The 50,035-nt window shown below is 39.6% G+C and carries 49 protein-coding genes; 21 read left to right on the top strand and 28 right to left on the bottom strand.

All coding sequences use genetic code 11. The annotated features are described in order from the left end of the window. Both B3317_RS18160 and kbl read right to left on the bottom strand, forming a co-directional pair. A partial coding sequence (locus tag B3317_RS18160; RefSeq protein WP_291114574.1) for an NAD-dependent epimerase/dehydratase family protein occupies positions 1-934 on the bottom strand: 934 nt, incomplete at its 3' end. Positions 935-937: 3 nt separating this feature from the next. Continuing rightward, on the bottom strand, positions 938-2,134 hold the full coding sequence (gene kbl, locus B3317_RS18155) for a glycine C-acetyltransferase (protein WP_291114573.1): 1,197 nt from the start codon (positions 2,132-2,134) through the stop codon (positions 938-940). Between the two features lie 468 nt (positions 2,135-2,602). Here kbl and B3317_RS18150 point away from each other — a divergent pair, with 468 nt between their 5' ends. Further along, positions 2,603-3,637: a glycerophosphodiester phosphodiesterase family protein gene (locus B3317_RS18150; protein WP_291114570.1), complete on the top strand. Its 1,035-nt coding sequence runs from the start codon at positions 2,603-2,605 to the stop codon at positions 3,635-3,637. Positions 3,638-3,779: 142 nt separating this feature from the next. Next, positions 3,780-4,106 carry a hypothetical protein gene (locus B3317_RS18145; RefSeq protein ID WP_291114568.1) on the top strand — a complete coding sequence of 109 codons (327 nt, stop codon included), beginning with the start codon at positions 3,780-3,782 and terminating at the stop codon, positions 4,104-4,106. Positions 4,107-4,260: 154 nt separating this feature from the next. Here the strand turns inward: B3317_RS18145 and B3317_RS18140 are convergent, their stop codons facing one another. Further along, entirely contained in the window at positions 4,261-5,217 is a 957-nt protein-coding gene (locus B3317_RS18140) for a hypothetical protein (protein ID WP_291114565.1), read from the bottom strand. A gap of 267 nt (positions 5,218-5,484) precedes the next feature. Here B3317_RS18140 and B3317_RS18135 point away from each other — a divergent pair, with 267 nt between their 5' ends. After that, positions 5,485-8,025 carry an alpha/beta hydrolase family protein gene (locus B3317_RS18135; protein WP_291114563.1) on the top strand — a complete coding sequence of 847 codons (2,541 nt, stop codon included), beginning with the start codon at positions 5,485-5,487 and terminating at the stop codon, positions 8,023-8,025. Positions 8,026-8,089: 64 nt separating this feature from the next. Here the strand turns inward: B3317_RS18135 and B3317_RS18130 are convergent, their stop codons facing one another. Together B3317_RS18130 and B3317_RS18125 are read right to left on the bottom strand one after the other, a co-directional pair. After that, the gene (locus tag B3317_RS18130; protein ID WP_291114561.1) at positions 8,090-8,569 is read right to left on the bottom strand and encodes a hypothetical protein; all 480 of its coding nucleotides are present in this window, start codon (positions 8,567-8,569) and stop codon (positions 8,090-8,092) included. 12 nt (positions 8,570-8,581) lie between these two features. Beyond that, positions 8,582-9,496, bottom strand: coding sequence for a dimethylarginine dimethylaminohydrolase family protein (locus B3317_RS18125; protein ID WP_291114558.1), 915 nt, complete (start codon positions 9,494-9,496; stop codon positions 8,582-8,584). A 694-nt stretch (positions 9,497-10,190) separates the two neighbouring features. On the opposite strand from B3317_RS18125, the gene B3317_RS18120 reads away from it, so the two are divergent. After that, positions 10,191-10,616: an organic hydroperoxide resistance protein gene (locus tag B3317_RS18120; protein ID WP_291114555.1), complete on the top strand. Its 426-nt coding sequence runs from the start codon at positions 10,191-10,193 to the stop codon at positions 10,614-10,616. Positions 10,617-10,762: 146 nt separating this feature from the next. Here B3317_RS18120 and B3317_RS18115 read toward each other — a convergent pair whose 3' ends face one another. The 4 genes from B3317_RS18115 to aldA all read right to left on the bottom strand — a co-directional run bounded on the left by B3317_RS18115 (position 10,763) and on the right by aldA (position 14,986). Next, entirely contained in the window at positions 10,763-11,341 is a 579-nt protein-coding gene (locus B3317_RS18115) for a LutC/YkgG family protein (RefSeq protein ID WP_291114552.1), read from the bottom strand. Positions 11,342-11,343: 2 nt separating this feature from the next. Then, complete coding sequence (locus B3317_RS18110) at positions 11,344-12,723, bottom strand: lactate utilization protein B (RefSeq protein WP_291114549.1); 1,380 nt, start codon at positions 12,721-12,723, stop codon at positions 11,344-11,346. Further along, positions 12,720-13,460, bottom strand: a complete 741-nt coding sequence (locus tag B3317_RS18105) for a (Fe-S)-binding protein (RefSeq protein WP_291114546.1) — start codon at positions 13,458-13,460, stop codon at positions 12,720-12,722. The genes B3317_RS18110 and B3317_RS18105 overlap by 4 nt, the downstream gene beginning before the upstream one ends. 89 nt (positions 13,461-13,549) lie before the next feature. After that, positions 13,550-14,986 carry an aldehyde dehydrogenase gene (gene aldA / locus B3317_RS18100; RefSeq protein ID WP_291114543.1) on the bottom strand — a complete coding sequence of 479 codons (1,437 nt, stop codon included), beginning with the start codon at positions 14,984-14,986 and terminating at the stop codon, positions 13,550-13,552. 169 nt (positions 14,987-15,155) lie between these two features. Here aldA and B3317_RS18095 point away from each other — a divergent pair, with 169 nt between their 5' ends. Continuing rightward, positions 15,156-16,106, top strand: coding sequence for an NAD-dependent epimerase/dehydratase family protein (locus B3317_RS18095; RefSeq protein ID WP_291114540.1), 951 nt, complete (start codon positions 15,156-15,158; stop codon positions 16,104-16,106). 58 nt (positions 16,107-16,164) lie between these two features. Here the strand turns inward: B3317_RS18095 and B3317_RS18090 are convergent, their stop codons facing one another. The 5 genes from B3317_RS18090 to B3317_RS18070 all read right to left on the bottom strand — a co-directional run bounded on the left by B3317_RS18090 (position 16,165) and on the right by B3317_RS18070 (position 19,416). After that, positions 16,165-16,521 (bottom strand): hypothetical protein, encoded by a 357-nt coding sequence (locus B3317_RS18090; RefSeq protein WP_291114537.1) that lies wholly within the window; start codon positions 16,519-16,521, stop codon positions 16,165-16,167. Between the two features lie 362 nt (positions 16,522-16,883). Then, a complete protein-coding gene (locus B3317_RS18085) occupies positions 16,884-17,699 on the bottom strand; it encodes an META domain-containing protein (protein ID WP_291114534.1) in 816 nt (271 codons plus the stop codon). Between the two features lie 25 nt (positions 17,700-17,724). Then, on the bottom strand, positions 17,725-18,510 hold the full coding sequence (locus B3317_RS18080) for a nitrilase family protein (RefSeq protein ID WP_291114530.1): 786 nt from the start codon (positions 18,508-18,510) through the stop codon (positions 17,725-17,727). Between the two features lie 82 nt (positions 18,511-18,592). Further along, positions 18,593-19,135 carry a 1-acyl-sn-glycerol-3-phosphate acyltransferase gene (locus B3317_RS18075; RefSeq protein ID WP_291114527.1) on the bottom strand — a complete coding sequence of 181 codons (543 nt, stop codon included), beginning with the start codon at positions 19,133-19,135 and terminating at the stop codon, positions 18,593-18,595. Then, positions 19,135-19,416, bottom strand: a complete 282-nt coding sequence (locus B3317_RS18070; RefSeq protein ID WP_291114524.1) for a hypothetical protein — start codon at positions 19,414-19,416, stop codon at positions 19,135-19,137. The genes B3317_RS18075 and B3317_RS18070 overlap by 1 nt, the downstream gene beginning before the upstream one ends. Before the next feature lie 251 nt (positions 19,417-19,667). Between B3317_RS18070 and B3317_RS18065 the strand changes: the two genes are divergently transcribed. From B3317_RS18065 to B3317_RS18035, 7 genes are all read left to right on the top strand, one after another. Beyond that, the gene (locus tag B3317_RS18065; protein WP_291114521.1) at positions 19,668-21,320 is read left to right on the top strand and encodes a glycogen/starch synthase; all 1,653 of its coding nucleotides are present in this window, start codon (positions 19,668-19,670) and stop codon (positions 21,318-21,320) included. 176 nt (positions 21,321-21,496) lie between these two features. After that, complete coding sequence (gene glgP, locus B3317_RS18060; RefSeq protein WP_291114518.1) at positions 21,497-24,082, top strand: alpha-glucan family phosphorylase; 2,586 nt, start codon at positions 21,497-21,499, stop codon at positions 24,080-24,082. Positions 24,083-24,782: 700 nt separating this feature from the next. Next, entirely contained in the window at positions 24,783-25,253 is a 471-nt protein-coding gene (locus B3317_RS18055) for a DUF4252 domain-containing protein (RefSeq protein WP_291114515.1), read from the top strand. 119 nt (positions 25,254-25,372) lie between these two features. Then, positions 25,373-25,879, top strand: coding sequence for a DUF4252 domain-containing protein (locus B3317_RS18050; protein WP_291114511.1), 507 nt, complete (start codon positions 25,373-25,375; stop codon positions 25,877-25,879). Further along, on the top strand, positions 25,880-26,374 hold the full coding sequence (locus B3317_RS18045; RefSeq protein ID WP_291114508.1) for an RNA polymerase sigma factor: 495 nt from the start codon (positions 25,880-25,882) through the stop codon (positions 26,372-26,374). After that, positions 26,374-26,940, top strand: coding sequence for a hypothetical protein (locus B3317_RS18040; RefSeq protein WP_291114505.1), 567 nt, complete (start codon positions 26,374-26,376; stop codon positions 26,938-26,940). Before B3317_RS18045 ends, B3317_RS18040 begins: the two co-directional genes overlap by 1 nt. Continuing rightward, positions 26,937-27,413, top strand: coding sequence for a DUF4252 domain-containing protein (locus B3317_RS18035; RefSeq protein WP_291114501.1), 477 nt, complete (start codon positions 26,937-26,939; stop codon positions 27,411-27,413). Before B3317_RS18040 ends, B3317_RS18035 begins: the two co-directional genes overlap by 4 nt. Before the next feature lie 63 nt (positions 27,414-27,476). Here the strand turns inward: B3317_RS18035 and recA are convergent, their stop codons facing one another. The 5 genes from recA to B3317_RS18010 all read right to left on the bottom strand — a co-directional run bounded on the left by recA (position 27,477) and on the right by B3317_RS18010 (position 31,304). Further along, complete coding sequence (recA, locus tag B3317_RS18030; RefSeq protein WP_291114498.1) at positions 27,477-28,499, bottom strand: recombinase RecA; 1,023 nt, start codon at positions 28,497-28,499, stop codon at positions 27,477-27,479. Between the two features lie 26 nt (positions 28,500-28,525). Next, positions 28,526-28,987 carry a thioredoxin-dependent thiol peroxidase gene (gene bcp, locus B3317_RS18025; RefSeq protein ID WP_291114495.1) on the bottom strand — a complete coding sequence of 154 codons (462 nt, stop codon included), beginning with the start codon at positions 28,985-28,987 and terminating at the stop codon, positions 28,526-28,528. Between the two features lie 15 nt (positions 28,988-29,002). Then, on the bottom strand, positions 29,003-29,167 hold the full coding sequence (locus B3317_RS18020) for a hypothetical protein (RefSeq protein WP_291114492.1): 165 nt from the start codon (positions 29,165-29,167) through the stop codon (positions 29,003-29,005). A 141-nt stretch (positions 29,168-29,308) separates the two neighbouring features. Beyond that, a complete protein-coding gene (locus tag B3317_RS18015) occupies positions 29,309-29,884 on the bottom strand; it encodes a TIGR00730 family Rossman fold protein (protein WP_291114490.1) in 576 nt (191 codons plus the stop codon). Positions 29,885-30,446: 562 nt separating this feature from the next. Further along, complete coding sequence (locus B3317_RS18010; RefSeq protein WP_291114487.1) at positions 30,447-31,304, bottom strand: helix-turn-helix domain-containing protein; 858 nt, start codon at positions 31,302-31,304, stop codon at positions 30,447-30,449. A gap of 441 nt (positions 31,305-31,745) precedes the next feature. Here B3317_RS18010 and B3317_RS18005 point away from each other — a divergent pair, with 441 nt between their 5' ends. Together B3317_RS18005 and B3317_RS18000 are read left to right on the top strand one after the other, a co-directional pair. Then, a complete protein-coding gene (locus B3317_RS18005; RefSeq protein ID WP_291114484.1) occupies positions 31,746-33,011 on the top strand; it encodes a carboxypeptidase-like regulatory domain-containing protein in 1,266 nt (421 codons plus the stop codon). A gap of 102 nt (positions 33,012-33,113) precedes the next feature. Next, entirely contained in the window at positions 33,114-33,692 is a 579-nt protein-coding gene (locus B3317_RS18000) for an ACP phosphodiesterase (protein ID WP_291114481.1), read from the top strand. Between the two features lie 10 nt (positions 33,693-33,702). Here B3317_RS18000 and B3317_RS17995 read toward each other — a convergent pair whose 3' ends face one another. Beyond that, entirely contained in the window at positions 33,703-34,440 is a 738-nt protein-coding gene (locus tag B3317_RS17995; protein WP_291114478.1) for a LexA family transcriptional regulator, read from the bottom strand. Between the two features lie 617 nt (positions 34,441-35,057). On the opposite strand from B3317_RS17995, the gene B3317_RS17990 reads away from it, so the two are divergent. After that, positions 35,058-35,345: a hypothetical protein gene (locus tag B3317_RS17990; protein ID WP_291114475.1), complete on the top strand. Its 288-nt coding sequence runs from the start codon at positions 35,058-35,060 to the stop codon at positions 35,343-35,345. Between the two features lie 146 nt (positions 35,346-35,491). Here the strand turns inward: B3317_RS17990 and B3317_RS17985 are convergent, their stop codons facing one another. The 4 genes from B3317_RS17985 to B3317_RS17970 all read right to left on the bottom strand — a co-directional run bounded on the left by B3317_RS17985 (position 35,492) and on the right by B3317_RS17970 (position 39,351). Beyond that, positions 35,492-36,643, bottom strand: coding sequence for an esterase (locus B3317_RS17985; RefSeq protein ID WP_291114472.1), 1,152 nt, complete (start codon positions 36,641-36,643; stop codon positions 35,492-35,494). Positions 36,644-36,682: 39 nt separating this feature from the next. After that, positions 36,683-37,693, bottom strand: a complete 1,011-nt coding sequence (locus B3317_RS17980) for an AI-2E family transporter (RefSeq protein WP_291114469.1) — start codon at positions 37,691-37,693, stop codon at positions 36,683-36,685. Positions 37,694-38,005: 312 nt separating this feature from the next. After that, on the bottom strand, positions 38,006-38,416 hold the full coding sequence (locus B3317_RS17975; RefSeq protein WP_291114466.1) for a DoxX family protein: 411 nt from the start codon (positions 38,414-38,416) through the stop codon (positions 38,006-38,008). 74 nt (positions 38,417-38,490) lie between these two features. Then, on the bottom strand, positions 38,491-39,351 hold the full coding sequence (locus B3317_RS17970; protein WP_291114464.1) for an energy transducer TonB: 861 nt from the start codon (positions 39,349-39,351) through the stop codon (positions 38,491-38,493). Between the two features lie 886 nt (positions 39,352-40,237). On the opposite strand from B3317_RS17970, the gene glmS reads away from it, so the two are divergent. The 4 genes from glmS (at position 40,238) to B3317_RS17950 (ending at position 43,833) form a co-directional block, all read left to right on the top strand. After that, positions 40,238-42,082, top strand: coding sequence for a glutamine--fructose-6-phosphate transaminase (isomerizing) (gene glmS / locus B3317_RS17965; protein WP_291114461.1), 1,845 nt, complete (start codon positions 40,238-40,240; stop codon positions 42,080-42,082). A gap of 110 nt (positions 42,083-42,192) precedes the next feature. After that, positions 42,193-42,720 (top strand): Hint domain-containing protein, encoded by a 528-nt coding sequence (locus tag B3317_RS17960; protein ID WP_291114458.1) that lies wholly within the window; start codon positions 42,193-42,195, stop codon positions 42,718-42,720. A 39-nt stretch (positions 42,721-42,759) separates the two neighbouring features. Beyond that, positions 42,760-43,164 carry a PaaI family thioesterase gene (locus tag B3317_RS17955; RefSeq protein ID WP_291114455.1) on the top strand — a complete coding sequence of 135 codons (405 nt, stop codon included), beginning with the start codon at positions 42,760-42,762 and terminating at the stop codon, positions 43,162-43,164. A gap of 87 nt (positions 43,165-43,251) precedes the next feature. Next, the gene (locus B3317_RS17950) at positions 43,252-43,833 is read left to right on the top strand and encodes a hypothetical protein (RefSeq protein ID WP_291114452.1); all 582 of its coding nucleotides are present in this window, start codon (positions 43,252-43,254) and stop codon (positions 43,831-43,833) included. Between the two features lie 192 nt (positions 43,834-44,025). Here B3317_RS17950 and B3317_RS17945 read toward each other — a convergent pair whose 3' ends face one another. Genes B3317_RS17945 through B3317_RS17935 form a run of 3 tightly spaced genes read right to left on the bottom strand, consistent with a single transcriptional unit; the run spans position 44,026 to position 46,010 of the window. Continuing rightward, a complete protein-coding gene (locus B3317_RS17945; RefSeq protein WP_291114449.1) occupies positions 44,026-44,385 on the bottom strand; it encodes a GntR family transcriptional regulator in 360 nt (119 codons plus the stop codon). A gap of 4 nt (positions 44,386-44,389) precedes the next feature. Continuing rightward, complete coding sequence (locus B3317_RS17940) at positions 44,390-45,172, bottom strand: hypothetical protein (protein WP_291114446.1); 783 nt, start codon at positions 45,170-45,172, stop codon at positions 44,390-44,392. A gap of 4 nt (positions 45,173-45,176) precedes the next feature. Next, complete coding sequence (locus tag B3317_RS17935) at positions 45,177-46,010, bottom strand: ABC transporter ATP-binding protein (protein ID WP_291114443.1); 834 nt, start codon at positions 46,008-46,010, stop codon at positions 45,177-45,179. 1,003 nt (positions 46,011-47,013) lie between these two features. On the opposite strand from B3317_RS17935, the gene B3317_RS17930 reads away from it, so the two are divergent. Next, on the top strand, positions 47,014-47,427 hold the full coding sequence (locus B3317_RS17930) for a surface-adhesin E family protein (protein WP_291114440.1): 414 nt from the start codon (positions 47,014-47,016) through the stop codon (positions 47,425-47,427). A 49-nt stretch (positions 47,428-47,476) separates the two neighbouring features. Beyond that, positions 47,477-49,234: an LIC_10190 family membrane protein gene (locus B3317_RS17925; protein WP_291114438.1), complete on the top strand. Its 1,758-nt coding sequence runs from the start codon at positions 47,477-47,479 to the stop codon at positions 49,232-49,234. 26 nt (positions 49,235-49,260) lie between these two features. Here the strand turns inward: B3317_RS17925 and B3317_RS17920 are convergent, their stop codons facing one another. Further along, the gene (locus B3317_RS17920; RefSeq protein ID WP_291114434.1) at positions 49,261-49,629 is read right to left on the bottom strand and encodes a YccF domain-containing protein; all 369 of its coding nucleotides are present in this window, start codon (positions 49,627-49,629) and stop codon (positions 49,261-49,263) included. Between the last annotated feature and the right edge of the window lie 406 nt (positions 49,630-50,035).

Genomic DNA, 50,035 nt, shown 5'->3' with positions numbered 1-50,035 from the left:
TGAGTACATTTATCATATCAGCGGTCATCTTCTCCAGATCATATTCAGGTCTCCAATCCCACTCCTGACGCGCACAGGTATCATCCAGTGAGTTGGGCCATGAATCGGCAATCGCCTGCTTCAATGGATCTATATCATATTCCATCTCAAAATCAGGATAATGCTTCTTTATAGCTTTATAAAGCATCTCCGGATCGAAGCTCATTGCCGCTATATTGAACGAATTGCGATGGATCAATCTATCTGGATTAGCTTCCATTATGTTGATAGCAGCATTCAGGGCATCCGGCATATACATCATATCCATAAAAGTTCCGGCCTTCAACGGACAGATAAACTTCTCCTCTTTCACCGCATTGTAATATATCTCTACGGCATAGTCGGTAGTTCCACCTCCCGGATGGGTCAGGTTGGATATAATACCCGGAAAACGAACCGAACGGGTATCCACCCCCCAGCGGTCATGGTAATAATCGCTAAGCAATTCGCCCATCACTTTGGTTATACCGTATACCGTTTTCGGGCGTTGAACTGTATCCTGAGGCGTCTTATCCTTTGGGGTATCAGGCCCGAAGGCGCCGATAGAACTCGGAGTGAACACAGCACAATTAAACTCCTTAGCTACATCGAGGCAATTCATCAGGCTGCCCACTCCGACATCCCATCCCAGCTTAGGATTTTTTTCGGCCGTTGCTGACAATATAGCAGCCAGATTGTAGATGGTATCTATCTTGTATTTCTTCACTGCATCGGCGATCTGTTTTATGTCGGTGGCATCTATCTCTACGGTGGGGCCCCAATCGAAAAAACCATCGGGATAAGGAGGCTTATAATATCCGCAGATTACATTACTGTCGCCGTAAATCGAACGCAATTTGATACTTAGTTCCGAGCCGATCTGACCCGTACTGCCTACTATAAGAATGTTTTTCATCGTTTATTTAATTACACCTAATTCTCTTCCTATTTTTGTGAATGCCGTTATACATTTATCAAGATGGTCTTTTTCATGACCGGCAGATATCTGCACACGGATACGCGCCAAGTCTTTAGGCACTACCGGATAATAGAATCCTGTAACATAAATACCTTCATCCAATAACCGGGCTGCCATATCCTGAGATAACTTCGCATCATACAGCATCACCGCGCAGATGGATGATTGTGTTGGTTTGATATCAAAGCCTGCCGCTTTCATCTTTTCTACGAAATAGTCTGTATTAGCATGCAGTTTATCTTGTAGTTCATTCGTGCGTTCCATCATCTCGAACATCTTAATCCCCGCCGCTGTGATTGCAGGAGGTAGCGAATTTGAGAATAAATAAGGACGTGAACGCTGGCGAAGCATATCTATTATCTCCTTTTTACCTGTTGTAAATCCGCCGATAGCTCCCCCAAACGATTTACCTAAAGTACCCGTGATAATTTCAACCTTACCACGCAGATTGAATAACTCGGTAGTGCCTCGTCCGGTCCTGCCCACAACACCCGCTGAATGAGATTCGTCTATCATTATCATGGCATTGTATTTCTGTGCCAGTTCGTATATTTTATCCATCGGGGCTACATTACCGTCCATAGAGAACACACCGTCTGTAACTATCAGCCGGAAACGTTGCGATTGTGCCAGTTTCAACTGTTTCTCGAGGTCTTCCATATCCGCATTTGCATAACGGTAGCGAACAGCTTTACACAGACGTACGCCATCTATTATGGAGGCATGGTTCAATGAATCGGATATAATAGCATCCTGATCGTTCAACAACGGTTCGAACACCCCGCCATTGGCATCAAAGCAGGCCGCATACAAGATGGAATCTTCCATACCGAAAAATTTTGCAATGGCCGCTTCGAGTTGCTTATGCAAATCCTGAGTACCGCATATAAACCGGACCGAAGACATCCCGAAACCCCGGGAATCCATAGCCTCTTTGGCGGCTTCGATCAATTCCTTATTATCTGATAACCCCAGATAATTATTTGCGCAGAAGTTCAGCACTTCCTGCCCGGTACTCACACGTATAGATGCTCCCTGTGGAGACACGATTATACGTTCATTTTTGTACAGTCCTGCCGATTGTATATCAGCAAGTTCGTTTTGTAGATACTTTTGAAAGTTAGAGTAGGTATTCATAGTCTTAATTTTTAACGTAAAGGTAATAAAATGTCATCTGATAGAATAAATATTAATTGGAAATATTTTTTCAAGATCAGAGAAATAAATCTTTCAAAAATGAAATGACAAAAGTATCCCAACTAAATCTAAAATATAGTATCGTAATAATCAAAAAAGGTAACAAAAGTAACACTTTTTACAAATAATACACACCTGTCACTTTTCTTTCTATAACCCATAATCAGCTGGTAAATAAACCATTTTTGATTTATTAATAAAAAAAGTAACAAAAGTAACAGATTCTACACGCTTTTTCATTTCTTACTTTTTATCTTTGATTATCCAACATCACTATCTATTCTTAGATATAGATAAATTTTTATAGTATATATATATATATGTTTGCCTGTTTTTCATCTGTAATATTTTATTACCGCATATATCCACACTATAGTTTATATACGATTAATGTCTAAAAATGTAATCATGAAAAAGTTATTATTTTTATTTTTTATTTTATTATCAAGTCATGCCGGTATGCATTCACAATCAGGAAAAGAATTATTGACACTGGATAATTATCTGATTCCAAAAAATAAGAAGGGAATATCTATTGGAAAATTCAACATTCCCGCAGGAGAAAAAATCTCGTTGACAAAAGACAATTCCAGATTATTCACAATAAGCAAGGACGGATACATCTCCCTGAAAAAAAATGCCGCTCTGACAGAATCCTCTCCCTGGCGTTTCGAAGTTACTGTAAAGACCAAAGACGGAGAGAAAACCTTCGAACTGGTCAGAGACGACTTTATCCGAAACAAGGTAATCGCACACCGTGGGGCATGGAAAAACCATGATGCCAGCCAGAACTCATTAAAATCATTGAAAAAAGCGATAGAAATAGGCTGCGAAGGCTCCGAATTTGATGTATGGCTGTCTTCCGACAATAAAGTTATTCTCTCACACGACCCCGAAATAGGAGGTAAAAAGGTAGAAGAAACTACTGCCGGAGAACTACATAAAATAGAATTGAAAGACGGAGATAAACTGCCAAGCCTCGAAGAATATATCAAATGTATTAAAGAACAGAATAAGACCCGTCTGATACTGGAAGTTAAAGCTTCGCAAAAAGGAAAAGAACGTAGCGAAGCCGTTGCCGATTCGGCTGTCCATATAGTACACCGTATGAATGCGCAGGCATGGACCGACTATATAACATTCAGTTTCGATGCGGCAAAACGCATCAGAGAACTGGACCCAACGGCAAAAATCCTTTATCTGGAAGCCGATAAAACGCTGGAAGAACTGAAAGCGGAAAGAATGTCTGGTATAGATTATCACTATAGCCATTTTCTTAAAGATACGGATCTAGCAAAAAAAGCAAAATCCATGGGATTACTCACCAATGCTTGGACTGTGAATAAAGTAGAAGATATGCAAACAATGCTCAATCAGGAAATCGATTACATTACCACAGACGAACCGGAAATACTTCTTGAAATACTGGACGCTAAAAAATAAAAGTTATACTTCAATACTGTAAGCGCTGAAATTCAAATATTTCAGCGTTTTTTTTATTTTCCATCAAAAAAATAATAGTCTTGTTGTGGAATATATGCTATGCATTCCTCTATATGATGCAACCGATAAAACTTAGATTATTATGAGTAAGACTGCAATATACCCCATCTGTCTGATATCGATGATAGCCTCTGCTATATTCTATCAGTTCAAAGGTAATCCCAGAGATAAATACAAAAATAACATTGAAGTATTGGCTCAATCCATAGAGCGACCGGAACACCAGTCTTCTACATTGACAGCCTATAATGATGCCGTACCAACCATACTGTCGGTTATGGCGATAGCCAGACCATTGCTAACCGGACAGGAGCCGTTTTCGGTAAGCCTCGATAACGGAATATGGTATATCAGCGGAACAAAAGGCGATATAGTAAAAGTCAGTAAAGCCACAGGAGAAGTATTATGATATATTCACGAATAGATAATATCTGAAAATATAAGGCTGCCCCCTTAGCCTCCCGGCTTCGTCAGGTAATGAACATCTCTCAATTTCTCATTCATTACTTGTAGCTAAGCCGGGATTAAACAAGAAAGTCCGGTATAGAACCGGACTTTTCATCTTATTTCTTTTCTTTTCCGAAATGAGAGAATTTAGATACATAGTTATCGGGAATATTTTGACCGTTAACTGCTCCCGAAAGTGTAGCTGTACTTAACATATTATTTTCATCGAGAACATATTTATACACGATGTCAGCATAGTCGGACTCCACCCCGTTCCGGTCTATTTTCTTTATTACCGTTCGCGATACATTATTCACGCTAGCCTTTCCAAGATATTTAGCCGACAGAAAAGGCAAACTGGACATAAACCAACACCCTCCCCTGCTCTTTATACTTATTGTATTCAGAGGCATTTCATATACATAGCTTGCCGACTGAATATATGCAGTCTTGTCATATGTATATATATGATGATAACCGGCCGATGAAGTCACTTCGGTTATATTACCATCTGTAATCACATATTCTTCAGCATATGACAGGGAGTTATTATTTCCACTATAATCATAATGATCCATATTGGTCATATATCCTTCTGCATTATATTTACAGACCGTGGAATCGTTCTGTGTTCTTCTGTTCGATATTAGTTCGCCATCCTTAAATGTCTCTATATTGGTCACATGCAAGGCATAATCTATCTGTTTATTCTCATTCAGGTAAATCAGCAGGCTATCCGATGTCCGGCCTGTCGCAGAGGAATTCCTTACGCGGGAAAAAGAAAAGAATTTATCCTTATAATCAACCCGGATATAATCTCCCCCATCATTATCAATGATGATTATGGAATCAGCATCATTGTATGTCAGGGTAAAATCATCTCGGGACTGCATTTCCAACTTATTAGATTCCGGATAATCCACACTTTCCAACAGCCAGTAGTATTCAGGTTGAGGCTCCGGCTCAGGTTCGGGTTCCTTTTCATGATAAAGCATTATATCTTCTCCGGCACACGAAGAAAATATGACAATAACCGATAAGATACAGATAATGTAGCGTGTTAAGATCTTCATTCTTTAATATAAATGATAGTGTTTAATTAAGCTTCAATAACATTAAGCACTTTTGCCAGACCCGGCAAAATAAAAATTAATACTGGTTCTGCTCTGGCTAGTTAAGACGTGCGTTTTACATGCTCAAAGATAATATATTATCCCTAATTAAAAATATCCCTGCTATAAAACATCATGATAAACGAATGCTTTTCACTGCTATTATTCCGTTTGTCTATCGTATAATTCATATCTTTATCGGCTAAACTATAAAATATTATAAAATATATGAAATTACGATTGTCGGTTATTGCCCTATGCCTCATATTGGTTATAGGAATGTTTTCTCAGACCAAACAAAAATTACCTCAGATATATGCAGCTCCGCCCGTTGCTGTTATCAATCCGTTAATTGTGGACTCTACCAATCTGAAAGGAGATAAGTATTCGGAAAAGGAGTTATTGAAAATGAGTATGACCATTCCTGAGCAAACCGCTTTTGTAAGACCTCTTAAATCCGACACTGCCGGATATTTTTATGCGGAAAAGCCAAGGGAAGGCTATACTTTCCAGCTATTCTCATTCTATGTACAGGCCGACCGTTATGCGAAATTATCCTTAAAGATAACCTCTCCGAATATGTTCGAACTATACGTAGATGGTAAACTCAGCACATCGAAAACCACCAGAGAAGAAAATTTCAGGAATGAAAAAGAGGTTACTGCTGCTTTCAACCCATATCCTTTATCCAGCCGTGTTGTAATCAAGCTACTGGCTTCGGCGGAAGATAAGTCCTCCCCGATTTTCAAAATTGTATTGGAAAATGAGAAGGATGATGACAAGACTACTTTTTCAGTTCAAAATACGAGTAAAAGGTTTGTAAACTTTACTGATATGCTCTTAGGTAAAAGAGTAACCAATACCAGTATATCGCCAAACGGACAATACGCTTTGATTTCGTACAGAAATACATTCGGAGAAAAAAGCGTATCCACAACCGAATTATATAATGTTTCTACAGGCAGGCAAGTCCTTCTGGATACCGATGGCAGTAAAAAACAGTTAAGCTGGATGCCTGTAAGCGAAAAAATGTTCTACTTATTAAAAACGGAAGATGGCACAAATCTGATTACCATCGATCCGGCGACATTACAGGAAACGATCCTTGCAAAGAACATTCCGGACGAGTATATGACTTTCTCCCCCGATGAAAAGACTCTTTTCTATACCAAACAGGAGAAAGGCGAAGAAACCAAAGGCGATTTAAAGCTTTTATTATCACCTGAAGACCGCCAACCGGGGTACACCAACCGTTCGTTCATCTATAAATACGACATCAGATCGGGTCTAAGCCAGCAACTTACATATGGCTCGCATACCACATGGCTCAACGATATCAGCGCCGACTCAAAACAGCTTCTGATTTCTTTTACCGATGAAACAGTGACCGAACGTCCGTTCCGTAAATATACGATGCTCAAACTGGATTTGCCGACTATGACAGTAGATACTTTATGGACAAACGAAGGCTTTGCACATGGCGCATCATTCTCTCCTGACGGGAAAAAAGTCCTCATTTCGGGTTCAGGTGAAGCCTTCGGCGGTATAGGACAAAATATAGATGCCGGACAAATAGCCAATAGCTATAACGGCCTCGCATTTATCATGGACTTGAGCACAAAACAGATTGACCCGATTACAAAGAACTTCGACCCGAGTATCGACAATAGTTTCTGGAACAAGAAAGATAATCTGATCTATTTCCGTACTACCGACAAGGACTATGTGAATATGTATGCATACAATCCTTCCGGCAAGTCTTTCGCTAAATTACCATTGAATGAGGAAGTCATCCGTTCATTCTCTACGGCTGACAATGCTATGTCCGCCATCTATTTCGGCGTGAGCCAGTCGAATTCTACCCGTGCTTATCTGTATGATATAAAAAATCAAAAGTCGACAATGGTAGCCGACCCATACAACGACAGGTTATCGGAAATGACTCTCGGAAAAGCAGAAGACTGGAACTTTACCAATTCCGCAGGAACAGAGATAAAGGGCAGTTGTTACCTGCCGCCAAACTTCGACGCGTCCAAGAAATATCCGATGATCGTATATTACTACGGAGGTACCAGCCCTACTTCCCGTACATTTGAAGGGCCGTATCCTGCTCATGTCTTTGCAGCGCAAGGCTATGTGGTATATATTATACAGCCGAGCGGCGCAACAGGATTCGGACAGAAGTTTGCAGCTCTGCATGTCAATGCATGGGGTAAACGTACAGCCGAAGATATCATAGAAGGCGTAAAACAGTTTGTAAAAGAACACCCTTATGTAAATGATAAGAAGATCGGCTGTGTAGGCGCATCATACGGTGGATTTATGACCATGTACCTGCAAACCCGGACGGATATATTCGCTGCTGCCGTATCCCACGCGGGAATCAGTTCCATCAGCAGCTACTGGGGCGAAGGATACTGGGGATACACTTATAGTTCGGGTGCAAGCGCGCACAGCTATCCGTGGAACAATCCCGATCTGTATGTAAAGCAAAGCCCGTTGTTCAGCGCCGACAAAGTACACACACCTATTCTGTTTACACACGGTACGGTCGACACCAATGTACCTATAGGCGAAAGTATCCAGATGTACACAGCTTTGAAGATATTGGGACGCCCGGCAGAATTCATACAGGTGAAAGACGAAAACCACGGAGTAATGAATTATAAGCGGCGTGTGGAATGGAACAATTCCATCATGGCCTGGTTTGCCAAATGGCTGAAGGACGATAATGGCTGGTGGAAAGGTCTTTATCCCGACGCAAAATAATTTTATTAATAATAAGTATTAAGTAATAAGCTTGAAGAACTTCAAACCACTTATTACTTAATACTTACAATGAAAGAATGAGTCCCAAGCGTACGAAAAATTGATTGTTGCCGCGCGACACATTCATATCATACCCTGTCTTTATATAAAACAAACTATAGGCGCACATAATATTAGGAGTAAGCACAATTCCGCTCGACTTTTTCTCATGGAAATTTCGTAAATACCCCACATCGCACGACAGCCACAAAACACTTTTATCGGCATAATCTCCAAAGACCATATTTGCAAAATCGAATGTCGGCGAAATAGCCTTCGTATTCAATCCTGAAAGTTTGGTACTGCCTCCTGTATAATCCAAGCCTCCGAACAAGAAGAAATTTACATCTCCTTTATATGTGTAATATCTGGTATGTACATTAGCTGCGAACTGGACTCTCTCACTCTTTGCCACTTGCATGCCTGCGCCGATCATCTGCGCCGATACAGTAATGGATACAAGCACGAGAACTAAAAGGAAAATCAGAGATTTCAGCATATTCATTTTTATACAAGATTATTCCCTTACTAAAGGCAAGGTAGAACAACGGAGCAACCCGCCCATTTTGGATATCTCGAAATAAGGGATAGCCTCTACAGTCAGCCCCCATTCGTCAGCCAGATGGCGATTAAGGCGCGTAAAACGCTCCTCGCTTACAACAACCGTAGGAGATATGGAAAATACATTCGTATTCATATAATACATTTCTTCCTGTGTAACCTCGAAAATATTCTTTCTACCGAAGAAATCGACCAGATAATGATAGTCTTTTTCGTGCTTGAAGCCATCTTTATAGATAATAGCCTTACCATTACCTACAGGCATGAAAGTGCAATCGAGATGCAGGATACCTTTATGGGGGTCGGTATCATCTTTTTCCAGCTCTAATGCCACAAAATTCTTCTCAGGATATAATTCCCGAAGGAATGCTATCGCATACGCATTTGTTCTGGCCGTTTTGTACTCGGGATAATCTCTTTCCATATAAGTGCCTACAAAAACAGTATCATCATACAGTACCACGTCTCCGCCTTCTACATGCGCTTTCTCCGGCAGGTTATATATTTTATTGAAAGCTATCCGGCTATAGATAGGCGCATATGCTTCCTGTTCATCTGCCCGGTCGGGTATAATATTTGATGTGATGATCTTATCGTCAATTACAAATGCTACATCACGGGCATAAACCTGATTACAGTTGGGCAAAATAAGAGGACGAAGAATTTCCACACCATATTTTAAGAAAATTTCTTCAAATGCGGTCATTTCATCGGCGATACTCCCCTCTTGGGGATAAGTCCCATTTTGTACAGACTCATATGATTTGGCATCATATGTCTCCTCCAATACTGGTTCTTTTCCCAATGAATACGGTTGTCCCAGCACAACGGTTTTCAGCGGTGCAGTTTCATTTTGTATATTCAGTATCATAATCTTCCATTTTGTACAAAGATAGTGCTTTTATAAAAATAAGGGATACCCCTTTAAGCCTTTAGGATAAATGCACGAAGATTGGCAACTGAACCACCTGTTAAATATTTACATTTATTAACCATATATAGTTAAAAAGTAACAAAGGTAACACTATTTACAGTCATCAGTTAGCAGTCATCAGTTAACAACTTGTATCTCGTGTCTTGTCTACTCGTAACTTCCCCAAAAGGTAACAAAGGTAACACATGTTTCAGTTAACAGTAAACAGTTAGCAGTCAACAACTGGTAAGATGTGAAACCTTTGCGCCTTTGCGTCTTTACGTGAGACAAAACAGGGCGTCAGCCAACCCGTAACTATCCGCAGGACGAAGAAATAACATTCGCCGAAGCGAAGGCGAGGCAAACCCGTAACTCTTAAAAAGTTACAAAAGTTACACTTTTTCCTCTATTTTTTATCTGTTACTTTTTTCCCTCTCTGTAAGTCCCCCTTGGGGGATTGAGGGGGCTGATTCATTTTTTCAAAGAGCTACAAGCTACCGGCTCTAATTACATAGATAAACTTTTACAAAAAAATGAACTTCGCGCCATTGCCCTGTTAAATCTTATTTTTCTTTATTATAGCTATCATTGAACAATACAAGTCTTATTATTGTTTTATTGTATTAATCAGGCAAATTATAAAAACAGTAGTATGGAAAAAATGTACACAGCAGTAGCGACTTCTGTTGGAGGAAGAAGTGGTAGTGTCAAGTCTTCGGACGGAGTACTGAACCTGGAAGTGAGACCTCCAAAAGAAATGGGTGGCCCGGGTGGTAATTACACAAATCCTGAACAACTTTTTGCAGCAGGTTATTCCGCCTGCTTCGGCAGCGCATTAAGCCACGTTGCATTAGCAAAAAAAATTCACATAAAACCGGAAGTGACTGCCAGAGTAAGCATCGGCACTAAAGAAGGCGGAGGCTTTCAACTGGCTGTGGAAATGGATGTACATATAAAAGGGATCAGCCAGCAAGAAGCTGAAGAACTGGTTAAAGAAGCACATCAGGTATGCCCTTACTCCAATGCTACACGAAATAATATAGAAGTGACTTTGAAAGTAACCAGTGAAAATAAATAATTAAGCAGTTTCACTGCCCTGTATTTATTATTATATATGGATTGATTTTTTGGATAAAAAGCGTGAGTATAAACTCACGCTTTTTATTTAATAATAATATTGTGTTGAATTAGAGAAGGGCGAAAAATCTTTCACACCTGCATTCTCTACTTCAATATCACGGTCACTCCTTTTGCACCATGTGCGCCTACAACCAGCGACTGTTCTATATCAGCCGTTTTGGACGGGCCGGAGATAAATACACCGAATCCATAATCGTTGAATGTCAGTTTATCATAGGCTTCATGCATATTATTCACCACATCCTTCTTATCGATTACGATAACAAGATATTCCGAAATAAAATAAATCACTTTCTCCTTTACGTTCTGCGGAACCCATACACATCCGTTTTCAGCAACACCTACCTCTCCCTCTATTATGGCCAGGTCTATCCCATTCAATTCGTGCGGACCCGCGGCATTATCCGGATTAATAGTTGCAATGGTTATATCCGGTAAGTTGGAGGCTATCACTTTAGCGTCCGCATACAGAGAGCCGATAACTTTATTTATATCTTCATCATCATTCAGGATAATGGCATCTCCTCCTACAGCCTTACTTATTTCTATAAATTGGGCGATTGTATCGGGATATTGTATTCCTTCTATATCTATATCGGGCATTTCATATCTGTCGGTTATATGCTGCCTTATATTGCCTAATATATCATTTTTACTACTCATCCTTATTTGTTTTTAGTCTGTACTTTCCCCTTTTTCCACATCTCGGTAAACGATTCGCCTGCAAATCGTGGTAATTCCCGTCCTTTACCCCAGTCGTTCAATCCGTTATACAGCATAAATCGCGGCAGGTGATTTACAACCGGTGCAAGTTTCAGTCCTGTTTTGTATAAAGCCGGATGCATAAACAGGAATTTCATGCCCCACGACATCATCTTCTTCATCTTATCCGCCTTGTGAAACGAATCGAGATTCTGTCGCCAACGGTATATCTGATCTGCCAGATCTATTTTTACCGGACAAACATTGTTGCACGAGTAGCAAAGCGAACAAGCCGAAACATTATCAGCGTATTCCTCCGGCGATTTCAGCATTCCCAGATTAATACCGATAGGCCCCGGTATAAAATAAGTATAGGAATACCCTCCACTTCTCCGGTACACCGGACATGTATTCATACATGCCCCGCAACGGATACATTTCAGCGTTTGTATATGTTCTTTATTTCCGAGTATTTCACTTCGTCCGTTATCGACCAGTATAATATGCATCCCGCAACCTTTACGCGGCTTGCGGAAATGGGAAGTATAAGTCGTTACAGGCTGCCCCGTAGCCGAACGGGCGAGCAAACGGATATATACACTCAGGGCTTTGAGATCCGGTATAATTTTCTCTATTCCCATCGATACAATGTGTACTTTGGGCAGAGAGGTACCCATATCAGCATTCCCTTCGTTGGTACAGACTATCACGTCACCGGTCTCCGCCACACCGAAGTTAGCCCCTGTCATGCTTGCATCGGCTGTCAGGAATTCGTTGCGCAAATGCTGACGGGCAGCGCGGGTAAGGTATGTAGGATCACTGTTATTTTTTTCGGTATGCAGCTTATCTTCGAAGAGTTTGCCTACTTCCTGCCGCTTCAGGTGAATGGCAGGCATTACAATGTGGCTCGGCGGCTCATTCATCAGCTGGAGAATGCGCTCACCCAAATCGCTCTCAACCACATCGATACCCCTGTTTATCAGGTAAGGGTTCAGGTGACATTCTTCGGTAAGCATAGATTTACTTTTTACCAACTTCTTCGCATTATTCTCCGAGAGAATACCGTATACGATCTCATTATGTTCCTTTGCGTCTTTTGCCCAATGAATAATAACACCGTTGGATTCAGCATTACTGACAAATTTTTCAAGATATTGGTCGAGATGGGTAATGGTATGCATCTTCACCTTCGCAGCCAGTTCACGCAAGTGTTCCCATTCGGGGATAGCCATTGCCATACGATCACGTTTCTCCCGTACCATCCAAAGGGTTTCGTTATGCCATGTTTCCTGCTCTTTATTAGCAATAAAGCGGTCTGCCGCCTTCGTATGTTTTGTACTCATAGTCCCGCAGCTAAAATTTGAATAACATGAATAAACTTAACCGGAAGTTTCTCTCTGCTAACCACTCCCTGCATATGCATCAGGCATGAACTATCGGCTCCGGTTATATATTCTGCCCCGGTAGCCATATGGTTCCTTACTTTATCCTGCCCCATACATACAGAAACAGAAGGTTCTTCGATAGAAAACATTCCTCCAAAGCCGCAGCATTCATCGACTTTCTGAGGTTCCAGTACTTCTATTCCTTCTACTAAGGACAGTAAATCCCTGACCTTTGAGTAACGGGGAATATTTAATTCACTTGCCGAAGATAAATGTAATTCCCGCACACCATGACAACTGTTATGTACACTCACTTTATGAGGAAAGTTACCCGGAAGTTTGTCCACTTTCAATATATCGTGAAGGAACTCGCACAGGTCATATATTTTTCCGCTTGTCCGGCAAAAATGCTGTTCTTTCTGCAGCAGGCGGGGATAATTTTCTTTTACAAAAGCGGCGCAACTGGCCGACGGAGCGACAATATAGTCGTATTTGCAGAAAAGTTCTTCGAACTGTTTTGCCAAAGGAATGGCTTTGTCTTCAAAACCTGCATTTGCCATAGGTTGCCCGCAACAAGTCTGATCGATGGGATAATCCACATCCACACCCAGATAATCGAGCAGCTTGTATGAGGCTACCCCCACTTCGGGATATATGGTATTTACATAGCAGGGGATAAATAATCCTACTTTCATCTTTATCTTAAAATTAGTTGATCGCTATAAAGGTAATAATATAAAAAACTCAAAGCCAGCAGACTTTGAGTTTTTTATTATTAGACTTATCAGCCTTTTGTTTCCAGATACACGACATGTGTCTGAAGATATTCTTCAAGTCCGTGTTTACCATCGGCGCCGCCGATTCCCGATTTGCGCCATCCGGCATGGAATCCCTGCATAGCTTCAAAGTTTTCACGGTTGATGTATGTTTCTCCGAATTTAAGCACTCTTACCAATTTGAAAGCTGTATCCAGATTCTGAGTATAAACGGAAGATGTCAGCCCATATTCACAATCGTTAGCCCATTCAATGGCATCGTTTATATCGGAAAATTCAACGACAGGCAATACCGGGCCAAATGTTTCTTCCTGTATAATATCCATTTTCTGAGTGGCTTCTGCAAGAACAGTAGGCTCGAAGAAATAGCCTTTCGTTCCGATACGCTTGCCCCCACAAAGAAGTTTACAGCCTTGATTTATCGCTTTCGCTACTTTTTCTTCCACCGATTTCAACGCATTAGCTTCTACAAGCGGCCCCATATCCAAATCCGCAACTTCGGAAGGATTACCGGCCTTTACAGCTTTCATCCCAGCAACCAGTTTTTCAAGGAATATGTCTTTCACTTTCTTGTGTACATATACCCGTTCGGCACAGTTACAAACTTGCCCTGTATTGATAACACGGGATGCGATTATCGATTTCACCGCGAGATCGAGGTCGGCATCGTCCATAACGATAGCCGGAGCTTTACCTCCCAGTTCAAGCGAAACTTTAGTAACATTTGCCGATGCAGCGGCCATAGTTTGTACACCTGCCCCTACACTACCTGTAAGGCTTACCATACCTACTTTCGGATTGGCAGCCAGTTCGTGACCGATAACAGAACCACGTCCCATTATCAGGTTGAATACTCCGGCAGGAAGGCCTGTTTCTTCAACTATCCGGGCAAATACATATGCGTTTTCGGGTGTGATCTGGCTCGGTTTTACCACTATTGTGTTTCCCGTCACCAATGCCGGAGCTGCTTTACGGGCTATGAGGAAGAACGGGAAATTCCACGGAAGAATACCGGTTGTAACCCCGATCGGTTTTTTAAACAGGAAAATATTTTCGTGCGGACGGTCGCTCTGGATAATTTCACCTTCATATCTGCGTGCCCATCCTGCCATATATTCGAGGTAATCGGCTGTGAAAAGGACTTCTACATTTGCCAGCCCCTGTGTTTTTCCTCCTTCACGAACAATTATATCAGTCAGTTCTTTTTCTCTTTTACGGATTCCTGCTGCAATTTTTATCAGGTAACCCGCCCTTTCCACAGCAGGAGTGGCGGCCCATTTGTCCTGCGCCTTTTCGGCAGCATCGATTGCCTTCTTCGCATCTTCGATTGTACCTTCGGGTTGTCGTGATATTACTTCTTCTGTCGACGGATTTAGTACATCTATCCATTTGCCGGATGTGTTTTCTACAAATTTACCGTCGATAAACATTTTTAGTTCTTTCATGGTGTTTAATGTTTATATTATTAATATACAGGTATTCCAAGCCTAAATTCGGAAACTAAAATTATAAAAAAAACAGCATACCGCATTACAAAATTTGATATTATAGTTTCAATAAATGACCATATAGCAATAAACTAAACTTATCTTTACAGTTTAAACTAAACTTAACATGAAACGAATAGCAATAACGGGAGCGGCAGGCAACCTTGGCGGATTATTAGCTCAGGGAATGAAAGATATGAATGTAAATCTGAACTTGCTGATACATAAAAAAGATGCCGCCGATAATCTGAAAGAGAAAGAGAATATATCCGTTTTTAAAGTAGATTTAGCAAACAAGGAGACATTGCGCGATGCACTCGAAAATGTCGATGTAATCGTTCATTTTGCGGGAATATTATTCAAAGCGAATCCCGAAAAATTCCTGCCGACTACGAATACGCAATATTTCAACAATTTATTAGATGTCGCTATCGGGCAGAAAGTAAAACGCATTATCCTCATCAGTTTTCCACATGTAGAAGGTGAATGCAGCCCGGAAAATCCGGCGACCGGAGTATTGGACGGAGAACCGGAATCGATGCATGCAAAAACACGTCTCGAGGAAGAAAAACTCTTGTTCCGGTATGGAGAGAAATATGATTTCGAAGCTGTCTCTTTACGTGTAGGGATGGTCTACGGTAAAGGAATCCTTATGATAGATGCAGCACAATGGTTTGCCCGCCACTGGTTACTGGGAGTGTGGAGGAAACCGACCTATATACATCTCATCTCGAAACCCGATTTTGTGGATGCAACTATTGCGGCCACTCTAAACCCCGATATAAAGGGGATTTATCATATTGGGGATGAGGGGGTGCAAACTCTGCAACAATTCCTTGACGATATAACAATCTATAAAGGAAATCACAAACCGTGGCGTATGCCCGTGTGGATGATAATGACGGCAGCCCGGGGATTTGAATTATTCTCCACGCTTTTCGGTACTCGAAGCCCGTTGACCGTTGATTTTGTAAAAATAGGAATAGTGTCTTATTATGGAGATACGAGGCGCATGAGAAAGGAATTGCTTCCCGAATTGAAATTCAGGACATATAAAGAAGGCATTGAACTGTTTTGAAAAAAAATAAAGGGAAGAATAAATCCTTCCCTCCAATTTGTTTAATAAACATCACATCTTATTTATTAGCTACAAGAACACCTTGTGTCTGCTGATATGTAGCATTTAATATTGCCAGATATTTACGGTATTGCTGTGCAGATAATACAGATTTAGTGTTTGCCAAATTGAAGGCCAAGGCTTTCCAAGCCCCCTCTTTGTCATTATCCTGCAACGCATTTTTTAATCTCTCAGCCGAATCATAGAATATATTCCCGAGCTGTTCTTTCTGTGCAGGACTTGCCTGTACATAATCGGTTACTGTATTGAATGTGCTCTTGTTATTCAACACCCATAAAACCTCATAATCGTTACTCGCAAATGAACTGATACTGAACGCCAGTATCGCTACAAATAAAATTGATAACCTTTTCATAACCAAAAAATTTTAATTTAAAAACAATCTTTATTGACTTACAGGCATAAAAAAAACAAAGAAATCCCATCTTATCCATGGTATTCTTTGTTTGTTATACTTGTAAATTATTAATAACCTAATTCACGATACAAATGTAAAGAATAATTTTCAATATAGCATCTTTTTAACATAAAAATGCACATTTATATAACATATATATTTTCTATCAAATTATTGTAAACTTTTTTGATATATAATTGTTATATACAACTATGCTTATTGTAAAACAGACTATAGAAAATTATAGAAAAAAAAACGATCTATATATAAAAAAAAGCAACTGTTGGTTGCTTTTTTTTATCGGAGTAAGGCTGGAGAAATTATTCCGTTGCCCCTTTTACAAATTCAAGAACAACATTTCCTTCTTTGAAGAATGTCAGTTTATCTCCATTCAATCCGGCTTGCAGAGGGCTGGCAAGAAGCCCTGTAAATAAACCTTCACCTTTCAGGCTTGGACAAGCCATTTTTGTAGACATTACAGGGCCAAAAGTCACCGTATTTTCCTGCAATGTATATGATGTACGATATGTGTTACAGCCTCCATTGCCGAATGCTCTTCCGTCTGCTGTGAACTCCATTGTAGGAGTTTTTCCTGTAAACAATGTAGCCATATCACCACCAGCTATAGATGTAAGAGTCCACGTACCAGCCAGATTTTCTGCATTTACGATATTCGTAGCAGCAGCTACCTTAGGCGCTTCACCTTTTTCGAATTGTAGTATTACTGTTTTATCCTCAGACAGAGTCAGTAATCCCTCTTTGTCTACCGATAAGATAAGGTTAGGAGTAGAAAGCGCAGTAAAAAACTGGGGCTCTTTATTCGCTTGTACGCACATCATCATTGTAGCTGCCAGATTAGGCGCTGAAAATTCATTCTTATCTGTCAGCGTAAAAGCTCCGGTGAATCCGTTACATCCGCCATTACCGGAAATCAGACTTTTAGCAAAATCGAATTGCAGATAAGGCAATGTTCCTGCAAATGCTGTTTTAGCATCTTCACCTTTTAGAGTTTTAAGAGTCCAATAACCTTCCAATTGGGTTTTATCAACTGGCTTTGCCGAATTGCAATTTTGCAAGCCGAATGCAAGTGTTATAATTGCGATCACAAGAACCGCCGGATTTAAAATACGTTTCATAATTAATATTTTAATGATAATTCTATTACTTTAATTCAAATCTGTCGGCATCTTTCCATACGGGAAATTTAGCCCTGAATTGCTCCAATTCCAATTTTGATATACAAACAGTTCCTACCTGCCCGAGGTCCGTCCCAAGAGAAAGGATTTCATTTCCTTTAGCATCGATGACTTTTGAACAGCCTTCGTGTATCAGTCCGTTACCATCCTTTCCTATCCGGTTTACCCCACATACATAAGTCATATTTTCAAGAGCACGGGCCATCAACAAAGCATTCCATACTTTTGCCCGTGAAGCCGGCCAGTTAGCCGTATAAATAAGCAGGTCATACTCATTATCAATATTTCTGGCCCATACGGGAAACCGTAAGTCGTAACAAATAAGTAAACAGATATTGAAGCCTTTATGTTCAAAGATCAAACGTTTGCCTCCTGCCGAAAAAGATTGAGGTTCAGCACCCATGCGGAAGAGATGGCGTTTGTCGTAATAGAATTCTTTATCAGGAGTAATGAAAAATCCCCGGTTGTAAAAATCAGTGTTTTCCTTGGCAATAAAACTTCCGCAAATAGCCACGTCATATTCCGCGGCCCACTGTTTCAATAAGGTAATAGTAGTACCCCTAAGCGGCTCAGCCAGATTACGGCTGTTCATAGAAAAGCCGGTAGTACACATTTCGGGCAGGATTATAACATCTGTTTTACCTTCAAGTCCCGACACAATAGTGTGTATGTAATCAAGGTTTTTCTGTTTATTTTCCCATGCAATGTCGTATTGCACAAGACTAATCCTGAGCTTACAATCTTGTAGCATAATATGTTATCAAGTTAAAAGTGAAGAACGAAAAGTGAAAAATATATTAAATCTTAATTTTTCACTTTTAATTTTTCGTTTTTCATTTTAAAGAAAAGTACTCCGGATGCTTTGCAGTCACTCCTTTATAGCAGGCTTTAATTATTTCCAAATCGGCGTCCACATCTCCGGAAGGCATCAGAATCTCCTTAAAATCAGCTTCTTTCCTACCGTAATCAAGTGCCGCAACAACAATCGGTACATGAGCTGCCAGAGCAATAAAATAAAACCCTTTTTTCCATTCTGCATTCAGTTTCCGGGTAGCTTCGGGGGTTATAGCAAGTTGAAAACTTTCTCTCTTAGCATATATTTCCGCCATCTGTTCTGTCAGTGAAGTTTTCCGGGAACGGTCTACAGGGATACCACCAAGTCCTTTGAAAATAAGATTCATAGGGAAGAAGAACCATTCTTTTTTAATCAGGAATGATGCTTTTCTGCCTAATGCACTATAAACAGTCAGGCCCAAAGGCAAATCCCAGTTACTTGTATGAGGTGCAACACAAATAACACATTTCTCTGGCAGTTCGGTCTGCCCTGTTATTTTCCACCCGATAAGGCGGAGAATAAAATTACTGAAACTTTTCATTAACCCAGAGATGCTATTTCTTTGGCGATCGTATTTGTTTGTTCCTGGATGTCAACTCTTAATTTTTTATAATAAGACTTAACCCTGCCTTTTACATCCTTGCCTTCATTTACATTTACCCGTTTCAGCAATTCGTTTTGTACTTCTACTATACGGGCAATGACTTTGTCTGCAGCATCTTTGTCTGCATCCACTACGAATATCTTATAAAACAGACAATCGACATATAGTAATTCCATCGTTGCATTTATACTTTTTTTTAGTTTTCGTCTGCTACTCATAAGAAAATATTTTTTATACGTTTATATCTTTATTATCTTTGTGCTCCTTTTTTAAGGAAAAGAGATATTTAATGTCTTGTCTTTAAATCATAACCAATACCGTTGTTTTATTTAGACATACAATTAAATAGGTCTGAAACCTTAGGTTGCGGAGGCAAAGGTACTAAAAAAGATACTGATAAACTTACGCATTAAAAATTAATAAGTATTAAATTAGAGAAACCACAAAACGATACAGTATATAGCATAATATGGCAAAACAAAATAACAATCCCGACTATATCTTCGAAACAAGCTGGGAGGTTTGCAACAAAGTAGGAGGGATATATACGGTATTATCGACAAGGGCTAAGTCGATGCAGGATATATGCAAAGACAAAGTTATATTTATAGGACCGGATGTATGGACGGAAAAAGAAAGTCCGTGGTTTAAAGAAGATGAAACCCTCTTGGCAGACTGGAAAAAAACTGCGATAAAGCAAGACCGGTTGAACATTCGTGTCGGCCGTTGGGATGTTCCCGGACAACCTATCGTGGTGCTTGTAGATTTTAACCAGTTTTTTCCCGCGAAGGATGCGATTTATGGCGACATGTGGCATAAATTCGGTGTAGATTCCCTGCATGCCTATGGCGACTATGACGAGTCCTGCATGTTTGCATATGCTTCAGGTGCAGTTATCGAAAGTTTTTATAAATATCACAAACTTCAGGATGAAAATGTAGTCGCTCATTTCAACGAATGGATGTTAGGAATGGGTGCATTATATATAAAAGACCGTCTGCCTAAAGTGGGGACGCTTTTTACCACACACGCCACATCTATCGGGCGTTCTATAGCCGGAAACGGCAAACCTCTTTACAATTATCTGTCGGCCTATGATAGCGACCAGATGGCGCGCGAACTGAATATGGAAGCAAAGCATTCCATAGAAAAGGCTGCCGCACAGCATGTCGATTGTTTTACTACTGTGAGCGATATTACAGCCCGTGAGTGCCGCCAGTTGCTTCATCGCGATCCTATAGTGACGCCTAACGGATTCGAAAAAGATTTTATTCCGGTAGGACAAGAGCACGAAGAAAAACGCCTTGCCGCCCGTAAGAAACTTATAAACGTAGCAGAAAAATTATTGGGATATGACATTCAGGAAGATGCTTTGCTGGTTGCAACCAGCGGGCGTTATGAGTATCGCAACAAAGGTATAGATGTATTTATCGACGCTATGCACCGGTTGGAGCAGATAAAGCAACTCGAAAAAGACGTAATTGCGTTCATAATGGTGCCGGCGTGGATCAGCGGGCCCCGCGCCGATCTGCAGGACAGGTTAAAACTGAAAAAGACTCCAAGTGCTGCTCTCAGTCATCCACATATAACTCATTGGCTCCGCAATATGAACCACGATTCGGTCCTGAACCAGATTAGTTATCTGAAAATGGAAAATAAAGCGGAAGACCGGGTAAAAATTATTTTTGTTCCATCTTATCTCAACGGCAATGATGGTATATTCAATATGCCATATTATGATTTGCTTATTGGTCTGGACGTCACTGTATTTCCTTCTTACTATGAGCCTTGGGGCTATACGCCACACGAGAGTATTGCATTCTCCGTACCTACTATTACGACTTCCCTGGCCGGATTCGGACTCTGGATGCGTAAGATGGGCGATGAGAAAGGAATGGACGACGGAGCAGAAGTCATAACCCGTGATGACTACAATTTTATTGAAGTTTCGGAAGATATCTGCAACCGTGTATTCGAAATGACGACAAAAAGTAATGAGCAGGAGAAAATCTTGCGTCAGGCAGCATTAGATAGGGCTGATATGGCCGATTGGAAACATTTCTTCAAATACTATCAGGATGCTTACCGCATTGCCTTGGCCGAAGCCGCAAACAGAATATGAATCTTTGGTTTATTGCAAACGTTTGCAATAAACAGGAGAGACTTAAACAAAATATATAGGGAAAAGAAGCTTCAAGTTTATTATATTTGTAGTTTCGGGAAATTAAACAAACCGCAAAACATATCCGTTATAAAAGGAGTGAGGAAAGGAATCTATACAGTTTAAATAATATATTTATGAGAATTAAAGCAAGTTATTCTAACACTCCCTCTTGGAGGAGTGCGTATACACAAGTGAATCTGCCGAAAGAATTACTACCATTGGAAAAGATGGCACATAATCTATGGTGGGTATGGAACAACGACGCAACAGACCTTTTCGCTGAATTTGATCCTGAACTTTGGAGAAAAAGCGAACACAACCCGGTTATCTTACTACAGAAAATTTCTTACGAAAGAATTGACGAAATTCTTAAAGACTCTATCCTGATGGATAAAGTGAAAAAAGTGATTAAGAATTTCGAATCATATATAGCCGAAAAATTTGATAAAGCAAAACCATCCGTTGCATATTTCAGTATGGAGTATGGCTTTTCGCATGTATTGAAGATTTATTCAGGAGGTCTTGGGGTATTGGCCGGCGACTATCTGAAAGAAGCCAGTGATAGCCACGTAGACCTCACAGGGGTTGGTTTCCTGTACCGTTATGGATATTTCACGCAGTCTATTTCTCCTGACGGTCAACAGGTGGCTAATTATGAGCCGCAAAACTTCGGTGAATTACCTCTCGATCCGGTATTGAACGAAGACGGAAACCAGATGATCCTGGCTGTGCCATACCCCGACAGGGATATCTATGCAAATGTATGGAGAGTAAATGTAGGACGTATTAGCCTATACTTGCTTGATACCGATCTCGATCTGAACAGTGAATATGACCGTCCTATTACTCACCAGTTATATGGTGGTGACTGGGAGAACCGTCTGAAACAGGAATATCTGTTAGGTATCGGTGGTATTTTGCTACTTAACAAACTGGGAATTAAGAAAGAAATATATCATTGTAATGAAGGCCATGCCGCATTGATTAATGTTCAGCGTCTGCTTGATCTTATCGAAGGTGAAGGGCTTACATTCAATCAGGCATTGGAAGTTGTACGTGCTTCGGGTCTGTACACAGTGCATACTCCGGTTCCGGCAGGACACGACTATTTCGATGAAGGTTTGCTCGGTAAATATCTTGGCAGCTATCCGGCCCGCCTGGGTATCTCATGGCAGGATTTTGTAGATATGGGGCGTGAGCATCCGGGAAGCGGGGAAAAATTCAGTATGAGTGTGTTTGCGCTCAATACCTGTCTTGAAGCCAATGGCGTAAGTTACCTGCATGGAATCGTTTCGCGCCATATGTTCCAGCCTGTATGGCCGGGATACTTTCCTGAAGAGCTACATGTAGGACATGTAACCAATGGTGTACACATGCCGACATGGACTGCAAAGGAAATGAAAGAACTATATGAGAGGACATTCGATAAGAATTTCTATAATGACCAGTCTAATCATGAAATATGGGATAATATATACAGCGTTCCCGATGCTGAAATATGGAAACTGCGTCTGGCAATGAAGAAACGTCTGGTTTCTTATGTTCAGGAGCAAATGAAAGAAGGATGGATAAAGAACCAGAAAGCGCCGTCTGCAATATTCAATATTGTGGATAAAATCAATCCGGATGCGTTGCTAGTAGGTTTCGGCCGCCGTTTTGCGACATATAAGCGTGCTCATTTGTTGTTTACTGATCTCGACCGTTTGTCGAAACTTGTAAATAACGAAAAATATCCGATCCAGTTCCTGTATACAGGAAAAGCCCACCCAGCCGATGGAGCCGGACAAGGTTTGATAAAGCAGATTGTAGAGATCTCGCGCCGTCCTGAATTTTTCGGAAAGATCATTTTCCTTGAAAACTATGATATGCGTCTTGCCAAACGCCTTATATCGGGAGTTGATATCTGGTTGAATACGCCGACACGCCCATTGGAGGCTTCCGGTACATCCGGCGAAAAAGCAGAAATGAACGGGGTACTTAACTTCTCCGTCCTTGATGGATGGTGGTATGAAGGATACCGTAAAGATGCCGGCTGGTGTCTGACAGAGAAACGTACTTATACCAATCAGGCATATCAGGATGAACTGGATGCTTCAGAGATATACTCTATGTTCGAGAACGAGATACTTCCTTTGTATTATGCCCGTAATTCGAAGGGATATTCCCCTGAATGGATACAGTATATCAAGAACTCCATCGCCAATATCGCACCGGAATATACAACCAAACGTATGATCGACGATTATATCAAGAACTTCTATAAAGTGGAAGAAAGCCGTTCTAAACTGGTTACTGCGAACAACTATGCCAAGGCTAAGGAATTGGCTGCATGGAAAGAAGATACCGCTGCCAACTGGGATAAGTTCACAGTAGAGCAGTTGACCTTCAACGGGCAGGATTTAAGAGACGGGGCCGGACTTTCTTCTCCTAACCTTACCGAAGGTGAAAAGATGAAAGTGGAAGTAGTCCTTGATAAGAAGGAAATGAAAGGTGATTTAGGTGTAGAATGCGTACTGACTGAATATGACGCGGAGAAGAAGGTTGATAAATTCATATCGGCTCAGGAATTCAAGTTAGTGAAGCAGGAAGGTTCGAAACTGTATTTCGAAATGAATGCCGAAGCTAAAATACCGGGCTTGTGTAATTTCGCATACCGTGTGTTCCCTAAACATCCGGACATGGCTCACCGTATGGACTTTGCTTATGTACGTTGGATTTGATAGTCTTTAAAGCAAGATAAGAGAATAATAATTTTCGATAAAGTGAACCCTAGAAGTTTGACAACTTTTAGGGTTTGTTTTTTTGATAAGTTTATCTATATAATCAGAGCCGGTAGCCTTTAGTTGTTAGCTCGTAGGCTCTTTGAAATATTGATATGAGGATTTAAAGATTCAAGGTTTAATGATTTAGAAATTGAAAATGAATAAAAGTTGTAACCTTTGTTACTTTTTAAGAGTTACGGGTTTGCCTCGCCTTCGCTTCGGCGAATGTTATTTCTTCGTCCTGCGGATAGTTACGGGTTGGCTGACGCCCTGTTTTGTCTCACGCAAAGACGCTAAGACGCAAAGGTTTTACATCTTACCAGTTGTTGACTGCTAACTGTTTACTGTTTACTGAAACATGTGTTACTTTTGTTACCTTTTGGGAAAGTTACGAGTAGACAAGACACAAGATACAAGTTGTTAACTGATGACTATTAACTGTTAGCTGTTAACTGTAAATAGTGTTACCTTTGTTACCTTTTTCAACTCCCGGACAATAAAACAGCAATAACATACTGTTTAACAACCTAGTATATCTTCGCTGCATTTTTCTTACTTTTTATTGTAACAAATTTTCAGCCTGTTCCGTCTTAGTATTTGAAAACAGATGAAAGCGCACATCTATCATTAATTTACTAACTTTAATATAGGAACTGTTATGAAAAAATATTTATTTTGTTTAGTATTACTTTTTGGTTTCATACTGGCTGCTCCGGCACAAAATATAGACCAGTTATTGAAAAAAGTATCTAAAACCGAGAATATAGAGAAAGTCAAAATCGGAAAGTTTATGATGTCTCTGGGCAAAGCGTTTGGTGGTGTAGGCGATATGCCGGTAGCAAGGGGGATACATTCTATGGAAATATATGATTTATCGTCTTGTGATAATGGCCTGAAAAAAGATTTAGCGAAACAATTCAATAAACTGAAAGACGGCGGAGGCTACGAAACCCTTATTTATGCCAAGGATAAAAGAGATGGTGTACGCATAATGGTGAAGAAGGACAAAGACACCATCAAAGAAATGATAATATTGTGTATGGACGAACAAGACCCTACTATAATCCGGTTTTCGGGAAAAATAAAAGATAATGACATTGCCGAACTGGTAAACAAATACGACAAATAAATATAAGAAAAAGAAAGTATTTAATCCAATATTTTTTAATCATAACTAATTATTACCGTTGCAGATATAAAAATAACAAATAGGTCTGCGACCTTAACAAAGTAAAACACAATCGATTTATGAAAAAGTTTATAGTATTTTTTATTCTAATATTAGCAGGAAGCCATATTGCAACAGCCCAGGAGCTGGATCGTCTGATGGAAGAAGTGGCAAAAAATGAAAAGGCGCAACGTCAGGTAGTAGACAAGGCTATGCTGGGTGCTTCCATGGCGCAGGCACAGGCTCAGGACCCGACAGGGGAATTGAAATCGAAAATGCCTTCGTTTATGCAGAAGATAGATTCTATACAGGTGGTCACATTGGAGGAGGATGCTCCCGATACAAGAAATATGGTACTGGACAATTTGAACTCATTTAAAGATGATGATATATATTCTACACTGGTAAGAGTCAAGGACGGTGAAGATAATGTACGCATCATTGCTAAGAAGAACGGGGAAACAGTATCCGATGTATATATTTTTGTGATGGATGAAGACGATATCGTTTTGGTAAAAATGAGTGGAAGACTGGAGCAATCCGATTTGGAAGATATAGTTAAAGAACAGACAAAGAACAAGAAATAGATGGATGCGGAAACTTTTAAAAAAGTATTTCTCCCATATCATCAGAAATTGTATCGAATAGCTTATCGTATTGTACAGGATGCCGCAAATGCCGAAGACATAGTTCAGGAAACGTTCATAAAACTCTGGAACAAGCGCGGAGATATGCAGGACATAGAAAACACCGAAGCTTTCTCAATTATCATACTCCGCAACACATGCCTGGATCATCTACGGAAAACAAAAAACGATTATCATACGAATTATGACACCGACATTCCCGAAACGGCATCTTTGGTCAAACAGATAGAGATACAGGACGAAGCCGAACGGGTAAAAAAACTGATAAACAAGTTGCCTGAACAGCAACGCCAAGTTATGATAATGAAACATTGGGACGGGTATTCGGATGAAGAAATAGAACAGATAACGGGAATCAGCCCGGGAAACATAAGGGTTATACTCTCAAGGGCCAGGAAAACGATACGCGAACAATTCATAAAAATACAACAGTGATGAAAACGGACGAAATAAAAATAATACTGGATGCTTTCTACAACGGTGAAACAACTGTCGCAGAAGAGCTTATATTGCTGAAATATTTTAGCAGTGAAGATGTTGCCGAAGAATTACTGGATGAGAAAGGAATTTTCCTCAGTATGTATCAGGCAGAGCCGATAGATGTACCTCCGGCTTTGGAACCGAAACTGGAAAACCTCATCGACGAACTTGCTTCGAAAGAAGAAAAGAATACTGAGATAAAAACCGGGCTTAACAGGAAACATCTGTTGAGATGGGCGGGGAGTGCCGCAGCTTGTATAGCCTTGCTGATTTCCGTTACATTCTACTTCAACAATAAGCCGGATGTAGGTCAACCGCCTGTAACTCCCGGACAACAAACTGCTGAAAACCTGAGTGAAGCGGACAAAAAAGCCCTGAAAGAAGCGGAAGATGCACTTATCCTGTTGTCTTCTAACTTTAACAAAGGGGTAAATCAACTGGCCATAGTCACTTCAAGCCTTGACAAATCAAATGAAATATTAAACAAAACGCTTAATCGCAAAAAAGATAAAGAATCATGAAAATAAAAGTACTCATTACAGCAATATTACTCCTGACCGGCTTTGCTACTATGCAGTCGCAGAACAATATGTTCGACAGGCTTTCGGATAATAAGGACATCTCCACAGTCTATATCTCCAAAGCATTACTCAGTATGATGCCGAAGATGGATGTTGGAGCCGGAGGTGCTGATATTAAATCACTGGCCGGCAAACTCGAACAACTGGAAATCTACAGCAGCCAAAGTAAGGACGCGGCGAAACTCATCAGAATGGAATTTGAAGGACTAACGAAGAGTAAAACATACGAAACTCTCATGGCCATCAAAGATAAAGGCGATAATATAACTTTCTATGCCCGCAAGGAGAAGGATAACTTCAAAGACCTGATAATGTTCATCAACGACCCCGAAGAATGTACGGTCATCCGTATCATGGGTACTTTTACGGCAGAAGACGTCCAGAAAGTAATGAACAGCAGCAACAAAAAATAAGCAACAAAAAACCCCGGAAAGTAATTCTCCGGGGCTTCTTTATCTAATGACCTATTGGTATTGTCATTTCTTTGCCTGCAATGCTGCAAATATCAGGCCTTCGAGTTCTTCGGCAAGCTCCGGATTGTCTTTTACCATATCCTTTGCCGCTTCACGTCCTTGCCCCAGCTTTGTATCATTGTAGCTATACCACGACCCGCTCTTCTTGATGATCCCTAGTTCGGCACCGAGGTCGATAATCTCACCGGAACGGGAAATTCCCTCTCCGTACATGATGTCGAATTCAGCTTTACGGAATGGTGGGGCAACCTTATTCTTCGCTACTTTTACACGGGTCTGGCTACCTTTCACTTCATCACCGTCTTTTAGTTGTCCGATACGACGGATATCGAGACGTACAGAAGAATAGTACTTCAGAGCATTACCTCCGGTTGTTGTTTCCGGCGAACCGAACATAACTCCGATTTTATCACGCAACTGATTGATAAATATACATGTAGTACTGGTCTTATTGATAGCTGCCGTTAGCTTGCGCAATGCCTGCGACATCAGACGGGCCTGAAGCCCCATTTTAGAGTCTCCCATTTCACCTTCGAGTTCAGCCTTCGGCGTCAGTGCAGCCACAGAGTCTATCACTACGATATCTATAGCCGACGAGCGGATTAACTGTTCCGCAATCTCCAAGGCCTGCTCTCCACTGTCGGGTTGGGATATATAAAGATTCTCTATATCCACTCCCAATTTTTCAGCATAGAAGCGGTCGAAAGCATGCTCTGCATCGATAAATGCCGCGATACCTCCGGCTTTCTGGGCTTCTGCAATAGCATGTATGGCCAATGTTGTTTTTCCGGATGATTCGGGTCCGTATATCTCGATTACCCTGCCACGAGGATACCCTCCTACTCCAAGAGCGGCATTCAACGCGATAGAACCTGTAGGAATGACAGAAATTTCGTCGACCTTATCATCTCCCATTTTCATTATCGAGCCTTTACCGTAGCTTTTCTCTATTTTATCCATTGCAGCTTGCAGAGCTTTAAGTTTCTCTGTATTCGGCGCCGCTTTCTTTTCTTTCTCTTCTGCCATTATCAGTTTTCTTTCTTTTGGTTTGTTTATAATTGTTTTAATATCTGCTCCGCATGCTCTTTCGTCTTTATCTCTTTAGAGCCTATTACTTGCTCGATAATCCCTGATTCATCGATAAGGAATGTTGTACGGAAAGTGCCCATAAATTTACGCCCCATAAACGTTTTCTCGCCCCATACTCCGAATGCCTCGACCTGTTTCTTATCAGTATCGGCAATAAGAGGGAACGGTAACTGTTGTTTCTCGATAAACTTTTTATGTGCTTTTTCATCATCCACACTTACTCCAAGTATCTGATATCCGGCCTTACGGAGCTTCGAGAAATTATCCCTGAAACTACATGCCTCAGCTGTACATCCGGGTGTACTGTCTTTAGGATAAAAATAGAGGACTAGTTTTTGCCCCGCATAGTCGCTGGATTTAACGGTTTCCCCGTCTTGATTTACTCCTAATATATCCGGGATTTTATCCCCTATGTTTAATGCCATAATTCTTATTATTTACTATTCAACATATGCAGTTCGCTCATAAATCGTATTCTGTCTTCTCTCCTTATTCCGTTTATCCATGGTAACGTTCGCCTCCTGAAATATACGGCTTGTCTCATAATATAGTTGTATATCGGAATTGGCTTCGGCCACGAGAATACCAAATTTATCCAATACCATTATCTTTTGTTTTACAGCCTCCGGGTAATCGGGGACATAATTATAGTATTCGAGTCAGCCCGGATATATCGGCATATTCACAAATGTTCTCATACTGTTTGCTTTATTAGCTGTGTTAATTAAGTTACGGTCGCTACCGCTCTACTTTACTTCGAACCATTTATCATTTTTAAGTGGTACGAATAGTTCCATCTTATCTAACAGGGTATCTACATTATTTTCCACTATCATAATATCCCTGTATTCATCTTTCAGAAACCCTTTCTCTATCATCTTTTCGGACATGGCGACCAAAGGGTCATAATATCCTAATGTATTAAGTAATCCTACAGGTTTCTTATGCAGGGCTAATTGTGCCCATGTGAGCATCTCAAATAACTCCTCCATTGTACCATAACCTCCGGGCAATGCTATTACGGCATCGCTAAGTTCGCTCATCAAAGCCTTACGCTCATGCATCGTCTCTACAATATGCATTTTGGTTATTTTTTTGTGCTCTAATTCCTTTTGTTTAAGGAATTCAGGTATTACACCGATCACCTCTCCATTTTCTGCTAAAGCACCATTGGCTACAGCACCCATCAGGCCCACATGTGCACCTCCATAGATAACACCATATCCTCTGCGGGCTATTCTTTTTCCTAACAATATTGCTTGTTCTGCAAAAACGCTCTCGTTTCCTGATGACGAACCGCAAAAAACCGATATATATTTCATCTGTATAAAATCTACTTTAAAAGGAATACCCAGAGCTTGTAAGTCTATGATCCCTATATGTTAAGATATACGCTAAATATTATGTAATTTAGAATTCATTATTCTAACAAAGATAATAATAATCTTACAGAATATAGTGGAATAAAAAACTCTGTTGAAAACTTTTATTCCTTTATTTTTTTTTACAGATAGAAGAAGTTCTTCCGGCTATTGAGGTTTGTCGATTGATGGGCAGAGTTTGCCACATTCTTTTAAAGATAGACCAAAGAGAAGCACTTTAATAAAGCTTGATAAATAATCTCAGCTTAGATATAATCCCGGCAAATAATGGGTCTGGTATACAAAAATGTAAAAAGTCCGCAAATTCCCTTCGCAGACTTTCCAACCTTAACACAAACTTTACAAAACTACACAATAATAGAGTTAAACTACAACCTATTCAGGTTTTCATTTAAATAAATATATTTTCCTCATATATTTACATCACAAATGTACGGAATTATAGGCCTCTATCATTACATAAAGATGCCCGCTTTTTCAGAATTCGTGCCTTTCTGCTAGATTAAGCTTTTGCTGCAACTTTTTTTCGACGAATTCTGCCCGGTGTGGTACCAAAATGTACTTTACAAAAGTCGTTAAAGTGGGAAGGTGAGGAAAACCCATACTCTTCGCTTATTTCTTTAAATGATTTCTCTGTACTGTTTATCTGATGATATATAGATTTTGAGCGCTCATCTTTCATCCAATGATACGCAGAAACACCGAATACTTTCTTGAATCGTTTTTGAAAACCGGAAAGACTATAGTGAGTCATATCTGCTAACTCCTGAACAGTCCTGGCTTTGTAGTGATTTTTTATAACCAGATCGGAAAATGAAATATCTTTACTGAGCAGAGGATAGAAAAAGCCTAAAAGAGCAGCTTTCTCGTAATAAGCACGTAGAAGAAAATAAAATTCTTTAGCTTTCAATTCGAAATAATATGTACACTTTAAACCATCGGACATACAAATATCCAAAAATGAGAGGAAGCATTCTACTCTTTCATTTATATCTAAGTAATATAAATCCGGCTCAAAATCATCAGCCTTCTCCCGAAGCAAAACATCTAAAGAAAAACAATCACACAGTTGCTTTGTATTATGTAAACGGATAATAATGAAAGTACAATCTTCTTCGGCATGACAATCCATCTGGCTACCCGAAGGAATCAGCATTATTTTACCTCCGATAATAGTCCTTTCCGTAAATTCTCCAAAAGAAAAACGCAAGATGCCGCATTGTACAAAAAAGGCTTTATTATCAATGGAAAATATTTTCCACTTCTGCCCCTTTTTTACATTAATTTTTTCGATTGTAGGTCTTTCCCCTTTTTCGTAATTATAGCAGGTGAGATGTTCCTGTGGATATAATAATTCCATTTGGATATTCCTCTAAAATTGTTTTGTTATAGCCTTGCTTCGCGATGTACCGAAAGATTAGTACCTATTCTATTTTTATTCAATATCGTAATATCATCAAGACATAACGTCTCTGATTGCAAATATAAATAAAAAAAGTAATATTATCGCATCCAAAAAGGATAATATACCATTATTTACCAATACTTACACATACTCTGACTATCCCGGATAAAAGGGTTTTAATCGATTCTATTCCGGAACAGATGAAGGTTTAAAAGGGCATCTTCCTATCCTTTAAAAAATTATGGACGAAAACTGCATTTAACTGATACTTTTCCACTATCTTTTAGCCAGAATAAACACAATACAACTCTCGCTAATATTTAAACATTATAACAATCTCATATGTTTAGTATTATATAAGCAGGAATCTGATACTTAACTAAATAGCTGAAGAATATGAAAACAAATCATAAACCAACTGCAAATTCAGCCATATTGCTCCTGTTTCTCTTTTTTGCAATTCCATTATGGGCACAGGTCGGTGTGGACTACATTTCTGTAAGCGGGGTAGTGAAAGACAAACGTACTAAAAAGAAAATGGAATATGTAAGCGTATCCGTCCCGGGTACCAATATAGGAACTATCACAAATACCGACGGGGAATTTACAATCAAAATAAAAGAAGAGGTACATGCAGAATCGATAGAAATATCCCATATCGGATATATAAACTATGTCCTGCCTATTGAGGGCCGGAATATGAACAACGTTACAATATGGCTTACGGCCAATGAGAACGAGCTGTCGGAAGTAGTTGTACACCCGACGAATCCCCGTGAACTGGTAAAAGCCGCTATTCAAAAAATCGAAGACAACTATAGCCTCAATCCGAACTTATTGACCGGATTCTATCGGGAAACAATAAAAAAAGGACGGAATTACATTAATATCTCTGAAGCGGTTATCGATATTTATAAGTCTTCGTATAAAGAAGACACTCGAAGAGATAAAGTACAAATCTTCAAGGGTAGAAAGCTGATTAGCCCCAAGCCCGGCGACACACTTGTCGTTAAGCTTCTGGGAGGTCCTACCCTGGCGGTTTATTTAGATGTAGTAAAAAACACGGATGACATTTTACTGGATTCCGAAACTTTAGACCACTACGCCTACACAATGGAAGAAAGTGTGATGATAAATGAGCGGCTTCATTATGTCATCAGCTTTACCCCTATCCCAATCCTTCCATATGCATTGTATCACGGAAAATATTATATAGACAAGCAGACTCTCACTTTTTCGAGGGCTGAATTCAGCCTGAATATGGATGACCGCAACAAAGCCACGCAGGCTATCCTGATAAAAAAACCGGCAAAACTGCACTTCAAGCCGGAAGAAGTATCATTCATCGTCACATACAGAGAGCGGGAAGGACGCAGCTACCTCAATTATATACGGAATGATATCCGCTTTAAATGTGATTGGAAAAAGCGTTTCTTTTTCTTCTCAACCAACTATGAGGTAGTTTCTGAAATGGTAGTAACCGACCGTAAAGAAGAAGATATAACTAATATCCCGAACAAACTGGCATTCAAGCAAACCCAGTCCTTGTCCGATAAAGTCAGTGATTTCTCCGATAAAAACTTCTGGGAGGATTTCAATATTATAGAGCCTACCGAATCATTGGAATCAGCCGTAAACAGATTAAAAAAGAAACATGAATAAAAATAGGCATCACAAACCCCTCTTAACCTGAGGGGTTCTTTCTATAACTTGCCGTACTGATAAAAACACTATCTTTGCCTCTCATTCGTAAAGTACAAAGACATGAATTTTCTGGCACATGCATACTTGTCATTCGGAGACCCTGATATACTGATTGGAAATATGATTGCCGATATGGTAAAAGGCAAACAGATAGAACAGTATCCCGAACGGATACAGCATGGAATACACATACACAGGCATATAGATGCATATACCGACAGTCATCCCGTTACCTTACAGGCAATGGAGGTATTCCGGTCGTCGGCACATAAATATGCAGGTCCTTTTCTGGATGTCTCGTACGATCATTTTCTGGCTTTAGATAAGTTGAACGAGCCGGAAGAAGGCTGGAAAGGATTCGCGGCTAAATGTTATTCACAGATCGAACAATATGCAGAAATTCTGCCATCCAGATTTTGCAGTATGTTCATGTATATGAAAAGTGAGGACTGGTTTTTCAACTACCGTTACAACTGGATGATAGAGCGCAGCTTCGACCGCCTGCAACAGCGGGCAGCCTATCTACCCGACAATGCACATATATTCACTGATTTCGAAAAGCATTATAAGGAGATAGCCGAAAGCTATAATGAGTTCTTTCCGGACTTAAAGGCTTACACAAAAGAAATATCCTTATAGATCATTCCTTTTAAAAAGTACTGGACATCCGCTGCACAATATTGCACAACTGGCAGACATCGTCCAGTTTAAGCTCGAAATCAGCATATTCCGGTGATGGATTGAGGGAATGGCAGATTATGGTACCTTTCTCCAAATCCTGGCTGATTATTTGCTTGCACAGTATCGTATTGTTGAGCACTATTATCCAATTTGGAAAATCCTCGGTATGCAGTTTGTTGCGCCAATGTTCTTTGCCCAACTCCCGGGCCAGCACAATATCGCCATTACTGAGACTCCGCTTGGAATCATTATCCATACTATCTCCTTTTATCTCAAAAGCAAAGTAACGGCCATGGCCTATCTTGTCTACAATAAAGTCAAATTCTTCGAATTCATCGCTTACATACTCCACGTCGCGACAGTCGTCGATATATTTGGCATATGCTTTTACAGGGATGAAAGGTACCCGCATACGATACTTCCCGTTCGACATTTCATAATACTTCAGTCCCGACTTAGTGGTAAGGTATGGCTCTTCGCCCCGTACTTTTTCAGGGCGGTTCATATATCCTGTCCCATTGGCAAGCCATTCTTCATTCACTTTAAAATATGCAGCCAAGATGGCAATATTTGACTTATTGGGATTCGTCTTGCCTTCTATATAATTGGCGATTGTACCCTTGGTTATCGCTGTATCTTTCCAGATACGGTAAGCGGTGACGCCCTCTTTTTCCAATAAATGCTTCAACCTGTCTTTAAATTCCATACTATCCGCTTTTAAATTTTAACTTAGCAACTGTATTATCCAGTATAAAAATCAATTACAATAACAAATATAGTAAAATATTGAATTATAAATATATTTTTAGATTAAAAATGTGCATTTCATCGAGAAAAATATATACTTAAGAAAATATTCGCTAGTTTTGTATAAAAGATACAGCGGGAATACAAATGGACGATAAAAAGGGGAAAAGTCATAATCGGGGATTTATGCAATGGATACTTCTTATCACTATTATATTAATGATAGGTTTTGCCATCGCTTATTTCTTTTTTGATTTTCCTGTAAAATTTATTCCTGTAATACTTATTTTCCCTTTATTCGGGGGTCTTTTTAATAAAAAGAAGTAATAGACGGATAACCTCAGAGACACAATACAAAATTATCAGAATCATCAGTCTGGCTATTATGTTCCCGTACTGATTATATAATAAACTCTTTCACAAAAAGGCTTATACCCTAAATATTTTTTTTAACAGTTTAGTTATTTATGGATAAACAATAGCCTTTATTTGATTGTTATTTTAATAAATATCCTATATTTGTTAATAAGAAATTTACTAATCCACAAAATAGACAACATTATGAAAGGTTTTATATTGGGACTTGCTGTCGGTGCACTGGGTGTGTATGCAGCGCTTAAACTATCGGATGAAGAAACCCGCGAAGAATTGCGCACCAAAGTAAATAACGCTACAGGTAAAGCTAAAGCTGAATTAGACCATACCCTTGTCGTGGGCAAGAGTAAAGCCTTGCGCGCCGGAGTACGCGCCAGACAAGAAGTAAGAAAAGGGGCAAAAAAAATTAATGAGGTAACTGCCGATGTAGCAGGGAAATTAGCTAGCGAACTATCTGACATTGAAGCTAAAGCTAAGGCAAAAGCTTAATATTATGTACAGTTTTTAAATATAAAAAATAAGGCTTGAAGATTTCAAGCCTTATTTTTTTAAGGTCGCAAACCTATTTATTTTTCAGACGTAACATCTGCAAACAGTTACATTTGAAAGATATATCATTAAATACTTTCGGTTACTTATTTAAACAATTGCGGAATAAATTCTATCATATAATCACGCCAGTTGCTCCATGTATGCCCACCTTCGCTTTCATGATAGACATATTTGAAACTGAGACTATCCAGTTTTGCCCGGTAGTCAGCTACATCCTTGTACAGAAAGTCAGTCTTTCCTATAGCAATCCAGTATAATTTTACACCATTCTTATTCTGAGCCTCCAATGTAGCGTCAATATCTTTGTATACAGGCGACTCAACATCCTGCCGCGGCTTGATCGCCGGAGAAAAAAGACCGATATAATCGAAAGTATCGGGATAATAACGGGAAATATGCAAAGAATGAAAACCTCCCATCGACAGGCCGGCTATTGCCCTACCCGATTTATTTTTTATAACCCGGTAACTGTCTTCCACAAAACGTATCACATCTTTGAAAGTATCTTCCATCTTTCCATCCATCGTATGAGGAAGCATGAAAGACGGTTTGTAAAAACCCAGGCTCGATTCACCGGGAGCCGCTTCCTGAGCTACATTTCCATTTGTCATTACCACTATCATCGGCTTTGCTTTACCCTGTGCAATCAGATTATCGAGTATCTGGGAAGCCCGTCCGAGAGCCATCCATGCTTCTTCATCGCCACCCATGCCATGCAGCAGATACAGCACCGGGTATTTTTCTTTGCCGGTTTCGTATCCGGCAGGCGTATAGATTGTAATTCTGCGCTGCATATCATTTCCGGGAGAAGAATACCACCGGCGCGTCACTGAGCCGTGAGGGACTTTATTCACTTTATATAAGTCTCCATTCCCTCCTCCGATTACAAATATGTTGGAAAGGGTGGAGACATCCCTGTTGATATAAACATTGCTTGGATCATCTGTCTTCAAACTATCTACCCAGAAGGAATAACTGTAAAGATCGGAACGAAGTGGTCCGGTCGTATATGACCACAGACCTTTATCATCTTTATTCATAGCTACAGGCTGCTGTATCCAATCTCCGGATATTTTTACTTCTCTTGCATTAGGAGCATGCAATCTGAAAGTCACAGTATTATTCTCATGTACCTCCGGAGAAACAATTTCGGAACCTCCCCATAAAGCCTGCTGGGGAAATAGGTTTGCGCAAAATATGATGCTTATAATAAGCAGGAACAGTGTTTTTTTCATGACTGTTAATATTAAAATGTATATGTTTCTGGAAAATCCTTACTTGCCACTGTCGAGATAGCCGCGTTTGAATATATCTACCAACAGTATAAACATTGACAGGAACAGCGGGCCGAAGATAACACCCCAGAACCCAAATACCGGCAATCCTATCACAACACCAAATACGGTAATCAGCGGATGTGTATTTGCAATCTTCTTCTGAAGAACAAAGCGCAGCAGATTATCGACATTGGAAATAACAATCAATGAATAAGCCGTCAGACCGAGCGCATTCAGCCAATCCCCGGTAATGGCCATATAAATAACAAGCGGCAGCCAGATAAACATCGTTCCCACAATAGGAATAATAGTAGCAAAGCATGTAAGAAAGCCGAAAAGAATAGGATCGGGAACTCCAAATATGATATAACCGAGAGTTGCAAAAATACCTTGTATGGATGCCAGCAAAGGAATACCTATAGCATTCGATTTTACCATTACATCGATTTCGCGAAGAACATCTTTTTTGTTTTCATTATTAAATGGCAGTAAATCATTTAGATAAGCTTCCATTCGCGTTCCTCCGATCAACATAAAATAGAGGACAAATAACATTACTACTGAATTGACGGCAAAACTGCTCACACTACCGATAAGTATCTGTCCTATTTTGGGCAGATAGGCGGCAGCGCTCACAAGGTTGTCCGTACTTAATATATTGTAACCGGTGCGCTCTTTCACCATGGCTATTACTTCCTGGACAGATTCTATAGACGAGGTAAGGTTTAAATTTATACCCTGCAATTCCTGGATCAATAACCACACGGCAATAGCCAGAGGAATAAGAAAACACATAACCACCTCTATCAATATAAGCGAAGCTGCCAAATTCCTCCCTAACCTCTTTTTTCCGGTTAAATAAAACATCTGCTTCCTTACCAGAATATATACGGTCGACGCACCCAATATACCGCTAAAGAGAGGTGAGAAATAGTGAAAGAGAATCACTCCCATGAAAAGGATAATAATAATCAGGGAATATTGCCAGTATTGTTCTTTTATAGTCATAAAATCAATGGTTTGATGGTTTACAAAATTAAATTATGTGATTCTATTTTCAATATATTTAACACGAAAGATGCAATTATGTTTAACATTTTATTTTTTCATCATCACACGGAGGCATTTAATATATTTTTATCGGGATTCATTTCTTTTATACTTCATATTTATATAATAATATGATCGTTCCCCATAGCGGTTATTATAACTAATCCAAATCCAAATTTAAGTAAATAATGTTTATTTCAAGCAATTATAAGATAACAAAAACGGCCGATACATAATGTATCAGCCGCAATATATGAATGGGTAAAATCTTCAATCCCAGAGTTTCTTATTGCTAAGAGCGTATTTACCACCTCCGGTAAATATCAGGGCTACCGCACCAAAGAAATACAAAGCCTGCAACTCGATAGTCCAGCCACCTGCTTCGTTAACCGTAAATATATCCGCGGTATGCGCCATCCCCACGGCTACAAGCATATTAAACGCGAATATAGCTGCCGCAACACGCGTACCAAAACCAAATATAATAAATAACGGAGCTATTACCTCCCCTATATATACACCATAAACGATAGAAGATGGTAACCCACTGGCTTCCAGCATCTGTTCTATACCTCCTGCGCCATGCATCAATTTGGCTACACCATGCATCAACATCAATACACCGATACTCAACCGGAGAATGAGCAATCCTAAATCTGTATTCCTTTCTAATACTTTCATATACTGTTATTATAATAGTTACAGTAAATAGAACAAAGAAATATCCGGAAAGTTCGTTCTTTCCGGAAAAAAAGCTATTTTGGCAACACAAAAGGAATAGGCAACATCACTTCCATCGGCGTAGGCTTACCTTCTTTAAGACCGGGAATCCATTTAGGCATCTTCTTTATCAGATAAAAAGCCTCTTCGTTACAATCACGGAATATACCTTTGAATAAGGCTATCCGGGATATCTCCCCTTGTTCCGATATTAATATATTATATATAACCCGTCCTTCTATCCCCATCTGAATAGCCCGCTTAGGATATTTCAGGTTAGATTTCAGATATGCCTCCAGCGCTTCCCTTCCTCCGGGAAACTGAGGGGCTCTATTCAACAAGGTATCTGATTGGGCAATTGTATCCGGAACAACCTTTTCGGTATTATTCCGGGGAAAATCTGCCTCATTTGTCATTAGAGAACCAACATAAAAATTATCGTTCGCTTCTTTCTCCCTCTGTTCTTTCGCCCTTTTCTTCAAATTTTCATCGGCCTTAAAACTGACAGTAAGCTTTTGTTCCATTTTTACAGGCTGACCGGAATCGGTGGCAGGAATCCATCCGGGCATAGCGTTCACCACACGCATTACTTCATCGTCGGCAACGGGATCAAATCCTCTTGTTATTCCAACTTCCTGCACCGTTCCATCCTTGTCTATCGTAAACTTTATGTCAAGGTCACCTTCCATTTCTATCTTTAGCAAAAGATAAGGATATCTGATATTACTTTCCAAAAATTTATATAATCCGGCCTCTCCTCCCGGAAATTGAGGCGCTATTATATTCTCCGATCCGGTTTCTGCCGGAACAAGTTTTACCGACACTCCGTTTTGTGCCGAAAGTGCGGATAAACTGATGATTAATGCAATTGTAAAGATCAAGTATTTGTGTATCATTATATATTTGTTTTTCCAATCTCTGGCTTATCCTCCTGATAAGCACAATTTCTAAAACTTTTTTAATTACCTCTTCCATTCAAAAATAACAGGTTAACGGGATTAAGCAAACACATAGTTATAATTTTTAAGAAAGTTTATCTATATAATCAGAGCCGATAGCCTTTAGCTGTTAGCTTATAGCTCTTTGAAATATTGATAGACCCCTCCAACTTCCCCAAGGGGCAGGGCTGTTAAGTTCTCTTCTTTGTTCTGTTATTTTCTGCTGTCATTGGCTCCGCTTCGCTCTGCCGAACGTTGTTTCTGAGTGGAACGAAGAATCCCGACCCTGAGAAACGAGATGTTTCACTCCGTTCAACATGACACAGAGGGTATAAATAATTAGAACTTAACAGCCCTGCCCCCAAAGGGGACTTACAGAGAGGGAAAAAAGTAACGGATAGAAAATTGTGGAAAAAGTGTAACTTTTGTAACTTTTTTTGAGATACGAGTAGACAAGACACGAGATACAAGTTGCTAACTGATGACTGAAAATACTGTTACCTTTGTTACTTTTTGAGATACGAGTAGACAAGATACTAGTTGTTAACTGATAACTGATAACTGTAAATAGTGTTACTTATGTTACTTTTTAACTATAAATTGCAAATACAGGTTAAAATAAAAAAAGGATCTGAGAGGTCCTTGTTAATTGGTTAGCAAAAAAATAATAAGACAACCTGTCAAGATTAAATACATCAGGTTATAAATTTAGTTTGTAGAAACCATATCAAGTAACACAAAGATAAAAAAACATGAAATAAAATGGAATAAAGTTGTTAAAGACACAACTTAACGTTAAAAAAAAGTCTTTTTGTTTATCTTTGCATAAAAAATATATAAATATATGTGTGGAATAGTAGGTTATATTGGTTTTCGGGAAGCTTATCCTATTTTAATTAAGGGATTACACAGACTTGAATACAGAGGTTACGACAGTGCAGGAGTTGCTATCATTAACGAAGAGAATAAACTATCGGTATATAAAGCAAAAGGTCGGGTACAAGACCTTGAAGAATATGCCCGTGACAAAGATACAACAGGTACGATAGGAATAGCACACACACGTTGGGCAACACATGGTGAGCCCAGTAATGCCAATGCACACCCTCACTATTCCCAATCGGAATCACTGGCCCTTATCCATAACGGGATTATCGAAAATTATGCTGTTCTAAAAGCCGAACTGGTAAATAACGGATATTCATTCCATAGCAGCACCGACACTGAAGTATTGGTTCAATTGATTGAATATATAAAACAGATAAATCACTGCGATCTTTTTTCTGCTGTGCAGATTGCGCTTAATCAGATAGTTGGAGCTTATGCTATCGCCATAATAGAAAAGGGAAATCCGGATCAGATCATCGCCGCCCGTAAAAGTAGCCCACTGGTAATAGGAATCGGTGAAGGAGAATTTTTTATAGGTTCCGATGCATCACCGATTATCGAATTTACAAAGAAAGTTGTCTACCTCGACGATGAAGAAATTGCTATTATCAAAAGGAGTGAAGAGCCCAAAATAGTCACCATATCGAATATCGAACATACACCGAAAGTTAAAGAATTGGAAATGAATCTCAGTCAGCTGGAAAGAGGTGGTTATCCACACTTTATGCTGAAGGAAATATTCGAACAACCCGAAACATTAAAAAGCTGCATGAGCGGACGGATCAATATCGAAGGTACACATGTGACTCTCTCGGGTATTATCGACCATAAAGACAAATTCACTAATGCACGGCGTATCATAATCATAGCATGTGGCACATCCTGGCATGCCGGGTTGATAGGAGAATATCTGTTCGAAGAATTCTGCCGTATTCCGGTGGAAGTGGAATATGCTTCGGAATTCAGATACCGTAATCCGGTAATCTGCCCTGATGATATTGTCATAGCTATTTCCCAGTCGGGAGAAACAGCAGATTCGCTTGCAGCTATCGATCTGGCCCGTAAAGCAGGTGCATTTGTTTATGGAGTTTGCAATGTGGTAGGTTCTTCCATTCCCCGCAATACCGACTCCGGTTCATATACACATTGCGGACACGAAATCGGGGTTGCTTCCACAAAGGCATTTACAGCACAAGTTACCGTCTTGACTATGATGGCGCTTGCTATTGCTAAGGAAAAAGGAACCATACCGGATAATAAATATCTGAAAGTAATTAAGGAACTTCAAAGTATCCCGGCAAAGATAGAACATGCTCTTACTTTGAACGATAAAATAAAAGAGCTTTCTTTAATCTTCACCTATGCACAGAACTTTATCTATTTAGGCCGTGGCTACAATTATCCGATTGCACTGGAAGGGGCTTTAAAACTAAAGGAAATATCATATATCCACGCCGAAGGTTATCCTGCGGCTGAAATGAAGCATGGTCCGATTGCTTTAATTGATAACGAAATGCCGATAGTAACAATTGCCACACATAGTGCTATCTACGAGAAGGTAGTCAGCAATATACAGGAAATAAAAGCCCGTAAAGGCCGCGTCATAGCCATTATCAATGAAGGGGACGAGACAATGAAAGCATTGGCCGATCATTATATCGAGATTCCTGCAACAGAAGAATGCCTTGACCCGCTATTAACTTCGATTCCTCTGCAATTACTCGCATATCACATAGCCGTAAATAAAAACAGGGATGTAGATATGCCGCGTAATCTTGCAAAATCTGTTACTGTAGAGTGATTGTTTTGGTATATTATGATTATATTTGTCGATATATATTATCAGCCAGAGGCATTTTGCAAAATATTTCTATCTTTGCATAAAACTTTACATAGAAAAACGAAATTAATATGAAAATCAGATTCTTCCTTTTCACACTGACCTGCTTTCTCATCCTAAGCATGAGCATGTTTGCTCAAAGCAGTAGTCTGGCTGCGGGCACAAAAATAACTATGTTCGACGATAAGAAAAAGAATATTGAAAACTTAGAAGTTGGTGACGTCGTTTTATCTTTCAATACGAGAGATAAGGTATATGAAGAAAAGAAGGTAAAAAGCATAAACAAAATAATGTACAGTAGACTTGTCCGTGTCACACTGAATAGCGGAGTACAACTTACCATGACCAGCGATTGCCCGTTTCTTGCGGAAAAAGGCTGGGTATCTATCGATCCTGAACTCACTATGTCTAATAAAAAATATACTGATGTAAAGCGTTGTCAGATAGGTGAATTCGCACTCTTCTACAATGTAACAAGTACAGACTATGTAGAAATCACTGTTATCCAAGGCATAATGAACCCAACCCAGACTTATATCGTAGAACTGGAAGGAGATGGAGCTATTATAGCCAACGGTTTTCTTGTAGGTCAGAATTAATAAAGAATGAGGCTCGATACGAATAATATACAAGAGCGAATGAAGAATACTTTTCTGGAGACATTGAACATCACATTTATAGAATCTGATGATCCAATGTCTCTTGAAGCGATTATGCCCGTCACCCAGCAGATGACCCAAACCATGGGTGTTCTGCATGGCGGGGCAACTATCTCTCTGGCTGAATCGCTGGCAGGAGCAGGTTCAAATAATATATGCGCAAGTGATGAACGGTGTTTCGGTATGCAGATAAGCGCCAGTCATATATCAAGTGCCAACGTAGGCGATTCTGTTCGTGCAAAAGGGGTAATCCAACACAAAGGACGCTCTACACACGTGTGGAACGTCGATGTATTCTCAGAAAATACAGGCCGGTTAATATCTTCTATACGCATAACAAACGCTGTTGTGAAACAGGTCGTATATTTTGGAAAAGGGAAATAGAATATCCCATAATTTATGTAAACCTAATTAAACCTTTCAATACCTTCTATGTTCTAATAGAAAAGCAAACTACTAAAAAGAACTGTTATGAAAAAGTCAGCATTCATCATTATATTCATGGTTCTGTTATTCTCTGCTTGTGGCACTATGCGGCTTGCAGATGTATCAAACCTAGCTATAGGAATGACCCAGAATGAGGTAAACCAGATAATGGGGCAACCCATACGAATACTATCTTCTACTTATACACAAGACGGACGACAAGAGGTCTATGAGTATTATACTTACAGAAATGAGGTCTACGCGATAGAATTCTGGAACGGACAATTATCCCGGTATGACTTTATGTATGAAGACGTCCCTCCTGCCGGAATTGCTCCACGTCCGCCATATACTACTTATCCAAACAGGCCGTTGCCTAATCGTCCGTCACAGCCTAATCGTCCGGAAAACAACAGGCCTTCAAATCGCCCGGACAACAACACTTCCAATTCAGGAAGACCTACAACCAGACCGTCGGAGGATAATAAACCCGGAAATAGCGGCAGACCATCGTCCGGCGGAACAGAGCGGCCCTCTTATGGCTCCGGAAACAGGACATCATCAAGAAGTAGCACTCCTACTAAAGAGCAAAGTAAAGAAACCGAAGAAAACAAAGACAAGAAATAAAAACCAACACCCATTCTTATCAGGTAAGGATGGGCGTTTTATATAGAGTCGGGGCTCACTTCCCTTATTATTTCCTGTCACAGGGATGCTGTTAGTATATCAATAAGTTTGTACACTATAACAACTATACATACTACAACGATTGCTATCATAACGGCTAAAATTTTATTTGCATATTTTTTCATAATATCTCTATCCTTTTGACTTATTATACCTATCAACCACCTCATCTATACTGATATCCAGCAATTCCATAGTCTTGAAAGTTTCAGGAAGCATTTCCTCGAAGAAATCTTTCTTCTGAAGATTCAGTATCAGTTTACGGGCATTTTCCGCTACATAATATCCCATACCACGCTTTGAATAAATGATGTTCTCGGTTTGCATATATTCAAATGCCCGCATGGCTGTGTTGGGATTGACCTGCAACATTGTACCCAATTCTCTGACAGAAGGGACACGCTCCTCTTCGGCCCATTCATTGGTCAACATCTTCTGAAAACAGAAGTCCACTATTTGCAGATATATCGGCTTATTTGATTTAAAATCCATAATGTTAAATTTCTGTTTCTCTCAATTTAAAGAAGGATACAATCCACATACCCGTTGGTACTACAACGTCTATAATAATGCTACAGCCCCTAACTATGCTATCCGATGTAAAAGCTATAAGACCAACGGAATGTCCTGCTTCGTAACCTATTCTGAAGGCTTGCTGTTGGTCGCTGTTCAGATTAAATGTCATATTGCCATGTTCCATAGACAGATGCACCATCAGTATTGCACCGAATACGGCTACTATAAACAGTATTAATAAAACGACAGAGGTCTTGGCAAAAGCATACCGTTTGAAGTAATAATATCCACACATGAATACAGATTGGAAAAACAGCATCGAGAATAAAGTCTTGGATGCATAAAGATTTTCAGTCAATACCATTTCTTTAGCATGCGACTGCACTCCCTCAACCGGGATAATGCCTGTTATAATGTTCAGCAATGACAACAATATGAATACCATTACCGGCAGGACAATTACATATTTAATCCAGACACTTATAAATTTTTCGAAAGTTGATGAGGGCAATGTGAAATCGAAAATACTTGAATGTTTTCCCCTCGATTTCTCAAAAAAGCAAGGTCCGGCTATTATGATGGTACCCACAATAAGATATATCAACCAAATCAAATTATTATCGCTTGTCAGTACATTCAAGAGCATGGATAAAAAGTACAGGCCTGTAAGTCCGCCCGCAATATACAGATACTGCATCCTCGATAAGAAGAAATTACGTTTTTCCAGCTCCCAAAAACGATTTATATTAAATATTGCATTCATTCTGTCATCTGTTAGAGTTAAATAATTCTTTAATCTTCGTTTTATTGTTCACAACCGTATTGAATAGAGCCTCTATATTTAATGTACTCTCTTCCTTATATTGGTTCACCTGCACTGATGCATAACCTTGCATTGTCTGTTCGCAATACAATGCCTCTTCCGGTTTGGTTGATGTATACGAGAAAAAAAGTTTCCTGGTAATCTCCTCCACCGAGTTATTCAATAATACCTGATTACGGTCCAATATAATGATAGGATCTATCAGGCTTTCCAGATCCCGCACCTGATGTGTAGATATCAGGATGCATCTGCTCTCTTCAAAAGCCGAAGCTACAATTTTTCTGAACTGAGCCTTCGACGGAATATCCAGGCCATTCGTTGGTTCATCGAGCAAAGTAATTGGTGTATTTAGAGCAAGAGCGAATGCTATCATTACTTTCTTTTTTTGCCCGAAGGATAATTCAGCCATCTTCCTATCCTTCTCTACATGAAAGTCATTCAGATAAACATCGAACTGTGTCTCACTGAAATTGGGATAAAAAGAAGAATTATACTTTATAAAATCTTTTATAAGCATATTCTGCGCCTGAAACTCCTCCGGCAAGAAGAAAAGTTGCTTCAGCATCTCCGGATTTCTGTATGCCGATTCATATTCGAATACTTTACAACTACCACTCTTTGGGAAACATAATCCGCTGATTAAATGCAACAAAGTAGTTTTTCCCACCCCATTTTCACCGAGCAGACCATATATCCCCCCTTGCATATCAAAAGAAACATGCTCAAATACCGGTCGTTTCTTATAATAATAGAAGCTTAAGTCATTTATCTTTATCATACATTTAGTGTATTAGCTTATTAGTACACCGCAAATATATTACATATTTTTATATATGCAATAGAAAATGAAAACTTTTTTTGAAAAATTTAGACCGGACATCAATAACGACATATAAACAACTAATAACCAATATTATAATCAATAAAATCCTTTCTAAGATACATAAAAAGGTAACAAAGGTAACACTATTTACAGTCAACAGTTAGCAACTTGTCTCTCGTGTCTTGTCTACTCGTAACTTCCCCAAAAGGTAACAAAAGTAACAACCTTTACAGTCATCAGTCAACAGTTAACAGTTAGCAACTTGTATCTCGTACCTCGTCTACTCGCATCTCAAAAAAAGTTACAAAAGTTACACTTTTTCCACTATTTTTTATCTGTTACTTTTTTCCCTCTCTGTAAGTCCCTTTTGGGGCAGGGCTGTAAAGTTCTGGATTCTGTTCTGTTATTTTCTGCTGTCATTGGCTTCGCTTCGCTCTGCCGAACGTTGTTTCTGAGTGGAACGAAGGATCTCTTTCGATTAATGAGATGTTTCACTTCGTTCAACATGACAAAGTAGATATAAGAACTCTGCTCGCGCAGACGTCCCGTCTGTGTGTTGTGTAGCAAACATTTTGCCCTGTAAGAACACTCGTAACTGGAAGTCCGCGCCAGCGGGGAGATTGAGTGGGCTAATCATTTTTTCAAAGAACTATCAGCCAACAGCTAAAGGCCATCAGCCATATATAGATAAACTTCCTGAAAAATATCTCGCTTTTTACCAATATATAATCTATTGATAGCTTATCTTTGTTTTTAACTATAAACAATAATGGAATATATGAAAACGAGCATAAATTGCAAAATCGGCAGAGCCAATAACAATTCACCAAAGTACATGATAATTTTGTCATGCGAGTTTCCATACATCCATTAAAAACAAAGTTATCGTATGAAATACATCGTCTTTATCTCAAGTCTCATTCTCCTTTTATCGAGTTGTAAATCAACGACAAGCAGTATGCACTCAAAGCCTGAAGGATGGTTCAACATAGCTGTAGCCGAAGATGTGGAAATATATACGGATACGGCCAGCATAAGACACGAAGGTGCAGTAGCCTATGCCCGTGAGAAAAGGGTTTATATAACACCTGGAAGCAAAAAGCTGTATGTAGACAAAATCAGAGCAGAATATACTAAAATGGGTAAAGCCGAAAAAGCCGATAAATGGAATGATTTCAGTTACTGCGTCTATAACTGCCTGTATGAGTGTACCAACAAAAGATTCAGAATATTATCGGTCGAGGACTATGACTCTGCCGGGAAACGAATAGCCAAAACCACTCCGGCCAAAAATAATATCAGATGGCTGAATGTCGATAGTGAAACTGTTGGAGACTATACTTTCTTCTTTGTATGTGATTATCAGCAATAAAGGACATTTAAAAGAAAATTCGTATCTTTGTAGTCAAATTTAGTCGAAGATGCTCGCTATAACGATATCATGGATTGCTATTTCGGTAGTTTTCCTTTCTATGGGGGATATTCTTGTCTCCTTATATAACAGACTTTGCAAACAAAATGAACAATATGGACTTACGGATACATTCCTGCTTGGAATGTGCTTTACCCTGATACCTTTATCCATTACTTCATTCTGGTTGCCATCCAATCATTATATATTATCGGCACTTCTTACAGTGTGCATTATATATTGGATCATAAGGAAAAATTATCTTCGGGCTATCGTCCGTAAAGTAAAATCAAGCTTTGCCCATTTACGCCTTTTTCAGTCAGCAATTTTCATTATACCCATTATCAGCCTGATGATTGCCATCATCTGGCAGGTAGGTGTATTCGATTCCCTGCTCTACCATCAACAAAATATACGCTGGAACGAGGAATTTGCCATAGTACCCGGATTAGGAAATATAGAACACAGGTTCAGTTTCAATTCCAACTACCTCCTGCTATCAGCGATTTTCAGCCTGAGAGCCATATTCGGCGAAGGTGTATATAGTTTGCAGGTACTGGTATTGATAGCTGTGATATGCTGGACAATAAAAGAGATCATACAATCGGGCTATGAGATAAAGCGCATATTACTGTTATTTATAATAACAGGATATATCTTTACATTCGGATATTCATTAGCTGCAACGTCTACGGATGCCATACCCAACATAGTATCTCTATACCTGATAGCAAAACTGCTGTTATATCCGAATTCTCTAAGAAACAAAAAATTGTTTTTTGTTATTATTCCCATAGCCTTATTTACATTCAAACTCACTATAATTCCGCTTGGCCTCATCTCTTTATATATACTTGTCCGGCTGCTCCGGAACAAAGAATACAGGACAGCCCTATTCCTGATTTTCATTCCGGCTGTGATACTGATACTTTGGTTTATCAGGAATGTTATTATTTCGGGCTATCTGATTTTTCCACTTCACGAAATAAATATTTTTACTGTTGACTGGAAACTTCCTGCATTTGTAGCCATAGAAGAAAAAGATTTTATTTTTTCTTGCGGAATACGTATTCTGAATGATATTATCTGGCAAATTTCCCATCCTGAGTTAAGCAGCTTTGATGGAATATACAGATGGTGTATGAACCTTATTTTTATAGTCCCTACCCTGCTTTCTCCTGTAATAGTCATTTATTCGCTGATAAGAAAGAGGTATCTGAATAAAAATGTATACTTTGTGTATATCATATTATCAGCAGTTATAGGAGTATGGTATTGGGGTGGACCCGATCCCCGCTTTATAGGAGGAATATTATTTGCTATTATATATTATATCTGCTATCTTTTACTCGTTACAAGAGAAGAAAAAATGTACCCGAAAACGGGTACAATACTTACTGCTGCATTTGCCCTTATTATGGGATACTGGGCCGTAAGCCGTTCTATTAAGTTTTATAATATGTTTGACTTAAAAACCCCTAAAAAAGATAGCAGGCCTGTATCCGACATCCTTATAAGACAATACCCTTACAGGGAATTACTCAAATCGCTCACTCTATATACTGATGAGTTTCTTCCTTACAAACTGGACAACGGGGCAATCATTTATATTAGTAAGTCACCGGAAATACCTGACGGACGGTTTGTATGCTTCGAAAGTCCTTTTCCGTGCACAATACTACAGGCCGATGCTCTGGGAAAGTATCAGGATATAAGCTCTGTTACTACACGGGGTAAAAGTTTACAGGACGGATTCAGACCGAAATAGGAGCAAATTTATTTCAGATTAAGAGTCTATTCTACTTTTTTCCCGAAAGGAAACAGCGCCAGATGTATCAGTTTAAAGTGTTGTTTTCCAAAAGGAATGCCTATTATTGTAATACAGAATATAATTCCCCAGAACAAATGGGTAAGGGCAATCCAGAACCCTCCGATAATAATCCAGATAATGTTCATCACCAGGCTAAGGCAACCGATAGAGCTTTTATCATCTACAACCTTACTGCCAAAAGGCCATAATGCAAGAATACCCAGTTTGAAGGACTGTATACCGAATGGAATACCTATAATTGTAATCATCATCAAAAAGCCCGCAATAAAGTATTCGAGAGCTATCATAAAACCGCCGAATAATACCCAGATAATATTCCCTATAGTTTTCATATCAATTATACATTATGATTATGTTTTAGGCAAATATAGCAGGAAAAATAACATCTTACTCATTACCCAAGTTTTTTTCTATCAGGTATATGTATAATAATTAATAGCTGAAATCTTTATTGTTGTATAAAAATGTTGGTTTGTTTAATGCTACGCGCAATCAAAGATTGCTTGTGTTCCTTTTGCCCAAAGCCGCAAAAGGAACCAAAAACGCTTTAGCGCCCCGCTTCATAGGCCGACCCGTAACGGACTAAAAGACGAAACGGAAAAACTCGCTGGAAAGATTGTATAATCCGAATCGAAAGATTAGCTCAAACACGTTTCCGTTTTTTCGTCTTTTCATCCTACGGGTACCCCGTCCATAAAGCTAACGGCGCAGGCTTACGCACGACAAGGCTAGCGCATA

It is taken from the genome of Dysgonomonas sp. UBA7710, from assembly GCF_002482385.1.
In the GTDB taxonomy this organism is placed as follows: Bacteria; Bacteroidota; Bacteroidia; order Bacteroidales; family Dysgonomonadaceae; genus Dysgonomonas.
The sequence above is the reverse complement of the archived record's forward strand: the minus strand, read 5'-3'. Positions and strand labels throughout refer to the sequence as shown.

What these genes read in the sequence shown, in the direction of transcription:
- kbl (WP_291114573.1), bottom strand. Translation starts at nt 2,134, where the DNA reads ATGAATACCTACTCTAACTTTCAAAAGTATCTACAAAACGAACTTGCT.
- B3317_RS18150 (WP_291114570.1), top strand. Translation starts at nt 2,603, where the DNA reads ATGAAAAAGTTATTATTTTTATTTTTTATTTTATTATCAAGTCATGCC.
- B3317_RS18145 (WP_291114568.1), top strand. Translation starts at nt 3,780, where the DNA reads ATGAGTAAGACTGCAATATACCCCATCTGTCTGATATCGATGATAGCC.
- B3317_RS18140 (WP_291114565.1), bottom strand. Translation starts at nt 5,217, where the DNA reads ATGAAGATCTTAACACGCTACATTATCTGTATCTTATCGGTTATTGTC.
- B3317_RS18135 (WP_291114563.1), top strand. Translation starts at nt 5,485, where the DNA reads ATGAAATTACGATTGTCGGTTATTGCCCTATGCCTCATATTGGTTATA.
- B3317_RS18130 (WP_291114561.1), bottom strand. Translation starts at nt 8,569, where the DNA reads ATGAATATGCTGAAATCTCTGATTTTCCTTTTAGTTCTCGTGCTTGTA.
- B3317_RS18125 (WP_291114558.1), bottom strand. Translation starts at nt 9,496, where the DNA reads ATGATACTGAATATACAAAATGAAACTGCACCGCTGAAAACCGTTGTG.
- B3317_RS18120 (WP_291114555.1), top strand. Translation starts at nt 10,191, where the DNA reads ATGGAAAAAATGTACACAGCAGTAGCGACTTCTGTTGGAGGAAGAAGT.
- B3317_RS18115 (WP_291114552.1), bottom strand. Translation starts at nt 11,341, where the DNA reads ATGAGTAGTAAAAATGATATATTAGGCAATATAAGGCAGCATATAACC.
- B3317_RS18110 (WP_291114549.1), bottom strand. Translation starts at nt 12,723, where the DNA reads ATGAGTACAAAACATACGAAGGCGGCAGACCGCTTTATTGCTAATAAA.
- B3317_RS18105 (WP_291114546.1), bottom strand. Translation starts at nt 13,460, where the DNA reads ATGAAAGTAGGATTATTTATCCCCTGCTATGTAAATACCATATATCCC.
- aldA (WP_291114543.1), bottom strand. Translation starts at nt 14,986, where the DNA reads ATGAAAGAACTAAAAATGTTTATCGACGGTAAATTTGTAGAAAACACA.
- B3317_RS18095 (WP_291114540.1), top strand. Translation starts at nt 15,156, where the DNA reads ATGAAACGAATAGCAATAACGGGAGCGGCAGGCAACCTTGGCGGATTA.
- B3317_RS18090 (WP_291114537.1), bottom strand. Translation starts at nt 16,521, where the DNA reads ATGAAAAGGTTATCAATTTTATTTGTAGCGATACTGGCGTTCAGTATC.
- B3317_RS18085 (WP_291114534.1), bottom strand. Translation starts at nt 17,699, where the DNA reads ATGAAACGTATTTTAAATCCGGCGGTTCTTGTGATCGCAATTATAACA.
- B3317_RS18080 (WP_291114530.1), bottom strand. Translation starts at nt 18,510, where the DNA reads ATGCTACAAGATTGTAAGCTCAGGATTAGTCTTGTGCAATACGACATT.
- B3317_RS18075 (WP_291114527.1), bottom strand. Translation starts at nt 19,135, where the DNA reads ATGAAAAGTTTCAGTAATTTTATTCTCCGCCTTATCGGGTGGAAAATA.
- B3317_RS18070 (WP_291114524.1), bottom strand. Translation starts at nt 19,416, where the DNA reads ATGAGTAGCAGACGAAAACTAAAAAAAAGTATAAATGCAACGATGGAA.
- B3317_RS18065 (WP_291114521.1), top strand. Translation starts at nt 19,668, where the DNA reads ATGGCAAAACAAAATAACAATCCCGACTATATCTTCGAAACAAGCTGG.
- glgP (WP_291114518.1), top strand. Translation starts at nt 21,497, where the DNA reads ATGAGAATTAAAGCAAGTTATTCTAACACTCCCTCTTGGAGGAGTGCG.
- B3317_RS18055 (WP_291114515.1), top strand. Translation starts at nt 24,783, where the DNA reads ATGAAAAAATATTTATTTTGTTTAGTATTACTTTTTGGTTTCATACTG.
- B3317_RS18050 (WP_291114511.1), top strand. Translation starts at nt 25,373, where the DNA reads ATGAAAAAGTTTATAGTATTTTTTATTCTAATATTAGCAGGAAGCCAT.
- B3317_RS18045 (WP_291114508.1), top strand. Translation starts at nt 25,880, where the DNA reads ATGGATGCGGAAACTTTTAAAAAAGTATTTCTCCCATATCATCAGAAA.
- B3317_RS18040 (WP_291114505.1), top strand. Translation starts at nt 26,374, where the DNA reads ATGAAAACGGACGAAATAAAAATAATACTGGATGCTTTCTACAACGGT.
- B3317_RS18035 (WP_291114501.1), top strand. Translation starts at nt 26,937, where the DNA reads ATGAAAATAAAAGTACTCATTACAGCAATATTACTCCTGACCGGCTTT.
- recA (WP_291114498.1), bottom strand. Translation starts at nt 28,499, where the DNA reads ATGGCAGAAGAGAAAGAAAAGAAAGCGGCGCCGAATACAGAGAAACTT.
- bcp (WP_291114495.1), bottom strand. Translation starts at nt 28,987, where the DNA reads ATGGCATTAAACATAGGGGATAAAATCCCGGATATATTAGGAGTAAAT.
- B3317_RS18020 (WP_291114492.1), bottom strand. Translation starts at nt 29,167, where the DNA reads ATGGTATTGGATAAATTTGGTATTCTCGTGGCCGAAGCCAATTCCGAT.
- B3317_RS18015 (WP_291114490.1), bottom strand. Translation starts at nt 29,884, where the DNA reads ATGAAATATATATCGGTTTTTTGCGGTTCGTCATCAGGAAACGAGAGC.
- B3317_RS18010 (WP_291114487.1), bottom strand. Translation starts at nt 31,304, where the DNA reads ATGGAATTATTATATCCACAGGAACATCTCACCTGCTATAATTACGAA.
- B3317_RS18005 (WP_291114484.1), top strand. Translation starts at nt 31,746, where the DNA reads ATGAAAACAAATCATAAACCAACTGCAAATTCAGCCATATTGCTCCTG.
- B3317_RS18000 (WP_291114481.1), top strand. Translation starts at nt 33,114, where the DNA reads ATGAATTTTCTGGCACATGCATACTTGTCATTCGGAGACCCTGATATA.
- B3317_RS17995 (WP_291114478.1), bottom strand. Translation starts at nt 34,440, where the DNA reads ATGGAATTTAAAGACAGGTTGAAGCATTTATTGGAAAAAGAGGGCGTC.
- B3317_RS17985 (WP_291114472.1), bottom strand. Translation starts at nt 36,643, where the DNA reads ATGAAAAAAACACTGTTCCTGCTTATTATAAGCATCATATTTTGCGCA.
- B3317_RS17980 (WP_291114469.1), bottom strand. Translation starts at nt 37,693, where the DNA reads ATGACTATAAAAGAACAATACTGGCAATATTCCCTGATTATTATTATC.
- B3317_RS17975 (WP_291114466.1), bottom strand. Translation starts at nt 38,416, where the DNA reads ATGAAAGTATTAGAAAGGAATACAGATTTAGGATTGCTCATTCTCCGG.
- B3317_RS17970 (WP_291114464.1), bottom strand. Translation starts at nt 39,351, where the DNA reads ATGATACACAAATACTTGATCTTTACAATTGCATTAATCATCAGTTTA.
- glmS (WP_291114461.1), top strand. Translation starts at nt 40,238, where the DNA reads ATGTGTGGAATAGTAGGTTATATTGGTTTTCGGGAAGCTTATCCTATT.
- B3317_RS17960 (WP_291114458.1), top strand. Translation starts at nt 42,193, where the DNA reads ATGAAAATCAGATTCTTCCTTTTCACACTGACCTGCTTTCTCATCCTA.
- B3317_RS17955 (WP_291114455.1), top strand. Translation starts at nt 42,760, where the DNA reads ATGAAGAATACTTTTCTGGAGACATTGAACATCACATTTATAGAATCT.
- B3317_RS17950 (WP_291114452.1), top strand. Translation starts at nt 43,252, where the DNA reads ATGAAAAAGTCAGCATTCATCATTATATTCATGGTTCTGTTATTCTCT.
- B3317_RS17945 (WP_291114449.1), bottom strand. Translation starts at nt 44,385, where the DNA reads ATGGATTTTAAATCAAATAAGCCGATATATCTGCAAATAGTGGACTTC.
- B3317_RS17940 (WP_291114446.1), bottom strand. Translation starts at nt 45,172, where the DNA reads ATGAATGCAATATTTAATATAAATCGTTTTTGGGAGCTGGAAAAACGT.
- B3317_RS17935 (WP_291114443.1), bottom strand. Translation starts at nt 46,010, where the DNA reads ATGATAAAGATAAATGACTTAAGCTTCTATTATTATAAGAAACGACCG.
- B3317_RS17930 (WP_291114440.1), top strand. Translation starts at nt 47,014, where the DNA reads ATGCACTCAAAGCCTGAAGGATGGTTCAACATAGCTGTAGCCGAAGAT.
- B3317_RS17925 (WP_291114438.1), top strand. Translation starts at nt 47,477, where the DNA reads ATGCTCGCTATAACGATATCATGGATTGCTATTTCGGTAGTTTTCCTT.
- B3317_RS17920 (WP_291114434.1), bottom strand. Translation starts at nt 49,629, where the DNA reads ATGAAAACTATAGGGAATATTATCTGGGTATTATTCGGCGGTTTTATG.